The organism is Amycolatopsis sp. lyj-108 (assembly GCF_046549005.1).
Classification (GTDB): domain Bacteria; phylum Actinomycetota; class Actinomycetes; order Mycobacteriales; family Pseudonocardiaceae; genus Amycolatopsis.
On record NZ_JAJPWQ010000004.1, the window covers coordinates 561524 to 617240 of the forward strand.

Genomic DNA, 55717 nt, shown 5'->3' on the forward strand with positions numbered 1-55717 from the left:
CCAGCACCGCGACCACTTCGGCGCCGACGCCCAGCAACGATTCCGCGACCGGCAACAGGAACGGCCCGGCCCCGGCGACGAGGACCCGTTCACCGATCGCGACCCGCTCGCCCTTCGCCAGCGCCTGTGCCGCGCCCGCGGTGTACACGCCGGGCAGTTCCCAGCCGGGGAACGGCAGGGTGCGGTCGTGGGCGCCGGTCGCCAGGATCAGCGCGTCCGGGACGAGGGACAGCCGCCGCCGTCCACCGCCGTCGGCTTGTCCCCGCAGGACGTGCACCCGCTTCTCCGCCCGGTCGAACGCCCAGACCGTGGACCCGGGCAGCCACTGGCACCGCGGATGCGCGAGCACCCGGCGGCGGCGCTCGAACTCCGCCCGGCCGTGCTGGATCCGGTCCGGACGCCGCGCCGCGTAAGCCTCGGGCAGCATCCGGTGGTACTGGCCGCCGGGAGCGTCCGCCTGGTCCAGCACCGTGACGCGGGCACCGGCCCGCAGCGCGTGCTCGGCCGCCGCGAGCCCGGCGGGTCCGGCGCCGACGATCACCACGTTCACGCGGTCTCCTCCCGGGACTGGGTGCGGATTTCGTCGCCGTCGGCGGCCGGGCGGCGGCACGCACGGACGTCGGGCACATCGTTGACGGTGAGAAGGCAGTCGAAGCACGCGCCGATCCCGCAGAAGACCCCGCGTGGCGCACCGGACCGTGTGGTCCGCCACGAGGTCCGGCCCGCGGCGAGCAGAATTCCCGCGACGCTCTGTCCGGCGATCCCGGTGAGGGTCTCACCGTCGACGGTGATCCGGATCGGGCGGTCGGTGCGGCCCACCGGATCGCGATCGCGCGGCAGCAGCCATCCGCTCATGCGGCCACCTCCGCCAGTACCGCCGGACGGTCCACAGTGAACTCTTCGACCGGCATCGCAGGCTCCGTCCCGGTGAGCAGTTCGCGCAGCAGCCGCGCGGTCCCGACGCTCAATCCGATACCGGCGCCCTCGTGCCCGGTGGCGTGCCAGAGGTTCTCCAGCCGCGGATCCTCGCCGAGCACCGGCAGATGGTCGTCCACGTAGGGCCGGAAACCGCCGTACGCGCGCATGATGGCGACGTCGGCGAGTGCCGGGAACAACCGCAGCGCCTTGACCGCGATGGCGCTCAGCACGTCCGGGCGGATCGCGTCGTCGAAGTCCACCCGGCGGCGTGACGAGCCGATCAGCACGGTGCCACCCCAGGTCGACTCGACGACCGCGGAGGTCTGCAACTCACCCGAATCGGCACCGACCGCGCCGACGTAATCGGCGTCGTAGACCTTGTGCCGGACGACACCGGGCATCGGGGTGGTCACCAGCACCTCGCCGCGGCGAGGGCGGATCGCGATCGGGGCGCCGAGTCGCGCCGAGACCTGACCGGCCCACGGGCCCGCGGCGTTCACGACGATGTCGGCCTCGATGACCTCACCGGGCACGCGGACGCCGGTGATCCGTCCGTTGTGGACGGACGCGCCCAGCACCTCGGTGTCGGACCGAAGCCGGGCACCGTGACGCAGTGCCGAGCCCAGTAGCGCGAGCGCCGCGCCGGCGGGCTGGACCTGAGCGTCTTCCGGGTAGCGGAACGCGGCGGTCACCTCACGGGTCAGCGCGGGTTCCGCTTCAGCGAGTTCCTGGGGAGACAACGGTTCCGCGCGGACACCGAGTTGCGACGCGGCGAACGCGGCGAGAGCGCGGGCGCCGTCGTCCGTGGTGGCGACCACGATGCCGCCCTTGGGGTCGTACTCGATCGCCGAAGCGGCACGGGCGTCCTCGTCGGCGATCTCGGCGACCAGCCGGGGCCACAGCGCGATCGAAAGTTTCGCGAGTTCGAGTTCGGCACCGGGGCCCTTGTCCGAGACGAGGATGTTGCCCTCGCCGTGCGACGTGGTGCCGCCGGCGGGACGGCCGCGGTCCACGACCACGACGTCGAAGCCCGCCCGGCTCAGCTCACGGGCACACGCGGCGCCGACGATGCCCGCGCCGAGCACGACCACGCGCGTTCGGTTCATCGACCCTCCACTGTTCGGTAAAGCGAACGATCGGAGAGTAGGTTCCCGCCCGGAGACGTGTCAACACCTCGGGCGCGGTCAGCCCTTCAGCACCGGATGCGGCCTGCCGTCGAGCCGTTCGTCGGCGCGATATTGCAGCAGCAGCACCGAGTGCACCGGCCCCTCCGACGCGGTGTAGCAATGCGGCTCGCGGGCGTCGAAGGCGACGTAATCCCCCGGCCCGACCTCGACGCTGCGGCCCGCCACCTCGACCTGCAGCGAACCCGACTGCACGATGGTGTGCTCGATACCGACATGCCCCTGCGAACGCTGCGGCGCGTCCCCGCGCACCACCTGGTCGTACACCTCGAAGACGCCGTCACCGGTCTCGATCCGCCGCAGTGGCCGGAGATCCACTCCCTCACCGCTGAGCACCTCGACGTCGGCGCCGCGCACCACGGTGAGCGCGCCGCCCGCCCGGTGGTCGAGCAGATCCGAGATCGCCACCTCCAGCACCCTGGACAGGCTGAACACGGTCTCGATGGTCGGATTGCCGCCGCCGGACTCCAGTTGCGACAGCGTCGCCTTGCCGATGCCCGAACGCCGCGAAAGCTCCGACAGCGAGATACCCCTCGCCGCCCTGGCCGCACGCAGGTTGACCGCCAGCATGTCCCGGATCGAGGGCGCCTCGTCCTCCACCGCTTCTCCCCTGTCGTTCGTCAAACCGTACGACCGGTTGGGCGAATCGTTCGCTTTGCCGATCGACTTCGCGGTCATCATGACACGCCTACTGACGGGGGCTGAAGGGGACTTTCCCCGCATGGCATGCGGGGAAAGCTCCCTTCACCGCGTGGGACGCGGGGAAAGCGTCCTTCAGCTCCTGGCTGCCTGGACCCAGGCGGTGACCTCGTCGGCGGTCGAGGGGAAACCGCCGGAGAGCAGGTCGTGCCCCGATCCGGTGACCACGACGTTGTCCTCGATCCGGATGCCGATGCCGCGCAGGTCCGGCGGCACGGTGAGGTCGCCGGCGTGGAAGTACAGACCGGGCTCCACCGCCAGCGCCATCCCTTCGGCGAGGGTGCCCTCCCGATACGCGGATGGATGCGCGGCGGCGCAGTCATGGACGTCCAACCCGAGGAAGTGGCCGGTACCGCAGACGATGTACCGCCGATGCTGCTGCCCGTCCGGCGACAGCGCTTCGTCCACCGACACCGGAAGCAGGCCCCAATCGTGCAGGCCCTCCGCGAGCACCCGCAGTGCCGTCGCCTGGAACGCGCCGTAGTCCTGACCGGGCCGGACCTCGCCAAGGGCGGCGACGTGCGCCTTGTGCACGAGGTCGTAGACGTCACGCTGAGCCTTGGTGAACTCGCCGCCGACCGGGAAGGTGCGGGTGATGTCGGCCGTGTACAAGGAATCCAGCTCGACTCCGGCGTCGAGCAGCAGGAGGCTGTCCTCCGTCACCCGCCCGTCGCAGCGCGTCCAGTGCAGGATCGGCGCGTGCGGCCCGGCGGCCACGATGGACGTGTAGCCGGGTCCGGTGCCCTCGGTGCGGGCGCGGCGGTCGAAGGTGCCCTGCAGCCAGCGCTCCCCGCCGCCGCGGACCGCCTCCGGCAGCGCGGCCAGCACGTCGGCGAATCCGAGAGTGGTGGCGTCGACGGCGTCACGCAACTGGCCGATCTCCCAGTCGTCCTTGATCCGGCGCAACTCCGCGAGGACGGTCCGGAGCCGATCGCTGTGGCCGAAGCCGAACGCGTCGAGCGCGGGATCGACCCCGGCACCGGTCAGGAAGCTCGGGTACCGCCCGCGCAAACCGTGCGGAAGGTCCTCCAGCGGACGGCAGTCGATGCCGAGCGCGTCCCCGTACGCCGACGGCCCGGCTGCGGAGCCGACCCACAGCGGGCTGGTGTCGGCGTCGCCCACGAAGTCGGGCTCGTCCGGCTCGGCAGGGCGCGGGACGTAGAGCGTCGAGTGGTGGCTGTCCCCCGCCGGAGTCATCACGAGGATCGCGCCCTCACGCTGGCAACCGGTGAGCCAGACGAAGTCGCTGTCGGCGCGGAAGCCGTGGAAGGTGTCGTTGGACCGCACCACCGCCCGGCCCGCCGCGAGCGCGATCCGCTGACCTGGCAGTTCCGCCGACAGCCTGCCGCGATGGGCCGCGGCCGCCTCGGCGGTGCCCGACGGCAGATCGACGGCGGTGTCGGCAGGCTCCCAGCGTTCGCCGATCCAGTTCCGGAACCCCTTGGCGGCCAGCAGCGCGCGCAGATCCGGCCGGGTTCGGTCGCCGGTCATCGGCTCCCCCTTCAGGTAGTCGGAGTCTTGGCCGCACCTTCGCACCGCGAACGGCCCGGCCGTAATGACCGGCGGCGATAGACTCCGTCTATGGCCCTGGAGATCCGGCACCTGCGGGCGATCTGCGCCATCGCCGAGGCGGGCAGCCTCTCGCAGGCGGCCGCCGCGCTGGGCATGTCCCAGCCGTCGCTGACCTCCCTGCTCCAGCGGCTCGAACGGCAGATCGGCGCGCCGCTGTTCGTCCGCAGCCACACCGGCGTGACCCCGACCCCGGTCGGCGAACAGACCCTGCGCCGCGCGCTGACCCTGCTCGTGGAGTTCGACCGGTTCGAGAGCGACCTCCTCGGCGCCCTCGGCGACGGCCCGGTCCGGCTCGGATCGTCCCAAATGGACTGTCTGCCCACCTTCGTCGAGCGGCTGGACGACGCGTTGCCGGGACTGGATGTCACGGTCCATGTGGAACCGTCCAGCGCCGTGCTGGCGCAGGCGCTGGCCCGCGCGACCCTCGACATCGCCGTCATCGCCATGTCGGACGACCAGGAAGTGCCGCTGGCGAAACACCTGGGACACCGGGTGCTGTTCTCGTGGGTGCCCGTCTTCGTCGGCCTTCCCGCCCGGCACCGGCTCGCCGACGGCTTCGAAGTCGACCTGGCCGACCTCGCGGACGAAGCGTGGATCGGCCCGCCCGGCCCCGAGGACGGCTCGCTGACGTCCCTGCGCGCGGCGACGCACCGCGCCGGCTTCACGCCGCGGATCCGCTTCGAATGCCCCAACGGCGGCGGACGGCACCTGATCGCCGCCGGGCAGGCGGTGCAGCTCGTGGAACCCACCGCGCCCGAACTGCCGGGCATGGTCGTCCGGCCGCTGAAGGGCGACCCCATGCGGATGCGGCTGGTGCTGGCGTGGCGCAAGGAACGGCTGACGTGGGACCAGGCGGAGAACGTGTACCGCGCGGTGATGACGTCGTACACACGGCACGCGATGGCGTCGGCCCCGTTCCGGACTTGGTGGGAGCGGCGGCGGAGCTCGCAGTCCTGGGACGGGCTGGTGGACTTCTTCCGGGGCGCCGGGTCGTGAGTGGACCGGTGGTGAGATGAGCCCGTTCGCTCGGGGTGGCGGGCGGAGCGAAGGCGTAACTCGCGTGCGTGAAGGCGTAACTCGCGTGCTCAGAGACGTAACTCGCGTCACTCACGAGCCGGCTACGCGGCCGCGGCCTTTCCGCTGGGATGTAACCAGATCACGCCCAGCCGCGATTGACCCCGTACCGGGCGAACGGAGACGGGGGGATGATGGCGCAACGGCTGTGGCTCGGACTGGCGGTCGTCTACACGTGCACCGCCGTGGTCCAGCTCTACCTTCTCGTCGCCACCGGCGCCGTCTGGGCCGGGACACTCACCGCGGTCGGCTTCGTGGCGGCACTCCTGTGCGCGCTCGCCTCGTGGAAAGCCTCGAAACAGGAACGGGACAACACCAGGGAAATCGACTCGCACCGGCCCTAGCGATCGGGATAGGTGGCACCCCAAGGCTCTTCTTCGAGACGGACGCCGTTGGCGACGTACGCGATGGTCCGGTACCAGCCCGCGAGCACGAGCAGCTCCAGGAGTTGCGGGGCCGGGTAGCAGTCGGCGAGCGCGGCCCACGCCTCATCGGAAACCGTTGCCGTGTCGTGAAGTTCGTCGACGGCGCCGATCAGCGCGCGATGCCGCCCGGACCAAGCGGGATGCCGGGCGTCGCCGGAAACGGTGGCTTCGAGCTGATCCGGCGTCAAACCGACCGTCGGTGCGTAAACCGCGGCGTGGACACCCCATTCGTAGCGGCATCCGCATCGGGCGGTGACCCGGGCGATGACGATTTCCCGGTCCAGCGCGGGTAATTCCCCGTGCCCGAGGAGGCCCGCACCCAGGACGCGCATCCGTGAAGCCAGTTCCGGATGGTGCTGCAGCAGCCTGAACAGCGCCAGCGGATCCTGTGTCACACCGGGCGGCATCCATTTTCGAAGGGCCTGTTCGACGTCCGCCTCGTAGGGCGGGGCGAGTGGTGCGATCCGTGCCATGACCACCTCGTGTGCTTCGACTTTCGAACCACTATGCTGCTTCGAAAGTCGAAGCGCAAGGGGATGACATGCCCGATCACCCGACCCCGCGGCCCGGACGGCCGGTCCGCGGCTCCGAAACCGGCCGCCCGCTCATGGCCGCACTCGATCTGCTGGGGCGCCGGTGGACCCTTCGGGTGGTCTGGGAACTGCGCCAGGGCGACGTCGGATTCCGGGAACTCCAGCGGCGCTGCGAACTCATGTCGTCCAGCGTGCTCTCCACTCGGCTCGGTGAGCTCACCGAAGCACGCATCGTCGAGACCGGCGGGGAGGGTTACCACCTGACCCTCTTGGGTGAACGGCTCCTCGACGCGTTGCACCCGCTGGAAAAGTGGGGCCGCGCCTGGGAAAAGGCCTTACGCGAATGATCATGCGCGAAGATGAATCCCGCTGTTCACCGCCCGTGGTATTGCCAGATGGGGCTGGCAGCGTACGGTGAGAAGTACGTGAGGTTGAGTCCACCAGCCCGCGAGAACAACCCGCATCTCCGCGGCCCAGCACTTCCCGGGGCGACGCGGCGGCGAGTTGACTTGCGCAGCTGTTGTGCAGGCTTGCCCGTTGTCCATCTCGTCGTCCCCGGTCACCCGGGAGTCCAGCATCATGACCGAACGCATTCCGTCCACTCGAGGCACCCGCGACGGGCCGGTCCTCCGCGCCGTCATCCGCCATGACGTCCCCTCACCGCGACCGTCGGACGACGAACTGTTGCGGGTCCGGCGGATCCGATGGAGTCAAGACCTGCTCGTCGTCGCCGCGACCGGGGAGGTCGACCTCGCCACGGCCGGGAAACTGGAACGCGCACTGAGCGGCCACCTCCCCGCGACCACGGTGCTCGACCTCACCGAGGTGGGTTTCCTCGGCGTCGCCGGGTTACGGGTCATCGAGTCCGCCGCGGCGCGCGCCCGGTTCGAACACCGCACGACCGGGCTCGTCGCCGACACCCGGCCCGTGTTGCGCTTGCTTCAACTGTTCAGGGTCGACGCCCACATCCCCGTGTACCGGCGCCTCGACCAGGCGATCCGAGAAGTACCGAACCACTGACCGCCGCGACGCTCAGGCTCCGGCGAGCGGCAGAAGCGTCGAGAGGCCGGTCTTCGAAGCCAGCCGCAGGATCGTCGGCGATGGCAGGAAACTCAGGTCGACACCCTGGGCGCCGCACCGGTCGTTGATCCTGACCAGGGTCGCCAAACCGGTGGAGTCACAGAAGTCCACTCCTTCGAGGTCGACGACGAGCCTGCCGGGCGCCGGCTCAAGCGCCGCCTCGAACGTCTCCTTGAGATCTTCGGAGGTCGTCAGGTCGATCTCGCCGGCCACCGCGATGACGACCTCGGCGCCATCAGGCCTGGCGACGGTCACCGAGAACGGGATCTCCCGGTTGCCGCCGTCTCCGCTCGTCACCGTCATCCACCCCTTATGTCGGAACCCCGCTGTTCTCGAACATATCGGATCGCGACGCCCTCTCGCGCCGCACTCGTGTCCCGATCCCGCCGGTGCCTTAATCTGGTCACTGGATCCGGTGGTCGTGGACCGCGGCGGGCGACGAGGAGAAGCTTCGTGATGCCGATCGACGAGCCGGTGCGCGCGACCACCGGCGAGCTGATCCTCGAGGTCGCCGCCGTCCCCGCGCGAGCTGCCGCGTTGAGGGATCTTCTGGCGAAGTGGGCACTCGACCGTGGTCTTCCGCGGGAACTGGCCGAGGATCTCAAGCTCACCGCCTACGAGGCGATGACGAACGTCGTCCGCCACGCGTACCCGGACGGCACCGACGCCAACGTCATGACGATCACCGCCGCCCATGAGGACGGTCAGCTCAAGATCACCGTCGCCGACGCCGGCCGCTGGCGCGACGGGCGCCGCCCGGACGGCGGACGCGGCTTGCCGATCATCCGCGCCTTCGCACCGGAGGCCTCGGTGACGAGCACACCCACCGGGACCATCGTCCGGCTCGCTTGGCCCTGCCCCTCCACGTGACCGGCCTCAGGCGTGGCCGGCGACGATTCCGTTGACCCAGCTGCCCGGACGCGTGGCGGCGTCCTGACGAAGCACCGGCAGCCCGGACGGCCAGTCCACGCTCAATGCCTCCGTCTGCCCCGGCGGGACGGTCACCAGCTTTGAAGGTGTCCATGAGGCCGAGCCTTGGCTACCGGCCAACCCCGGAGTCCGCGACAGCACGGTGACGGTCGCCGTCGCGGTCGATCCTGGCGGCACCTCGTTACCGCGCACGCCGTTGTCCACCCTCGGCAAGTGGTACACCGGTCCGTTCGGGTCGGCCGGACCGGCCGCGGTCAGCGCGGCGATCCCCAGAACGGTCACCGCGGCGGCTTGTTTCACCCGGACGTTCATGACATCTCCTCCCGCTCGACGAGCGAACTCACCGGGAAAGATGCCCACGGAGACCGGGGAGATGCCTTGGGTCGAAAGTCGAACGTGTTCGCCCCGGGGTGACGGGCGGAGCGAAGCCGTGACTCGCGTGCTTGGACACGTAACTCACGTGCTTGGAGACGTAACTCGGGTGTCCGGCGTCCGATCACGCGAGTTAGTGACACTCGCCTTCAGGACCGCCGGGTCGCGTGCGCGGCCCAGCGGCCGTTGATGCGGTGGACCTCGACGTCGCGTTCGTAACAGGCGGAAAGCCCTTCGCCGGTGAGGACCTCGTCGATCGGCCCCGCCCCGGTGACCTTGCCGCGCCGCACCATCAGGGCGTGTGTGGCCGTCGCCGGGATCTCCTCCAGGTGATGGGTCACGGTGACCGTGGCCAGTTCCGGCTGGGCGAGCGTCAGGTTCTCCAGCGCCATCAGGAGGTCTTCGCGGCCGGGCAGGTCGAGACCGGCGAACGGCTCGTCCAGCAGGAGCAGCAGCGGGTCGGCCATGAGCGCCCTCGCGAGCCGGACCCGGGCGCGTTCACCCTGCGAGCACACCCGCACCGGCCGGTCGCGCAGTTCGGTGCAGCCGACCAGTTCGAGCAGTTTCGACGCCCTGTCCCGGATCGCGTCGTCGTAGCGATCCCACAGCGGGAGCACGCTTCCGCTGAACCCGGTGAGCACCACGGTGTGCGCGTCGTGGTTCTCCGCGTCCGGCAGCCGCTGGTTCGCCCCGACGAAGCCGATGTGCGTCCGCACGTCACGCAGGTCGACCGCGCCCATGCGATGGCCGAGCACGACGGCCGTGCCCGCGCTGGGGAACCGCTGGGTGGAGGCCACCGAGAGAATGGTCGACTTCCCGGCCCCGTTGCGGCCGAGGACGACCCAGCGCTGGCCGTAGTCCACCCGCCAGTCGACGTCCGACACCAGCGGCACGCGGCCGACGTGCACCTCGACCCCGGAAAGCTCCACCGCCGGTCCGTCGAGGTTCGGCTGCACGAAGACGGGTTTGGTCACGCGGGTCATGATCGCAGGGCGCGCGGCCCGCGCCCGCCCGGGGTCCGATCATCGGATGATGTCGTAGACCAGCTTCTGGACGCCGTTGGAGTACGCCTCGCTCTCGACGAGCTTCAGGTTCTGCTTGTCCTTGTCGGTGTCGCTGAAGAGCTTCTTGCCCGCGCCGAGCAGCACCGGGAACAGCAGCAGGTGGTAGCGGTCGATCAGCCCGGCGTCGGCGAGGTTCCGGTTCAGTTCCGCGCTGCCGTGGAGGATGATCGGCCCGCCTTCGGTCTCCTTGAGCTTCGCGACGTCGTCGAGCGAGCGGAGGATCGTGGTCTCGCCCCAGTTGCCGACGAGGTCCTCATCCCGCAGCGTGGTCGACACGACGTACTTCGGCATCGCGTTGTAGCCGGCGAATTCCTCCGTCATGGCGGGCCACACCGGCGCGAACGCCTGGTAACTGACCCGGCCCATCATCATCGCGGTGGCCTCTTCCTGCTCACGGCTCTTGAGCTCGTACGCCGCTTCGTCGAACTCGATGCCGTCGAAGGTCCAGCCGGAGTTGCGGTAGCCCGGCTCCCCGCCGGGCCCCTCGACGACGCCGTCGAGCGAGACGAACGCGGTGGCGATCAGGGTGCGCATCTGGTTTCTCCTTGGTCGTTTCGAACTGCTTTCGACACTGCGTCGACCGGGGAACGACGGATTCGACACCGGGCCGAAAAAGTTTTCAGGCTTCGGCGTCGCGGACCAGGAGGGCGATCTGGACCCGGTTCTCGACGCCGAGTTTCGCGAGCATGCTGCTGGTGTGGGCCTTCACCGTCGCGACGGTGATGTCCAGCCGCCGCGCGACGTCGGTGTTGGACAGCCCGTCGGCGATGGCGCTCGCGGTCTCGCGTTCGCGGTCGGTCAGCGTGGCCAGCAGCCCGCGGGCGGTCTCGCGGGACGCCCGGCGCGAGTCGGACGAATGCGGCCCGGTGGCCGCGGCGATCAAACGGGCCGTGGCGGCGGGCGAAAGCGCGGGTTCGCCGGTGGCGACCGTCCGGATCGCGGCGAGTATCCGCGGCGGCGGGGTGTCCTTGAGGACGAAGCCGAGCGCGCCGACGCGCAGTGCGCCCAGCACCATCTCGTCCGAGTCGAAGGTGGTCAGAACCAGGACCCGGGGCGGATCCGGGCGGCGGAGGATCTCCTCGGTCGCGCTCAACCCGTCGCGACCTGGCATCCGGACGTCCATCAGGACGACGTCGGGCCGCTGCTCCCCCACCACGGTGATCGCGGTGTCGCCGTCGGCGGCCTCGCCGACCACGACGAGGTCGGGTTCGCCGTCGACGATGAGCCGCAGCGCCATCCGCACCAGGTGTTCGTCGTCGACGAGCACGACCCGCACCCGCTCGCTGTCCATTCACTCGCTCCCTTCGCGGACCGGCCACGGCAACCGCGCGGTGAGGACGAATCCGCCGCCTGGCTCCGGGTGGTGGTCCAGTTCGCCGCCTGCCAGCCCGACCCGTTCGGACAGGCCGAGCAGGCCGTATCCCGACGCGGGCGGGCCCGCGATCGCCCGCGCCGCACCGGAATCCCGGACCGTCGCCCGCAGGCCGTCACCCGCTTTTCCCTCGACGGTGACGGCCACTTCGGCGCCCGGCGCGTGTTTGCCGGCGTTGGTCAGCCCTTCCTGCACGATCCGGTAGACGGTCCTCGCGATCGAGCCGGGCGGTTCGCCCGACGTCGTGACCGTCAAGGTGACGTCCAGTCCCAGCGCCCGCGCGTCCGCGACGAGCGACGGCAGGTCGGCGAGCGAAGGTTGCGGTGGCTCCAGTTCGTCCGGGCTCGCCCGCAGCACGCCGAGGACGTCGCGCAGTTCCTCCAGCGCCTGATGGGAGCCGTCGGCGATCCCGCGGGCCAGTTCCGCGACCTGGTCGGCGGGCAGATCGGGGCGGTGCCCCAGCACCCCGGCCTGCATGGCGACCAGCGAGACCCGGTGCGCGAGGACGTCATGCATCTCGCGGGCGATCCGGTGCCGCTCCATGATCCGTGCCTCGGCCGCCCGCGCGGCCTGCTCCCGTTCCGCGCTTTCGACCCGTTCCCGCAGGGAGCGCACCTCCTCGCGGCGCGCCCCGATCGCGGCGCCGACGGCAACCACGATGCCCACCAGCAAGGTGGGGAGGCTGATCAGCAGCCACAGCGGTCCCGGTACCTCCCGCTGGGGGTAGAGACCGACCGTCAGCACCGCCGTGACCACGGACAACACCGCCGCCACCGCCGTTTCGGCCGGTCGCCGCCGGGTGGCCAGCGAACAGAGCGCCAGCAGCGCCGCGCCGGCCGCCAGTACCGAGGCCGTCGAGGCGAGGATGACCGCGGTCGTGATCACGACCGGGAAGCGGCGGCGCCACAGCAGGGCGATCAGGCAGGCGAGTGCGATCAGCGGATCACCGGTGGTCAGCCAGTCCACCCTCGGACCCGTCGCACCCACCGGCAGTTGCGACGCCGTGACGAGCCAGAGCAGCACGCCCAGCGCGGCCGCGGCGAGCAGGCGCCATGCCTGCCCCCACGGACGGACGGGCGGCTGGGCGTCGGTGATCACCGGCCCATCATGGTCGACCCGTCCGCGGCGGCGCAGCCGGACACAGGACGATCCCGGCCCCGACCTCGGTCGCGACCGGGCTCGACTTTGGTCGGACGCGAAGCGCGACGCGCTGCCGATGTGCTCCCGGATCCGCCACGGCGATGCTGGGCCCCGACCGCGAAACAGGAGGTAGGAAGCATGACCAAGGGCGGCTATCTGGGGCTGCAAATAGTGGGGATGGTGGCTGTCGCCGTCTTCGCGCAGGCCGCCATCCGCAGTCTTTTCGATCATTCCGCGACCCAGTTATGGGGCGCGTTCGACTGGGTACCCGGTGATTGGGGCGGAAGATTGCTCGTGTTCCTGCTGCTCGTGGCCGCCGGGACGGTGCTTGCGGGCTGGGCGCACGACCGCGGCAGACAAGCGTCCCGCTAGGGGGACGCTTCTCCGCTAGGATCCGCAGCCGGGCGATCTCCGTCTACATCGGACGGAATCGCGGGGCTGGTCGATCGCGGGAGAGTGCATGGCGGACGGAGTCGGCTCGCTTTCGGGGTGGCCTGCCGATCCCACCGAAGTGACCAGCTACGTGGGTCGTGACGCCGAGACCGGCGAGGCGAGGCGCCTGCTGGAGACGTCGTCGCTGGTCACGCTGACCGGGCCGGGCGGCGTCGGCAAGACCAGGCTGGCGTGGCGGGTCGCCGCGGCCCACAAGGAGGCGACCGCCGACGAGGTCGCCTTCGTTTCGCTCGCCGAGCTGCGGGAACCCGCGTTGCTGGTGCCGACCGTGGCGAACGTCCTCGGCTTCGGCGACCGCTCGGCGAAACCTGCCATCGAGGTGGTCGTCGAGGCACTCCAGGCGAGCCGGTTGCTGCTGGTGCTGGACAACTGTGAGCACCTGGTCGACAGCTGCGCCTGGTTCGCCGACACCGTGGTCCGGTCCTGCCCGCAGGTGACCGTGCTGGCCACGAGCAGGCAATCCCTCGGTGTGGCGGGCGAACGGGTCCTGCCGGTGCCGCCGCTGGCGATACCGGGACAGGGCGACTCCTTCGAACGCGCGATGAACGACGAGTCCGTGCGGCTGTTCGTGGACCGCGCGACCGCCGTCGCGCCGTCGTTCCGGCTCACCGAGGAGGACACCGAGCCGCTGATCCGGCTGTGCCGCAGGCTCGACGGGCTGCCGCTCGCCATCGAACTGGCCGCCGTCCGCGCGCGGGCGTTGTCCCTGCGTCAGCTGGCCGACCGGCTGGACCGGCAGTTCTCAGTGCTCACCAAGGACCGACGGGGGCGGCCGGAGCGGCACGAGACCATGCGGGCCCTGATCGACTGGAGCCACGACCTGTGCACCGGGCCCGAACGCCTGCTGTGGGCCCGCGCGTCGGTGTTCTCCGGCAGCTTCGACCTCGACGCGGCCGAGCAGGTCTGTTCCGGCGGCGAACTGCCGCGCGAACGGGTCCTCGAAGTCGTCGACGGGCTGCTCGACAAGTCCATCCTGCTGCGCGAGGAGTACCCCGGCGGCGTGCGGTACCGCATGCTGGAATCGGTGCGCGAGTACGGCGTCGACAGGCTCAGTGAGACGGGCGGGACGGCGGAGTTCCGGAAACGGCACCGGGACTGGTTCGCCGAACTCGCCTGCCGGTACGCCACCGAATGGCTGGAGACCGATCAGCTCGGCTGGATCGGACGGCTCCGGCGCGAGCACGCGAACCTGCGCGTCGCACTCGACTACTGCACCGGCGATCCGGCGGACGCGGTCGTCGGGCTGCGGATGTTGCGTGACGTCAAAGAGTTCTGGATCGTCCGCGGGCTGAACACCGAGGGCCGGATGTGGGTCCGCCGTCTCGACGAGGTCGCGGCACCGGGTGTCCCGGAGCGGGCGCACGGGCTGTGGCTGTCCGGTTTCCTCGCGGTGGTGCAGGGAGATATGACCGCCCATCGGTGCATGCTGGACAGGGCGGCCGCCGAAGCCGAGGCGAGCGGCGACGAACTCGCGGCCGCGTACGTGCTCCACGTGCGTGCCTACGCCGCGCTGATCGGCGACGACATGTCCGAGGCCGCCCGTCTGTTCGGCACGGCCATCGACCTGTTCCGGGCACACGGCGACGAAGGCGCGGACCTGTGGGCGAGCTACAACCACGGGCTGGCCGTCTGGCTGAACGGCGACATGGACCGCGGCCGGGCGGTGCTCGCCGAAGCCGTCGAACGCTGCGAGCGGCGAGGCGAGGTCTTCTGGCGGGGCTGGGCACTGTGGTCCCGCGCCGCCGCCGAATACCTCCAAGGTGACCTCGCCGTGGCGAGCCGGTGCTGCGAGCAGATCCTGCGCCTGCACGCCAGGGTGGACGACCGCGTGGTCGTCGGGTTCACGCTCACCGTCATGGCTGGCTGCGCGGCCCGCACCGGACGTCCCAACCGGGCCGCGATCCTCCAGGGCGCCTCGATGAACGTCTGGCGCACGGTGGGCGCCTGGCCGACACGGTACGAGGCGTTCACCGAACCACTGCGGGCCGACACCGACGCCGTGACCGCGGCACTGGGCTGGGAGGTCGCCGTCAAGGAGTTCACCGACGGCGCCGCGATGCCGATCGGTGACGCCATCGCGTACGCCCTCGAGGAACGTGCCCCCGAATCGCGGAAACAGGCTGCGCAGGTGCTCACCAAACGCGAGACCGAGATCGCGCACGTGATCGCCGAAGGGCTCACGAACCAGGAGATCGCCGACCGGCTCGGTATCGCGCGGCGCACGGTGGACACCCACATCGACCACATCCTCACCAAACTCGGCTACTCCAACCGCGTTCAGGTCGCCACCTGGGTGACCCGGTCGGCCGGCCCCGCATGAGCTTCACGCCGCCCTGATCGGGATGGTCGTCCCTGCCGGTTCGGGCGTGAGCAACTCCACGCGCAAGGCGATCCGCAGGTCGAGCCGGGCCTGAGGGTCGTCGAGCCGGGAGCCGAACAGGACCCGGAGGCGGCGCAGACGGTTGCGGACCGTCTGCGGGTGGACGCCGAGGTTCTCCGCGATCTCGGGTGCCCCGCCGCGGGCGGCGAGCATGGCGTCGAGGGTTTCGGCGAGTTTGGTGCGTTCGTTCGCGGGCAGATCGGCGATCGGCGCCAGGCTGCGCGTGACGAGCGCGGAGGTGAGCACCTCGTCGGCGAACAGCCAGTGCGTGGTCAGATGGTCCGACCAGCGCACGAGGGGGCCGTCCTCGATCACCTCGCGGCGGACGAGTTCCAGCGTACGACGGGCCCAGCGCAGGGAAACCGCGGCTTCGGCGGGCGCCACCGCGGGCCCGACCGCCGCCCGCGTCCCCGCCAGTACACCGCTGATCTCGACGTCGTCGGGCACGAGCAGGTGCGGGTATTCGCCCCCGAGATCGGCCAGCACCTCCGGGCCGAACGAGGAGCGGACCGCGCCGGGCTCGGCGGCGACGGCCACCACCCTGACGGGCGGCACCCAGCCCGCCTCGGCCGCGAGGCCCGCCCACTTCGCGGGCGGGCGGCCGCTCAAGAGTTCCTTCAGCAGTTCTTGGCGCAGCTCGGCCACCGAAGGCGTGTGCGCGGCGCGGTAGGCCGAGGTCGACAACCGGATCAGGACGTCGGCGCACCGGAGCAGGGCCTCCACCCCGCTGTCCATCACGGACGAGCCCGCTCCGGGCTGCCGCGACAACGATGCCAGCACGGGGAGCGCGGCCCTCCCCGACGAGTGATACGCCCGGGAGAGCCGCTCCAGATCCTTGCCCGCCGCGTACTCGGCGACACCGACCTGCCGGAAGGCGTCCGCACCGGCGGCGATGCCCAGCGCCGAGTTCATCCTGTCGTGCTCCAGCACGGAGGCGACGAACTCCGTGGCGCGCGCGTCGAACAGCGACGCGTGTTCGGGCAGCGAGTGCCGGATCCCGTCGACGACCACGCGGGCGATCACGAGGGCGGCGGAACGAGCTGGGGCATGGGACGCGGTCAGGGTCATCATCGACCTCCGGAGCAGCGGGAATCGTCGGGGCGCCGAGTCTGCTACTCCGGAGTAGCGGGGCACATCGGGTGAATTACGTACTCGCGCCCATCCGGCCTACGCGTCACCCGTTCGTGGTGGCTACCGGCGCACTTGCGCGGGGGTCGACTGAAGTACATGAAGGCCCCCTTCCTGTACTTAGGCGCAAGGAAGGGGGCCTTCACGTACTTGGAAGGGGTCCTTCACGCGCCATCGCCGTGCTGGTGGTGCTCCTGGTACCAAACCGGCGGTTACGCGTGACTGAGCGGACGACACGTGTGATCAGACGGACGACACACATGTCGTCCGTCTGATCACGTGTGTCGTCCATCCAGACACGCGAGATCGCCATCCGCGCACCGGCCGAGTCTCACTCGCAAACGGCTCCGTGCGCCGCGCTGCGGACGACCTTGGCGTACTTGCCGAGCACTCCGCGCGTGTACGCCGGAGGTTTGGGCGCCCAGCCCTCCCGGCGGGCCTCGATGTCGTCGATCTCGACCTCGAGCGTCCGGTTCGCGACGTCGAGCGTGATCGGGTCGCCGTCGCGCACGAACGCGATCGGCCCGGCGTCGACGGCTTCCGGCGCGATGTGGCCGACGCAGAGGCCGGTCGTGCCGCCGCTGAACCGGCCGTCGGTGATGAGCAGGACGTCCTTCCCGAGCCCGGCGCCCTTGATCGCACCGGTGATGGCGAGCATCTCGCGCATCCCCGGTCCGCCCTTCGGGCCTTCGTACCGGATGACCACGACGTCGCCGGCGACGATCCGGCCTTCGGTGAGCGCGTCGAGGGCGGCGCGTTCGCCGTCGAACACCCGCGCGGTGCCGGTGAACGTCGATTCGTCGAAGCCCGCCGACTTCACGACAGCGCCTTCGGGTGCCAGCGATCCCTTGAGGATGGTCAGCCCGCCGGTCTTGTGGATCGGGCGGTCGAGCGGGCGGATGATCTCGCCGTCGATCCCGGCGGGCGCGATGCCTTCGAGGTTCTCGGCCATGGTCTTACCGGTCACGGTGAGCACGTCGCCGTGCATGAGCCCGGCGTCGAGCAGCGCCTTCATCACCACGGGGATGCCGCCGACCTTGTCGACGTCGTTCATCACGTACTTCCCGAACGGCTTGAGGTCGCCGAGGTGCGGGACCTTGTCGCCGATGCGGTTGAAGTCGTCGATGCGCAGGTCGACCTCCGCCTCACGCGCGATCGCGAGCAGGTGGAGGACGGCGTTGGTGGAACCACCCAGCGCCATCACGACGGCGATCGCGTTCTCGAACGCCTCCATGGTCATGACCTGCCGCGCGGTGATGCCCTGGCGGAGCATCCCGACGACGGCCTCCCCCGACCGGTGGGCGAACCCGTCACGCCGCCGGTCGACGGCGGGCGGGGCGGCCGATCCTGGCAGCGACATGCCGAGCGCCTCGGCCACCGACGCCATCGTGTTGGCGGTGTACATGCCGCCGCAGGCGCCTTCGCCGGGGCAGATCGCGCGTTCGATCTTGTCCACTTCGGCGCGGGTGATCTTGCCCGCCAGGCAGGCGCCGACCGCCTCGAAGGCGTCGATGATCGTGACGTCGCGGCCGTCGACCTGGCCGGGCATGATCGAGCCGGCGTAGAGGAAGACGGAGGCGAGGTCGAGCCGGGCCGCGGCCATGAGCATGCCCGGCAGCGACTTGTCGCAACCGGCCAGCAGCACGGAACCGTCGAGCCGCTCGGCCATCATCACCGTCTCGACCGAGTCGGCGATCACCTCGCGGGACACCAGCGAGAAGTGCATTCCCTCGTGACCCATGGAGATCCCGTCGGACACCGAGATCGTGCCGAACTCCAGCGGGTAACCGCCCGCCGCGTGCACACCGTTCTTGACGGCCTTGGCAAGCCGGTCGAGCGAGAGGTTGCACGGGGTGATCTCGTTCCACGAGGACGCCACCCCGATCTGCGGTTTGGCGAAGTCGTCGTCACCCATCCCGACCGCGCGGAGCATCCCGCGGGCCGCCGCACGCTCCAGACCGTCGGTCACATCGCGCGAACGAGGTTTCAAATCCGGCTGGTCTTGCGGCATCGGAACACCTTTCTTCGTGGCGGGACACCGGGCACGCTGCCAACCGGACGCGCCCGGCGCAACTCACCGCTCCGCATTCGGCCCACGATGCGGTGCTCCCCGGTGCAGCGCCACCCGCGTGATCGCGTGATGCTCCACGCCGAGTACCAGGAAGGGGGTCCGCAGATGTCGGAGCGGCTCGCTACTGACACGTCGTTCCGATACCTTCGAAGGACCCGCACGGACGGAGTCCTGATGTTCACACTGAAGACCGCTCCCGCACGGACCTTGCGGCGCCGGGCTGAGGAGATCGCCAAACCGGTCACCCGCTGGAGCATCGGCCACGCACTCCCCCGCGTCGCGCTGCGGGCCGCGGCACGCCGGGGCGATCTCCAGGGCAGGCTGTCGGTCGAGGCTAGCGGCGGAGCGGACCTGACCGGACTGTTCGACGAGATCCGCTCGCACGGCGCCATCGCCACCACCCGGGTCGGGCATGTGACCACCCGGCATTGGGCTTGCAAGGAGATCCTGACCGACGACGCGTTCAAAACCGTGCGGTTCGTCCCGGACAACCCGCTGCTCAACCGGCTCGTCGCCTGGTCTTCGTCCGGGTTGATCCATCCGATAGAACCGCCGTCGCTGCTCGCGAGCGAACCGCCCGACCACACGCGCTACCGGAAGCTCGTCACCCGCGTCTTCACCGCCCGCGCCGTCGAGCAGCTACGGCACCGCACCCAGGCGATCACCGACGAACTGCTCGACGGTCTCGACCCGGCCGACCCCGTCGATCTCATCGAGCAGTACTGCGGTCTCTTGCCGGTCACCGTGATCAGCCAGATCCTCGGCGTCCCGCTCGAGGAACGGGACAAGGTGCTGGCGCTGGGTGGTGCCGCGGCCCCGAGTCTCGACCTCGGCCTACCGTGGCGGACCTTCCGGACGGTGGAAGCGACCCTGGCCGAGTTCGACTCGTGGCTCACCCTGCATCTGGAGAAGCTGCGGGCGAATCCCGGCGACAACCTGCTCAGCAAGCTCATCGCCGCCCGCGAGGACGGCGTGGGCCTGACCGAGCGGGAACTCAAGGCCACCGCGGGACTGGTGCTGGCGGCCGGCTTCGAAACGACCGTCAACCTCCTCGGCAACGGAATCGCCCTGCTCACCCGGAATCCGGGCGAACTCGCGAAGCTGCGCGCGAATCCGGACCTGTGGAGCAACGCCGTCGACGAGATCCTGCGCTACGACCCGCCCGTCCTGCTCACCGGCAGGCTCTGCGCGCGCGACACCGAGATCGGCGGGACACGCGTCGCCCGCGGGGCGATCGTCAGCACCGTGCTCGCGGGCGCCAACCGGGACCCGGAGATCTTCGACGACCCGGCCACCTTCGACGTCGAGCGGGCGAACGCGCGCGACCACGTGTCGTTCGGCGCCGGGCGGCATTACTGTCTCGGCGCTTCGCTGGCGAGGATGGAAGGGGAGATCGGGCTGCGGTCGATCTTCGAGCGCTTCCCCGACCTTCGGCTTCTCGGTGGGGCACGGCGGCGGCAGACACGGATCCTGCGCGGATTCGAGACGCTCCCCGCCGCGCTCGCCTGACGGACTCGGCGCCAGTGTCCTTGCCTGCCGGAGTCCGACCCTAACCGTCCTCACCACTCACGAGAGGGAGGGTCGCCTCACCGGCCGGACGGGCTCATGGCGTGTTCGAACAGGTCGGCCAGCTCGCGCGCGTAGGCCGCCACCTCGGTTTCCGGCCGTGTCATCAGCTCGGCGGGGACAGCCTCCATCGCGGCGATCACCGACACGGCCATCACCCGCGGCGAGAACCGCCGCAGCTCCCCCAGCCGCTGCCCCTCCCGGAACATGTCCTCCAGTTCGGCCAGCGTCTTCGCGTTCTGCTCTTCGAACCAGCTCCGGGCGGCCTCGGCATCCCTTGACGCCGAAGCGATCTGACCGATCGCGATGATCTCCTTCGGTCGCTCGGCGCAGTAGAAGACGAAGCCTTCGACAAGAGCACGCAGCGCCCCGGCGTAGCTCTCGGCGCCCTCGGCCCGCGCGCTCAGCGCCCGGTCCATCGAGGTGTGCACGGTCAGCATGACCTGCTTCATTAGCTCTTCGCGTTTGGCGAAGTGATACGTGATCAGTCCTGGGCTGATCCCCGCACGCCGCGCGATCTGCACGAACGACGCCTTCGTGTAACCGATCTCGGCGATGGTCTCGATGGTCGCCGAGACGATCTGCGCGCGCCGCGCCTCCTCGATGAACGAGCGCCGCCCCTGGCCGCCCGGCTCATTTTCTGGTTGCATGAACAGTAGCCTAGTTGAGCAACTAGCGAGGGGATAGTCATGATCAGTCGCAAGACGTTCTTGAAATCCGTCGCGGGAGCGGTGGCACTCACGGGCCTCGGCGGGGGCATGGCCGAGGCGGCGGGCAGTCCTCGACGGCTGCGAGGCGGGGTCGCCTATGACACCGGCGTCCTGCACGCCGCGGGCGAGCCGCTGAGCCGGGTGCGCTGGAGCAAGGGGCAACTGGAGCGCGAGATCCGGGTGATCGCCGAGGAGCTGCGCTGCCCGTCGATCACCGCGTTCGGCACCGACATCGGCAGGCTCACCGAGACGACGTCCACCGCTCTGCGACGGGGAATGGAGGTGTACGTCCAGCCCCGGCTCTACGACCACCCCCAGGACCAGGTTCTCGAGCATCTCGCCGAATCCGCCCGGCGGGCCGAACGCCTTCGCCACGGCGACGACGTCAAGTTCGTCGCCGGCTGCGAGCACTTCCTCTTCACCCCGGGAATCGTGCCGGGCGCGACCTTCCAGGAGCGGATCGCGAACATGGCCACCATCCCGCCGGAGGAATGGCCGAAGATCATGGACCGGCTGGCCGATTTCCTCGCACGGGCGGCCGACGTCGCGCGCCGGAACTTCCGGGGCCGGATCACCTACGCCGCGATCGGCGGGATGGAGCCGGTCGACTGGAACCTCTTCGACATCGTCGGAATCGACTATTACCCGTACTTCGCCACCGATGCCGAGTACACAAAGGACCTGACTCAGTACCGGCGATGGAACAAACCGGTGATGGTGCTGGAGTTCGGCTCGTGCACTTTCACCGGCGCCGCACAGGCCGGCGGGATGGGCTGGGACATCGTCGACTACGAACAGGTCCCGCCCCGGATCAAACCGGGCCATGTGCGGAACGAACGCGAGCAGGCCGACCACCTCGCCCGGCTCTTACGCGTGTTCGACGCGGCAGGCCTCCATGGCGCGCACGTCTACACCTTCATCGCGCCGAACCTGCCGCATCATCCGTCCCGGCCGGAGTACGACTACGACATGGCGTCGTACGCCCTCGTGAAGACACTGCGTGAACGGCACCACGACGAGGGGGCGCCGTACCGGTTCGAGCGCAAGCGGTCGTTCGACGCGCTCGCCCGGCACAACGGCGGGCAAGCGGGCATTTTTACCGGACCGGCGACGGAAACCGGCCAGTAACGTCACGCCGGTGAAGACGGACCGCCGAGGCAAGGAAGCGCCGGAACTGCCCGTCCTCACCGTTATCGGGTGCCTGCTGGGGTTCTTCATGACCGTGCTGGTGCTGATCGGCCCGGGGCTGCTCTGGATCAGCACGCACTTCGAACCCGAGGACGACGACCGCCTGGTGGTCATCGCCATGGGCCTGGTGTTCACGATCGGCGGGCTGGGCACCGTCACGTCGCACCTCTGGCAGAACGCCAAAGCCCGCGAGGTCCACCGCGGGCTCGACCGGAAAGGTGTCCGCGCGAACGCCGAAGTCGTTTCCAGCAAACGGATCTGGGTCGGCGAGGTGAGCACTCCCGCCGACGACGTCGACCTCGTGGTCACCGGTCCCGGCGTGACTCCGTTCAGTGCGCGAGTGCTCACCGAGGACGTCGGCCGCTACGAAACGGGCACGGTGGTACCCGTCGACGTCGACCCGAGGACCCTCCTGTTCCGCCTCGCCGACTGACCTCGCGAGGTCATTGCCCGGCAGCATCGTATCGCTTATCGTATATGAAATTCACCCCCCGATGCTGCGAGGTGACCTCGTGACCGCCACCGCCACCGCCGACCCGACGACCACCACGGTCGCGCGAGATTTCACCGATTTCCGCACGGTGGTGTCGCAATCCTTCGTGCCGCTGCACGTGACGAGCGAGCACCGCGACCATTTCCGCGGCCGCATCCGCTCCTGCGGCGCCGACGACGTCCAGCTCACCGAGGTGACCGCGTCGGCGCACGTGGTCGAGCGGACGCCGGAGCTCATCGCCAGGGCGGACCGGCATTACTACAAGCTGAGCCTGATCCTGTCCGGGACCGGGCTGCTGGTGCAGGACAACCGTGAGGCGATGCTGCGCCCCGGTGACGTGGCGTTGTACGACACGCACCGGCCGTACACCCTGGCGTTCGAAGAGGATTTCCGCACGCTCGTGGTGATGTTCCCGCAGCGGCTCATCGATCTCCCCCGCGATCTGGTCGGCCAGCTGACCGCGGTGCCGATGTCGGGAAAACGGGGCATGGGCAACGTGGTCGTGCCCTTCCTCGCGCAACTCGGCAGCAACCTCGACCAGCTCGGCGGGCCGGCGGGCGTCCGGCTCGCGCATACGGCGGTCGATCTGCTCGCCACGCTGTTCGCCAGCGAACTCGACCTCGCCCGCTCGACCGCCGGGCCGCACCACGAACTGATGCGCCGCGTGCTCGCCTACATCGACACGAACCTCTCCTCCACCGACCTCGGCCCGGCCCAGATCGCCGCCGAGCACTACATCTCCACCCGGCATCTGCACGGCCTCTTCCACGAACAGGGTACGACCGTTTCGAGCTGGATCCGCACCCGTCGCCTCGAACACTGCCGCCGCGAATTGCTCGACCCCGTGCACACTTCGCGACCCGTCGCGGCCATCGCGGCGAAGTGGGGTTTCGTCGACGCGCCGCATTTCAGCCGGGTGTTCAAGACGGAATTCGGCTGCTCGCCGAGCGAACTGCGCCGCGGCTTGACCGTGAGCGATCGGTTGTTGCCACCCAGCGCGTGACAGCTGGCCCTTCCGGTGCGGTCACCTCGACGATGACCGCATGCCCGAAGCATCAGAGGAACAGTGGCGCACCTATGACGAGTTCGCCGCCGGAATAGCCACCTACCGCCTGCCGAACGCGGACCTGTCGGGACGCGAGCTCACCGTCACCCTCGACGACGGAACGACGCTCGCGCTGCGGTTCGAGGACGCCGAAACCGTCTCCTGCAACGGCATCAAGGATCCGTACGACGCGGTCGCCGTCCGGGAAGACGTTTTCTTCGTCAATCTCCCACACACCAGCGTGGAAGGTGAAGCGCTCACCGTCGTCTTTTCCACGACGACGCATCGCGCGCTCGCCGTGCGCTCGGTCATCGGCGCCGAGGACGTCGAAGGCGCTCCCCGTGTCTCCCAGACGTTCTGGTCCGGCACGACCGACACGGGCACGCCGACCGGTGAGGTACCGGGCCCGTCGCGCGACCTGATCGGCAAGCGCAACATCTACCGCTACAGCCCGGAACACCTTTACGAGCACGTGTACGTGTCTTCGCAACGCTATGCCTGGCAATGCCTCGAAGGTGTGCAGCGCGGCCACGGGGACATGGACCTGTCGACGGTGTGGAAGTTCCAGGACGGGCTCTACCTGTTCTGCTTCCGCGAATTCCGCATCGCCGTGGCCAGTGTGTGGCTGCACGACCTCGGCTACGCGCTGAAGACCACCGGCGTCTTCCTCGGCCTGACCGGCGACGGCCGGTCGGAACACTCCCGCGGGGGCGGGCACATCTACCCACTCGGCGCCGTCGCCTATCCCGACGCGCAACCGGTTTAAGGAGCCTCAGTGTCCAATTCAGACATCATCGCCGCGCATTACGCCGCGAGCGACCGGGGCGATCTGGCGGGCATGCTGGCCCCGCTCGGTCCCGACACCACCTGGACGGAGGCGGCCGGTTTCCCTTACGCCGGCACCTACACCGGCCCGGAGGAAGTCCGGGACAACGTCTTCGGCGCGATCGCGAAGGACTGGGACGGCTACACCTTCACCCTCGGCGACCTGCTCGACGCCGGTGACACGGTGATCGGCCTCGGGACCTACCAGGGCAAGCACCGCGAGACCGGTCACTCGTTCACCGCCCGGGTCGCGCACGTGTGGCGGTTCGACGGCGACAAGGTCGTCTCGTTCGAGCAGATCGTCGACTCGGTGCCCGTCGTGAACGCCATGGGGAACCGGTGAAACCCGCACGGCGACTGGTCGCCCTCGCCGCCGCCGTCCTGCTGGCCACGGCCGGCTGCGCCGGGGCCGAAAGCGGTTCGAGCGGCCCGATCGTGGTCGGTTCGGTCAACGCGCTGAGCGGCGCGGCCACCTTCCCCGAGGCATCCCAGGCGGCCAAAGCGGTCTTCGACGCGGCCAACGCGAGCGGCGGTGTGAACGGCAGACAGATCGAGTACAAGGCCCTCGACGACAAGGGTGACCCGGCGGCCGCGGCCGCGGCGGCCCGTGAGGTCGTCGGCCGCGACGAAGCGGTCGCGCTCGTCGGCTCGTCCAGCCTCATCGAGTGCGAGATCAACAACAAGTACTACGAGCAGCAGAAGATCCTGTCCATGCAGGGCATCGGCGTGGACCCGGCGTGCTTCTCCAGCCCCAACATCGCCCCGGTCAACGTCGGCCCGTACCACGACATGACGCTGACCCTGCTCTACGGCTCGGAAACGCTGAAGCTGAACGACATCTGCGCGCTGCTGGAGATCGCGGGCAACACGCTGCCGTCGTACCAGGCGGCCATCGACGAGTGGTCGGCCATCACCGGCAAGAAGCTCAAGTACCTCGACGCCACGGTGCCTTACGGCGGTTCCGACTACACCTCCTACATCGTCAAGGCCCGCAACGCCGGCTGCAAGGCGATCACGGTGAACCCGGTCGAGCCGGATTCCATCGGGCAGCTCAAGGCCGCCGCCGCGCAGGGCTGGAACGACGTCACGTGGCTGCTGCTCACCAGCGTCTACAGCGAGAACTACGCCAAGGCCATCACCAACGCCGGTGCCGGGGTGTACGTGCCCGCCGAGTTCTACCCGTTCACCGACACGGCCAGCCCGCAGAACAAGGTCTGGCACGACCTGATGACCAAGAACAACATCCCGCTGACGTCGTTCAGCCAGGGCGGTTACCTGGCGGCGAAGTACTTCCTCGACGTCGTCAAGGGGATCAGCGGGGACATCACGCGTGAGTCGGTGACCAAGGCGCTGCGCGAGATGAAGCCGATCACCGATCCCATGGTCGGCACGCCGTACGTCTTCGGCCCCGGCCAGACCCACCACGACAACACCGCGGGCTGGCCGATCAAGCTCGCCTCCGGCACCAACAAATGGGAGCTCGTCGCCAACGACTGGCTGCGGATTCCCAAGAAGTAACGGGAAAGGCGAGTGGTGGGTCGTGAGTGGCGTTTCGGGTTCTAACCCGAAACGCCACTCACGACCACCCCGACCGAACGACCCCTCTCCCCTCTCGCCCACACAGGAGGACTCATGCTGCAGGGAGCGCTGGCAGGCCTGGCCGCCGGCGGACTGTACGCGGTGTTGGCGGTCTGCCTGACGCTGATGTCGCGCCTGGTGCGGGTGGTGAACTTCGCCCAGTCCGCCACCGGGATGTTCGGCTGTTACGTGGCGGTGTTCCTGTCCGTCCACGCGGGACTGCCCACGTGGCTCGCCACGGTCACGGGGATCCTGCTCGGCGGGCTGCTCAGCGCGCTGCTCGGCTGGATCGTGTCCACCTGGCTCGCCGAGGCGGACACCGGCACCCGTTCGGCGGTCACCGTTGCGGTGCTGCTCCTGCTGATCTCGTTGTCGTTCATCCTGTTCGGCAACAAACCGCAGCCGTTCCACCCGATTCTCGACGGACCGGCGGTCACCGTGGGCGGCGTGGTGATCAGCCAGGTCACCGTGGTCACCGTCGCGCTGGCGGTGCTGGTGGCGGTGGCCAGCCGGATCGTGCTGAGCCGGACCTCGGCGGGAGTCCAGCTCAGGGCCCTTTCGGAACGTCCGACGACGGCGGAACTGCTGGGCATCCCGGCGAAACGGCTCAGCGTCGCGGTCTGGGCGGTCACCGGGGTGGTCAGCACGCTGGTCATCTCGATCGTGGCGCCGTCACAGTCCAACGACGCGACTTCGCTGGCGATGCTGGTGGTCCCCGCGGCCGCGGCGGCCCTGCTCGGCGGATTCCGCCGCCTCGACTTCGCCGTCGCGGGCGGGCTGGGGCTCGGCCTGATCCAAGGTGCCGCCGCGCAGGTCGACGGCCTTTCGGTGGTGCGGTACTTCCTGCCGTTCGCAGTGATCGTCGCGCTGCTGCTCTGGTCGCAGCGCAAGGAGGTGTGGGATGCGGCTCGCTGAACGAGGGATGCCGTTCGTCGTCGCGTTGGTGGCGATCGCGGCGGGCTACGGCCTGAGCGTCGGGCTCGACGGGTATTTCGTCTACCTCGGCATGAGCGCCGTCGTCGCCGGGATCTCGTTGCTCGGGCTGGGCGTGGTCACCGGGAGCGCGGGCATGATCTCCCTGTGCCAGCTGACCTTCGGCGCGGTCGGCGCCTGGACGGTGTCCGCGCTGAACAAGGCGGAGGCCCCTGGCGGTTTCCTCACCTGGCTGCTGCTCGGCGGTCTCGCCGCCGGGCTGGTCGGGGTACTCGTCGGACTCCCGGCGTTGCGGCTGCGCGGGATCAACCTCGCCGTCGTCACGCTGGGGCTCGCCGCCGCGGCCGATCTCGCGCTGGTGCAACTCCAGTTCCCCGGTGTCGCCGGCGGGATCTCGGTCGAACGGCCCGACGCCTTCTCCGACGACCGCTCCTACTTCCAGCTCGCCATAGTGGTGCTGGTGTTGTGCTGCCTGGCCGTCTACTTCCTGCGCCGCGGGCGCTGGGGCAGCGCCTGGCAGGCGGTGGCGTTCTCCGAACGCGGTACGGCCGCCGCCGGGACGAGTGTGCGGACGTCGAAACTGACCGCGTTCGCGGTGAGCGCCACCCTCGGCGGGATCAGCGGCGGCCTGCTCACCGGACAGGTCGGGCTCGCCTTCCCGGCCAGTTTCACCGCGATCCAGTCGCTGGCGCTGTACGTGCTGGCGATCATGTCGGGCGCGCATCTGATCGACATGGCCGTGTTCGGCGCGGTGCTGTGGGTCGGCGTTCCCGAACTGCTGAAGCGCTGGGGAATCCCGCAGGACTGGGGTTTCGTGGTGTTCGGCGTACTCGGGGTCCAGGCGCTGGCCAGTGGCGGGAACCTCGGCACCACGGTGCGGAACGTCTGGTACCGGCGGTCCAAGAAGGAACCGGCGAAGCTCGACCTCGCCGCCGGGACCGCGGACATCGAGCCCAAGGCACCTGGCCCGCCGGTGCTCACCGTGCGCGGTCTGAGCGTGAACTTCGGGCACGTCGCCGCGCTGTCCTCAGTGGACATATTGGTGCCGGAACACGGGGTGCTCGGCGTGATCGGACCGAACGGCGCGGGCAAGTCGACGCTGGTCGACGCGATCAGCGGCTTCCTCCCGAACGCCGAAGGCCGGGTCGAACTCGGCGGCGACCCGCTGACCGGGTCGCCGTCGAACCGGGCCCGCGCCGGATTGCGCCGGACGTTCCAGCAGGACCGCGTCCCGCCGGGCCTGACGGTCGGGGCGTACCTCAAGTTCCTGGCCAGGCGGCGGCTCACCGCCGATGAGATCGGCGAGGCGCTGGACTTCTTCGGCTGCCCCTCCGCCCGCACTCCACTGTCGCAAGTGGACGTCGGCGCGCGCAGACTGGTCGAGGTCGTCGGGCATCTGCTGGCGCGGCCGCGTGTCCTGCTCCTCGACGAGCCGGCCGCGGGACTTCCGCACGAGGAACACGTCGCTTTCGGGGAACGGCTGAGGCAGGTTCCCGCCCGGTTCGGGGTGTCGGTGCTGCTCATCGAGCACGACCTCGACCTGGTGCGTTCGGTCTGCGACACGATCACCGTCCTCGACTTCGGCCGTGTCCTGGCCTCCGGCCCGCAGGCCGAAGTGCTCGCGGATCCGGCCGTGCTCAAGGCGTACATGGGCGAAACGGAGCTGTTGTGAACGCTTTGCGGATAGCGGGGCTGACGGTCACCCGCGGCGCCGGGCCGGTGATCTCCGGCGTCGACCTGACACTCGAACCGGGCCGGATCACCGCGCTCGTCGGCCCCAACGGCGCCGGGAAGACCAGCCTGCTGGAGGCCGTCTCGGGCGTGGTGCCAGCCTCGGCGGGGACCGTCCACATCGGACCGGACGAGATCACGAAGCAGTCGCGCGTCTCCCGCGCGCGGCGGGGTCTGGCGCATATCGAACAGGGCCGCGCGGTGTTCGGCGGCCTGACCGTGCTGGAGAACCTGATGCTGACCGCGCGCACCCGCGCGCGGGCCGACGAACTGTTCGAACTGTTCCCCGAGCTGGAGAAACGCCGCGACTCACCGGCGGCGCTGCTCAGCGGAGGTGAGCAGCAGATGGTGGTGCTGGCCCGCGCCTTCGCCGCGCGGCCGTCGTTCCTGCTGATCGACGAGATGTCACTGGGACTCGCGCCGGTGGTGTTCACGCGGCTGCTGCCGATGGTGACCCGCTTCGCCGAGGAGGGCGCGGCGATCCTGCTCGTCGAGCAGTTCACGCATCTGGCCCTCGGCGTGGCGAGCGACGCGCTGGTGGTGTCTTCGGGGCGCGTCACCTATGCGGGTTCCGCGCAGGGCCTGCTGGACTCCCCCGGCACCCTGCACTCGGCCTACCTCGGCGAATCCTGACCGTTCGAAAGTCCGTGAAGGCCCCCTTCCTTGCGTCTAGCGCAAGGAAGGGGGCCTTCATGTACTTCACGACCGGCCGCCGAGGTCACATCTGACGGTAGCGAAAGCCTCCTTCACTACCATCAGAGCAGGCAAGGAGGCCCTCACTACCAGCAGAACGCCTACGCAGAAGCGACACCGGCCCCACGCCACGACACGTTCGACTTACCCCTAAGAACCCATGCCCGCCCGTTCGAAGGCCAAAGTCGGCAGATCCACGGCGTGCGCGCCGCCGTCGGCCACGATCACCGCACCGGTGATGTACGAAGACTCCGACGACCCCAGGAACCGCACGATCGACGCGATCTCCTCCGGTTCGGCGGGACGGCGCAGCGGGACCTCGGCGGTGACCCGCCGGTAGCCCTCGGCGTGACCGCCGTCGAAGCCCGCGGCCTCGGCGAACTGGTCCATCTCGCCGTCCGCCATCGGGGTCCGCACCCAGCCGGGGCAGACCGCGTTCGCGCGGACGCCCTTCGGCCCGTAGTCGCGGGCGATCGAGCGCGTCAGGCCGATCAGCGCGTGCTTGGCGACGGTGTAGCCGGCGACGTTCGGGCCGGCGAACAGCCCGGCCAGCGACGACACGATGACCACCTGCCCACCGGTTTCGACCAGTGACGGCAGCGTGGCCCGGCAGAACACGAACGCGCTGGAGAGGTTCGAGCGCAGGGCCAGTTCCCATTCCTCGTCGCCGGTGTCGGTCACCGAAGACAGGCCGTGCCCGCCGGCGTTGGCCACCACGACGTCCAGCCTGCCGAACTCGCCGACGATCTCCGCCGCGGCGTTCTCGGCGGCTTCGCGATCGCTGGCGTCACACGCGATGACCCGCGCGCCGGTTTCGGCGGCCACCTCCTCCAGCGGCTCGCGCCGCCGTCCGAGCACCACCACCTGGGCACCCTCGTCGGCGTACCGGCGGGCCACCGCGGCACCGATACCGGTACCACCACCCGTGATCGCGACAACCTTCTTCACTTGCGGAGTCCTTTCTAAGCGGGAAAACCGGAACGGGCCGAGACGCCGAAGTCGGCGAGCACGGCCTGGCCGTTGACCGCCCGCGAGCGCGCGGACGCGAGATGGAGCACTTGCCAGGCGACCTCTTCAGGAGCCTGCACCGGGAACGCGGGATCGTCGAGGACATCGCCGAGATCGCCGCGCGCCATCGGGGTGTCGACCACCGAGGGACAGACGCAGTTCACCCGGACGCCGGGAAGATCGACCGCGAGTGCCCTGGTCATCGCGACCACGGCCCCCTTCGAAGCGCAGTACGGCACCATGCCGGGCGCGCTGGTGAACGCCGAGTCGCTGGCCAGCAGGACCACCGAGCCACCCGACGCGGTGAGCCACGGCGCGGCGTGTTTGACCAGCAGGAACTGGCCGGTGACGTTGACCGCCATGAGCGCGGCGAAGTCCGCCGCCGAGGTTTCGGTGACCGGTGTCCCCACCGGTCCGGAGATCCCGGCGCACCCGACCACGACGTCGAGCCCGCCGAACCGGTCGGCCACGGCGCCGACAGCGGCGGCCACCGACGGCTCGTCGGTCACGTCGGCCTCGACCGCCAGGAGACCCTCGGCGAGTGTCGGCACGGGTGCCCGGTCGACGGCGCCGACCCGCGCCCCCTCGGCGAGGAAGGCGTCGACGCAGGCAAGGCCGATACCGGACGCCGCGCCGGTCACCAGCACGGCCTTGCCCGCGAGATCCAGTCGCATGGCGCCATCCTCCGGTCCGGACCTTTCACGGAGGTTGGCCGTCAGTGCACCCTTCTTGTCCGCGGCCGCACGGCGGCCTTTCCAGCCGGGGGCGGACCGGCAAGACTGCGAAGCATGACCAGGCCGCATCCGCTCGACCCGCTGACCGCCGACGAACTCACCGCAGGCCGCGCGATCCTGGCCGGCGAGGGTCTGCTCACCGAGACCACGCGGTTCCCGGCCGTGCTGCCCGTGGAGCCGGAGAAGGGCGACGCCGCCCCCGACCGCCGCGTCCAGTACACGCTGCTGGACACCGCGACCGGCCAGGCGCGCGACGTGGTCGTTTCGCTGGCGAAACGCGAAGTGGTCTCCACTGAGGACTGCGGCGAAGGCCAGCCCGCGTACCTTTTCGAGGAGTACGACCTCGCCGCGTCGATCACCAAGGCGTCGCCGGAATGGCAGGCCGCGATGGAGCGGCGCGGTCTCGGCGACCGGATCGGGCACGCCTTCTGCGCTCCCCTGGCGCCCGGATTCTTCGGCAGGCCCGACGAGACCGGCCGGGTCATCCGCTCGCTGACGTTCCTGCGTGACGACGAATCCGACAGCCCCTGGGCACATCCGGTCGAAGGCCTGATCGTGCACATCGACCTGACCGGGCAACGCGTCATCCGGGTGGAGGACGAAGGCGACGTGCCTGTCCCGCCGGAGCACGGCCGCTACGACGGTGTCCCGGCCCGCACCACCCTCAAGCCGATCGAGATCACCCAGCCGGAGGGTCCGAGCTTCACCGTCGACGGCAACGAGGTCACCTGGGAGGGCTGGAAGCTCCGGGTCGGCTTCAACGCCCGTGAGGGTCTGACCCTGCACCAGATCTCGTTCCAGGACCGCTCGGTGCTCCACCGGGCTTCGGTGCCGGAGATGGTGGTGCCCTACGGCGACACCGCGCCCGGCCGGTTCTGGATCAGCTACTTCGACGCGGGCGAGTACCTGCTCGGCAAGAACGGCAACGACCTGCGGCTGGGCTGCGACTGCCTCGGCGTCATCCACTACTTCCCCGCGTTCGTCGCCGACGACCACGGCCACCCGGTCGAGATCCCGCGGGCGATCTGCATGCACGAGGAGGACTACGGGATCCTCTGGAAGCACACGGATCTCGCCGGCCGCGCCGAGGTGCGGCGGTCGCGGCGGCTGGTGATCTCGTCGATCTCCACCATCGGCAACTACGACTACGGCTTCTTCTGGTACCTCTACCTCGACGGCACCGTGGAACTGGAGGCGAAGGCCACCGGCATCGTGTTCGCCGGCGCCGCGCATCCCGGCACGGACCACCCGCACGCCAACGAGATCGCGCCCGGCCTGTTCGCGCCGGTGCACCAGCACCTGTTCTGCGCGCGGCTGGACGTGGCGATCGACGGCGAACGCAACTCGCTCGTCGAGGTCGACGTCGAGCGGGTGCCGATGGGCGATCAGAACCCTTACGGGAACGCCTTCACCTGGAAGGAAACCCCGCTGCGGACCGAACAGGAAGCACAGCGGCACGCGGATCCCGCCAAGGCACGCGTCTGGGAGATCCGCAGCGCGGAGCGGACCAACCGGCTCGGGTCGCCGACGGCGTACCAGCTCGTGCCGAGACCGTCCGCGACCCTGATGGCGCAGCCGGAATCGACCGTCCACCAGCGGGCGATGTTCGCCACCCGTCACCTGTGGGCGACGCCGTACCGCGCGGACGAACGGTTCCCGGCGGGCGACCGGCCGAACGCGCATCCGGGCGGAGCGGGTCTCCCCGCCTGGACCGCCGCCGACCGCGATCTCGTCGACACCGATCTCGTGCTGTGGCACGTGTTCGGCCCGACCCACATCCCGCGTCCGGAGGACTGGCCGGTCATGCCGGTCGACTACTCCGGTTTCTCGTTGCGTCCCTACGGCTTCCTGGACCGAAACCCGGCCCTCGACCTGCCTTCCGGCGCCTCCGACGATCACTGTTCCGCCCACGAGCACTAGGACTGCACCGATGCCCGAACTGACCCTGTCCGACACCTCCACCTGGCTGCCGCTGGACGGTCTCGCCCCCGGTTTCGACGCGAACAAGGCCCCCACGGTCGGCGACCTGCACGGCCGCACGTTCGAACTCGCCTGTGAAGACGGCACCACGTTCACCGCGGCCTTCTCCGGCACCCGGATCGAATGGTCCTACCGCGGCACGGGTACCGACCGCTGCGAGACGTTCCTGGTGGACGACGACCTGTACTACGTCCAGTTCCACCCGCAGGCACGACAGGACGAGGCGTTCACGCTGCTGCTTGACCTGCGCCGCGGCCGTGCCCTCCTGGTGCTGAGCAAGATCGGCGACACCTCGCCCCGTGTCACGCAGGCCTTCGTGGCCGCCACGATCGGCGGCATCGAGCCGACCGGGGAGTCGCTGGCCCCGACCACGTCGCTGGTCGGGCGCCGGGTGCTGTGGGTGTACAGCACCGAGCACGCCTACGAGCACGTGTACCTCAGCCCGCACTGGTACACGTGGCAGTGCCTGGCCGGTCCGGAGCGGGGACTCGCGGACACCGACGAGAACTCGGTCTACGAGCTGCGGCCGGGTATCTACGTCTTCGCGTGGCGGGAGAAGGTGATCCCGTGCGCGTCGGTGACCGTCGCCGACCACCGTGACGCGAAACGGCTGCGCTCGCACGGTGTCCTTTTCGGACTGGACGCCACCGGGAGCACGCCCACCCACTTCACCTTCGGCGCGCACGGCAAGCTGTTGAGCACCACCGTGCACCCCGAGGCATACGACCCCGCCGGGAGCTGAGCCTTGACCGCCGACATCGTCCTCACCAACGCCACCGTGTACACAGTGGACGGTGGCAGACCCTGGGCATCGTCGCTGGCGATCAAGGACGGCAAGGTGCTGTCCCTGGAGGACATCGAACGCGGGCCGAACACCGAGGTCGTCGACCTCGAAGGCGCTTTCGTGATGCCCGGCCTGGTCGACGTGCACAACCACCACGCCCTCGCCGGACGCGCCGCCCTGTTCGAACTGAACTTCGGCCTCGACGCCGGACTGGACGACATCCTCGCGGCCGTCCGCTCGCGGGCCGCCGGGCTCGGGCCGGACGAGTGGGTGATCGGCGGCGCCTGGGCGTCCACTTTGGTCAGCACCCTTTCGCGGTCTTCGGCCCGGCACGCGCTCGACGAGGCCGCAGGCGGACGGCCCGTCATGCTTTCCGACGACAGCAGGCACAACCGCTGGGTCAGCAGCCGGGCGCTGGAACTGGCGGGCGTCACCTCATCGACCCCCGACCCGGCGGGCGGAGAGATCGTCCGCGATCCTTCGACCGGTGAGCCCGTCGGCATTCTGCTCGAGGCGGCGGGGGTCGCGGTCGAGCGGGCGCTCAGCGAGACCCGGACGCTCACCGCGGATCAGCACGTCGCGGCGTCACGGCACGGCATCGGCACCCTGCACTCGTACGGCGTGACCGCGTTCCAGGACGCCGGTGTCTCCTCGGACATCCTGCGCGCGCTGAAGTCGCTCGACGACGCGGGTGAACTGCGCGCGTGGGTCGTTTCGTCGCTGCTGATCAACGACCCGATCTTCGGTTTCGACCCGATCGGGGCACCGCTGCTGGAGGTCGCCGGGCAGTACCGGAGCGAGCATCATTGGCCGGACTTCGTGAAGATCTTCCTCGACGGTGTTCCGCCGACCAGGACCGCCGCGTTCCTGGAGCCGTACCTGCCGGACGCCGCGCACGGAGCCTGCCACCACGGCGCCACCACCATGCCGGGTGACGAACTCGTGGGCTGGCTGCGTACCGCGGCCGAGGCGGGGCTGTCGGCCAAGGTGCACTGCACCGGGGACGCGTCGGTGCGCGCGACACTGGACGCCGTCGAGAAGGTGCGTGCCGAGGGCTTCACCGAAGCGCGGTTCCAGGTCGCGCACGGCCAGTTCGTCCACCCCGACGACCTCCCCCGCTTCGCCGCGCTGGGCGTCGCCGCGGACATCTCGCCGTTCCTGTGGGTGCCCGGCGTCATCCCGGCGGCCATCGCCGAGGTGCTGCCCGGCGAACGCGCCGGGCGGATGCAGCCGAACCGGTCGCTGCTGGACGAGGGCGCGCTGGTCGCGGGCGGTTCGGACTGGCCGGTCAGCGAATCGCCGAACGCGTGGGAGGGCATCCACGGCCTCGTCACCCGCCAGGATCCGACCGGCACGTTCCCCGGAGCGCTGTGGCCGGAGCAGGCGATCACCCTGGCCGAAGCGGTCGAGGTCTTCACTCTCGCGGCCGCCCGCGCGATGGGTCTGGGCGACGTCACCGGCTCCTTGGTGCCCGGGAAGTCGGCGGATTTCGTCGTCCTCGACCGCGATCCGTTCCGAACCGATCCGGCCGCGCTCGTCAAGACAAAGGTGACACAAACGTGGTTCGCCGGGCACCGCGTGTATCACCGGGCCTGATCTCCTACACTGGTAGAAGAACCAGTGCGGGAGGTCTGCCGATGCCGAAGATCATCGACCACGACGAGCGGCGTAGTCACATCGTCGACGTCACCTGGGATTTGATCACCCAGGGCGGGATCGAGGCCGCCACCATGCGCGAGATCGCGGCGGCAGCCGGCTTCGCCAACGGCGCGCTCAAGCTGTACTTCCCGAGCAAGGAAGACATCATCCAGGCCACCTACGAACGCGCGCTCGGCATGATGCGCGAGTACGTGGAGCTGGACGAGTTGCGCGGCCTGACCGCGCTCCGCGAGCTGTGCGTCTCGTCGATGCCCATCGACGAGGACCGCATCGCCGCGGGGCGCGTCCTGCTCACCTTCTGGCAGCTTTCGCTGACCAACCCGAAACTGCAGGACAAGTACCTCGAGCACATCCGTTCGTGGCGGGGCCTGCTGCACCGGTACCTCACCGAGGGGCGGGAGGACGGCGACATCGTCACCGAAGTCCCCGACGAGCAGCTGGTCGACGAGGTCGTGCTGATCAACGCCGGGGCGAACGTGATGAGCCTGGTCGCCGGGGAGTTCTCGACGATCGCCCTACAGCAGCAGCACTTGGAGTCGTTCTTCGACCGCCTCACCCGCCCCTGAAGGCCCCTTTCCCCGCATCTGACGCCGTGAGGGCCTCCTTCCCTACCTTCAGAGTAGGGAAGGAGGCCCTCACGGCCAGGTGTCATACGGCTCCAGACACGCGAGTTACGGCCGCACACACGCGAGTTACGGCCGCCTATCCGATGGCGAAACCTCTACGAGGACGTTGCCGGGCGCAGCCGCAAGTAGGTGACTAATTGCGGCGGTCGAAGACCCGGGTCAGGAAGCTCGCCACGTGCCCGTGCGAACGCGGCGAAGCCGGGAGATCCGTGTAGAGACCGTAGAACCCGTGGATCTGCCCCGAGTATCGCGTCAGCTCGACCTGGGGCCCGGCGTCGGTCAGGCGCCGCGCGAACTCCTCCCCCTCGTCCCGCAGGACGTCGTACTCGGCCGTGAGCACCAGCGCCGGCGGCAGCCCCGTCAAGTCGGAGGCCCGCAGGGGCAGCAGATACGGATCGTTCAATTGCACAGGATCCGACACGTACTGCTCGAAGAAGAACCGCATCGCCCCGGCGGTCATGCCGAACCCCTCGGCGAAGTCCACATAGGACCGGAAGCCGTCGTCCGGGTGACCATAGACCGGGCAGATCAGCACCTGCGCGGCCAGCGGCGGGCCGCCCCGGTCGCGGGACATCATCGAGACCACCGTCGACAGGTTCCCACCGGCACTCTCCCCGCCGATCGCGATCCGCCCGGCATCGACCGCGGGACCCGCACCACCCGACGCGAGCCATTCGACGACGGCGTAGCAGTCGTCCGGAGCCGCCGGGAACGGATGCTCGGGCGCGAGCCGGTAGTCCACCGCGACGACGGCGACCTTGGCCACGTTGCACACCGTCCGCGACGCGACCTCGTTCTCGTCGATCGAGCCGATCGTCCACCCGCCGCCGTGGATCCAGACGAACGCGGGCACCGGAGTGGCCGATTCGGGCAGGTAGATCCGCACGCGTACGCCGGAAGGCAGCATGTGGTCGGCGACCGAGGCGACCTCTTCGACCGACTCGGGACGCCGCCAGGAGGCGGCGAACGCGGCGCGCAACTCGGCGGCCGTCGGGGGCACAGCGGGCGCTTCGGGCTGCGGACTGCGGGCGAGCAGCTCCTTGACGGCGGGATCGAGGGTCACGGTCACACCGCTTCCGCGACGAGCACCCGCGGGCTGCCCGGCAGCGCCAGCCGGTCGGTGACCCGCCAGCCCGCCCCGCTCAGCCACTCCCGGACCTCGGCCTCCGGGTAGACGACCGTCCCGTCGATCACCAGGTACTCCCCCGCATGCAGCGCGTCGATCGGGCGCTGGACCGCGTCGTCGTCGAGGAAGAAGTCGAGCAGCAGCAAAGTCGCCCCCGGCGCCGCGGCGGCACGGGCGTTGCTCAGGATGTCCGCGTTCTGCTTCGCGTCGAACCGGTGGACGACGTGGTTGACCATCACCAGGTCGAACTCGCCTTCGGGACGCGCGGTGGGTGTCTCCGCGCCGACGACGGTCGCACGGTCCGCCAGACCCGCCTCGGCCGCGGCGGTGGTGACCGACTCGGTGAAGCCAGGGTCGAAGACGAACGTGGTGTGCAGTTCGTCGTTGGCCTTCATGGCTTCGACCGCGAACGCGCTCGAGAGGCCGCCCAGGTCCAGCAGCTTCCGATGAGGGCCGAAATCGAACGCGCCGGCGAGCATCTTGGCGTGCAGGGCGTTATACGTCATGACGCCGGACATGAAGGTGCCCCAGCGCGTGTCGTCCATGTCCAGCTTCCCGGGCTCGCCGCTGTCGGCCGTGTGACCGAATTGCAGCCAATGCGGGTAGCTGATCGAGTCCAGGAACGTCAGGAACGGTGCCAGATCGAGGTCTCCGCCGCCGAGGTACTGCGCGGCGTCGGCGGCCAGCTCGTACCGTCCGTCCACACGGGACAGCAGGCCGAGTGATGACATGGCGTCACCGAGGATGCGGGTGATCTTCTCCGGTTTGCCGGTCTTCCCCGCCAGTTCCGCGGCCGTCAGCGGCCCGTCGGCGAGTGCGGTGAACAGGCCGATCCGGCTCGCCGCGAAGAGTTGCTTTGCCGCCATGTACCCCACGGCGATGTCCACGATCCGCTCAGGACCGGCAGTCTTGGTCGACCCGCTCACGGGTGCCCTCCTTAGCTCGTTTCCGCCGAGAGTCTACAGACGTAGACAAAAGAATCCAGTGCAAGTTTTCGCCCACCACCAGGAAAAACCTGCCGGATATCAACTTCCTACATTCGTAGAATATACCCATTGACAGCACCCCCGCCCAGTGTCAACATGCGTAGAACTACCCCCGCCGGAGGCTCGTTCCCCGGCAGTGCGGCCCGCTTCGGGCGGGCTCGGGAAAGGGGATTCATGACCCTGCTCGAATTACGAGAACTGACCGTCGGCGTGATCGCCGACGAAACCGAACGCGAACTGGTCCGCGAACTCTCGTTCGACCTCGAACAAGGCCGGACACTGTGCGTGGTCGGTGAATCCGGCAGCGGTAAAACGGTCACGGCCTTGTCGATCATCCGGTTACTGGAGTTCGTCGCACCGGTGTTCACCCGCGGCGCGATCACCGTCGACGGCGTGGACGTCACGCGGCTTTCCGCCGACGAGATGCGTGCCTACCGCGGCCCGCGGATCGGCATGATCTTCCAGGAGGCGCTGGATTCGCTCAACCCGAGCCAACGGGTCGGCAAGCAGCTGATCGAGGCCTACCGGAAACCCGGTTCCCTGCCACGCCAGGCCGCGCGCAAGGGCACGCCGCTGCACCGTGAGGCCGAGGCGAAAGCACGCGGTTTGCTGCAGGAGGTCGGGCTCACCGACACCGACCGCGTGCTTTCCCTGTACCCGCACCAGATGTCGGGCGGGATGCAGCAACGCGTGATGATCGCGCTGGCACTCATGGCCGACCCGACCCTCCTGATCGCGGACGAGCCGACCACGGCCTTGGACGTGACCACGCAGGCGGAGATCCTCACCCTGTTCGATCGCGTCCGCCGCGACCACGGCACCGCCTGTGTCTTCATCACGCACGACATGGGCGTGGCCGCGCAGGTCGCCGACCGGATCGCGGTGATGTACCGCGGCGAACTCGTCGAACTCGGGTCCACAGAGGACATTCTGCACGCACCGAAGCACCCCTACACCAAGGCGTTGCTCGACTGCGTCCCGCAGCTCGGGGTGAGCAGGCGCGACGGGTTCCCCACCATCTCCGAAGCGCTGCTCGAAGCCGCGATGAACGGCGAATCAGCGGTCGCGACCGAAACCAGGTCGTTGAGCCGCGCGAAGACCGAAGGCACCGGCGAGGGCACCGCGCTCGTCATCGATTCGGTGTCCAAAGTGTACGGACGACGCGGCCGGTTCTCCCTGAGCCGCGATCCCGAGGTGCACGCGGTCAAGAACGTCTCCTTGGAGATCGCACCCGGCGAGTTCTTCGGTCTGGTCGGGGAATCCGGTTCGGGCAAGACCACACTCGGCAGGCTGGTGAGCGCGCTGGAGACGCCCACCGAAGGCACCATCACCTTCGGCGGGCACCGGTGCACGCCGTCCGGGCTCGACGGTGACGAGCGCGCGTTCCGCCGCCGCGCGCAGCTCATCTTCCAGGACCCGCAGAGCTCGCTCGATCCCCGGCACACCGCCGCCCGGATCATCGCCGAACCGTTGCGGGAACTCACCGGCCTCCGCGGCGCCGAGCTGGACCGCCGTGTCACGGAACTGATCGACGAAGTCGGTCTCCCGTCCGACACCGCGAAGAAACTCCCCTCGCAACTCTCCGGCGGACAGCGGCAGCGTGTCTCGATCGCCCGCGCGATCGCCGCCGAACCCGACCTCATCGTCGCCGACGAGCCCACCTCCGCGCTCGACGTCTCGGTGCAGGGCCAGGTGATGAACCTGCTGCTGGAACTGCGGCGCACCCGCGCGCTCAGCTTCCTGTTCATCACACACAACCTCAGCCTGGTGCTCTCGGTCGCCGATCGGGTCGGCGTGATGTACCGGGGCGAACTGATCGAAATCGGCGGCCCGGACGAGATCCGGCTCCGCGCCCGGCACGAGTACACCCGCCGTCTCCTCGCGGCGAACCCCGAAATTGGAGTGCGGAACCCATGAGACGAACCCTGACCAAGGCCGCGCTCGGCCTGGCGACCGTCCTGCTGATCAGCTCGTGCATGGGAGGCCAGGCGGGCGGTGGGGCCGCCGACGGGCCGCCGAAGCCCGGCGGCAACCTGAACGTCGCCGTGCCCACCGACCCGCAGTCCCTCGACATGGTCGCGAACCCCGGCCAGGTGACCGCGCATATCGGCAACATGATGTACGAGAAGCTGTTCGAGGTGGACCGAGGCTTCACCGCCCGGCCCATGCTGGTCGAGGACTACACCACCAGCCCGGACAGGCTCACGTACACCTTCAAGCTGCGCCAGGGCGTCACCTTCCACGACGGCAGCCCGCTGACGTCCGAGGACGTCGTGGCGAGCCTCAAGCGATGGCAGCAGGTGCACCGCACCGGCCAGCTGGTCACGCCGGACATCGAGGCGATCACGCCCGCCGACCCGGCGACGGTGACCATCAAGCTCAAGCAGCCGCGCTATCCGCTGATCAACGAACTCGCCGGCGCGGGCACCGAGATCTACGAAGCGAAGAACCTCGCCGGCGTCGCGCCGACCGGTTTCGCCAAGGACAAGGCGATCGGGACCGGGCCGTACAAGCTCAAAAGCTGGGACATCGGCCGCGAACTGGTGCTGGAGCGGTACTCCGGCTACAAGTCCCGCTCCGAAGAGGACTGGGGTGGGCAGGCAGGCGCCAAGCACGCGTACCTGGACACCGTGACGTACAAGGTGATCTCCGACCAGGACGCGCTGATCAACGGCCTCCAGACCGGCCAGTGGGACCACATCATGCCCACGAACGACCAGTACGAGCCGCTGCGCAACAACCCGGCCGTGGTCGTGCACAACCTGCCCGGCGGCAACGACAACGTGGTGATCCCGAACTTCAACACCGGTTCGAAGTTCGCCGACCCCCGTGCCCGCGAAGCGCTGAACCTGCTGCTGGACAAGCCCGCGATCAACGCGGCCACCGGCGGCAGCAAGGACCTCACCATCGAGACCGGCGCGTTCGCCTCGCCGGACAACAAGCAGTTCTATTCGACCGCGGGCGAAGAGGTCTACAAGAAGCACGATCCGGAGAAGGCCAAGCAACTGCTGGCCGAGGTCGGGATCACGGCCGGCGCCACGATCCGAATCGTCACCACGAACTCGTACCCGGAGTTCGGCAAATGGGCGGTGCTGATCCAGGACAGCCTGTCGAAGATCGGCATCAACACCAAGATCGACACCTTCGACTTCGCCACCATGCTCGGCACGCTGACCAAGGAACCGGGCGGCTGGGACATCACCACGCTGTTCTTCGACTCGGCGCTGACCTCGCCGGCTCAGATGCCCGCGCTCACCCTGGGCACGCTGAACGGTTCGTCCTCTCCCGAGCTCGACGCGCTCATGGCCGAGTTCAACGCCTCGACCACGCCGGAGCAGGCGAAAGCGGTGGTCGACAAGCTTCAGGCCTTCACCTGGAAGCAGCTCTCGGTGATCACCCTGAGCCAGTCGAAGCTGTACGCGGCCTACTCCCCCAAGCTCAAGGGCTACGGCGACTTCTACCGCGTCTTCTGGAACACCTGGCTGGCGTCATGACCGGTCTGCTGCTGCGCAGGCTGCGCGATCTGGTGATCATCCTGGTGATCGTCGGGACGATGATGTTCTTCGTCATCCGGCTGATCCCCGGCGACCCGGCGCAGGCCATCCTCGGTCCGACCGCACGACCGTCCGATGTGGACGCCCTGCGGGAGAGCATGGGACTCAACGGAACGCTTTGGGAGCAGTACTCCAGCTGGGCCGGGAACGTGCTGCAGGGCGACTTCGGCACGTCGATCACCTACCACGCTCCGGTGCTCGGCGTGGTCGCCGACCACATCCTGCCGACGCTGACCCTGGCCGTGCTGTCCACCGTGATCAGCTTCTTCCTCTCGGTCGCGATCACCTCGTGGCAGGCGGTGTCGCCGCGCAATCCGGTGGCGCGGGCGCTGGACCGGTTGTCCGCGCTCGGCATGGCGATGCCGGACTTCTGGATCTCGCTGATGCTCGTGCTGGTGTTCTCGGTGACGCTGCGCTGGTTCCCCTCCAGCGGCTACGAGAACCTGTTCACCGATCCCGCGACCGCGGTGCCCGCGCTGGTGCTGCCGCTGACCGTGCTGGTCATCGGGCAGACCGCGTTGTTCGTGCTCACCCTGCGGGAAAGCCTGCTCGGCGAACTGCCGTTGGCGTATCTGCGCACCGCGCGGGTGAAGGGGCTGTCGGAGCGGCAGGTCATGACCAAGCATGTCCTGCCGAACGCCCTGATGCCGCTGATCACCCAGCTGGGCAGCAACTTCGCCATGCTGGTCGGCGGCATCGTGATCATCGAGTCCATCTTCGTCGTGCCGGGGCTGGGCCATCTGCTGATGGGCGCGGTGTCCACTCGCGACTTCCCGCTGATCCAGGGTGTGACCCTGTTCGTCGCGGTGCTGTTCGTGCTGGTCAACCTGCTGGTGGACCTGTCGTACGCGCTGCTCGACCCGAAGGTGCGTGTCTCGTGAGCGTGGCAGTGGTGGAAAAGACGCCCTCGGTACGTCCGGCGCCTGAGGCCGGTCGCGCGGCCAAGCTCTTCCGGCGCAACCGGATGCTGGTGATCACGACCGGGTTGCTGGCGGTGATCGTCCTGGCCGTGATCGTGCTGCCGTTCTTCCTGCCGAGCGTCAGCGCGACCGACCCGGTCAACCGGCTCCTGCCACCGTCGGCCGCGCATCCCCTCGGCACGGACTCGTTCGGCCGTGACGTACTCGCCCGGCTGGTCTCCGGCGGACGGGCGTCGCTCGGGCTGTCCGCGCTCATCACCCTGTGCGCGGCCTTCACCGGCCTGGCGATCGGCCTGATCAGCGGGTTCTTCCGCGCCGCCGACGCGGTGCTGATGCGGGTGATGGACGCCTGGATGTCGTTCCCGGCGATCATCCTCGCGATGGCGCTGGCGATCTCGCTCGGCGCGAGCATCTGGACCGAGCTCATCGCGCTGACGGTGATCTTCACGCCGTTCACCGCCCGCGTCATCCGCAGCCGGGTGCTCGGCATCGCCGGGCGTGCTTACATCGGTGCCGCCCGGGTTTCGGGGATGAGCAAGGGGAAGATCCTCGTCGTGCACGTGTTCCCGAACGTGCTGCCGCTCGCGCTGGTGCAGGTGGTGATCCTGTCCGCGGCGGCGATGCTGGTGGACGGGGCGATGAGCTTCCTCGGTCTCGGTATCGCTCCACCGACCCCGACCTGGGGGAACATGATCGCCGAAGGCCGGTCGTACCTCGTGCAGGCGCCCTGGCTGGTGATCGTGCCCGGCGTGACGATCATGGTGTGTGTGTTCCTCCTGAACCTGATCGGCTCGTCGCTGCGGATCGCCGTCGACGTCCGCGCGCGGACGCTGAGCGAGATGCAGCGCCTGCGCACCCGCCGCCCCTCCGGCACCTGAGAAAGGATTCCGTTGTCTGCCACTACTTCCTTGGCCGTGCGCCGCTTCGCCCCCGAGACCGTTTCGGGGCCGCCTGTGCTGCTGGTGCACGGATTCGCCTCCGACGGGCACACGGACTGGATCACCACGGGCTGGCCCGCCGCCCTCACCGCCGCGGGCCGCGAAGTGCTCGTGCCCGACCTCCCAGCGCACGGCTCCAGCCCTGCTCCCTCGGGCTCCCTGGGTGCCGCCGCGATCACTTCGGAACTGACCCGACTGGTCTCGGACCTGTCCGAAGTGGACGTTGTCGGATACTCGCTCGGCGCGCGGCTGGCTTGGGAACTGCCCGCGCAAGCTCCGGTCCGGCGGCTCGTACTCGCCGGCGTGAGCCCGTTCGAACCGTTCGGCGCCGTCGACATCGCGGCCGCGCTGGCGTTCGCCGACGGCGGCAAAGCACCGGCGGATCCGCTCACCGGGATGATCGCGCACATGATCACCGCGCCGGGACGCAATCCCGCCGCGCTCGCGCGGTGCATCGAAGACCTGAGGGCGGAGCCTTTCTCGCCGGTTTCCGGTGCGGTGTCCGTGCCGACGCGGTTCGTCGCGGGGGTGGAGGATCCGGTGAGCCAGGGTATCGAGACGTTGGTGGAGTTGGTGCCGGGGGCGGGTCTCGTGCGGGTGCCCGGGGATCACGGTGGGGCTTTGCGGGGTCCGGAGTTCAAGGCCGCGGTGCTGGAGTTCCTCGGCTGAGGTTGTGCGCCGGCGGCTCCGGCCGCGTTGCGAAAGTGACTTTCGCAACGCCTCTCGAAGCACGACCGATGCTATGAAAGGTCCTTTCCTTGCAAAATTTGCAAGGAAAGGACCTTTCATAGCACGTCAAGTAGGGATGGCGGCCTCGCGTCGCGAAGGAGCGACGGCCTTGCCTCCCGCACTCCCGCAGCCGCGATGCAGGACGCTTTCATAGCAAATTTTGCTATGAAAGCGTCCTTCATTGCGGTCCCGAAGGACGTCAGAAGGTCCCATCGGCGGCGACCGAACGGTCCAGCCAGAGGTCCTCCAGAGCCGCCCGCACCTCAGCCCCGCGAGAAGCGGCCAGTGCGACAGCGCCCAGGTTGTCCTCCAGCTGAGCCATCCGGCTCACCCCGAACAAAACGTTCGCCACCGGCGCGTACGCCAGGCAGAACGCGACAGCCAGCTGCGAAGGACTCACCCCGAAGTCCCCGGCCACCGCAACAACTCGCGAAGCGGCCGCACGGATCGCATCCCGGATCCCACCCGGATCCGCGCCGATCTTCCGCGACGGAGTCTTGCCGAGCAGCACGCCACCCTCGAACACGTCCGACGCCTGCAAGGTCAACCGTCCGGCTTCGAAATGCGCGCCGTAGAAAGGACCTTCCGCCATGGACCGCCGCGCGACGCTGTACTTGAGCTGGGCGAAAGCAGGCGCCGGAAATCCTTCGCGCGAAGCGAAGTCCAGTGCCTGGTCGAGGTCCGCGGCCTGCCAGTTGTTCACGCCCCAGACGTCGAAGCGGCCGAGCCGGATCTGTTCGGCCACCTCGGTGACGATCCGCGGGATGTCCGGGCGTTCGAAGTAGTCGCCGACCACGACGGCTTCCGCTCGGTCGACGCCGACGCGGTCGAACGAGGTCGCGAGCTGCTCGGCGAAACCGGTGTTCGGGTAGTCCCAGAGCCAGAGTTTGCCGCACAGCTGGTATTCGTCGCGGTTGATCCCGGCCGCTCGGACCGCCTCGCCGAAGAGGAGATCCGTGCGCGACTGTTCGGCATGCGGCCCCATGTCGTAGTGGGCCACGTCGAACAGCGTGACCCCGGCGTCGATCGCGCGCCGGAGCAGGCGTACCGCGTCGTCGAAGTCCATGCGGTCCCAGGTGTTCCACGATCCCAGGCCCAGCGCCGAAGTGGCGAAGCCCAATCCGTTCTGCTTCTCGTGCACGAGATTTCCTTTCGCTGGCAACGGAAACAAGTTTTAGTCTACGATCGTAGAATGAACAAGAGACTCGTAGTGGTGACCGGCGGTGCCAGTGGCATCGGCCGCGGAGTCGCCGAAGCCTTCCAGTCCGCGGGTGACCGTGTGGTCATCGCCGACGTCGACGCCCGCGCGGCCCACGACCTGGCCGGTGAGCTCGGCGCGGAACACGTCGAACTCGACATTTCCGACCCCGGCTCGGTCGACGCGGCGCTGGCGTTGATCACCGGCCGGTTCGGCCCGGTGGAGGTCCTGGTCAACAACGCGGGTCTCGCCGGGGACGGCGGTCCGTTGGTGGGGCTGGACATCGGCATCTTCGATCTGTGCATGCGGGTGAATTTCCGCGGCACGTTCCTGATGACCCGCGCGGTCGGCGCGCATATGCTGGAAGCGGGCACCCGAGGCGCCATCGTCAACATCACCTCCATCGGCGCCCGGCAGCCGACCCCGGGGCTCGGTCACTACGAGGCCACCAAGGCCGCCGTCGAGGCACTCACTCGCTCCGCCGCGCTCGAACTGGCACCACACGGCATCCGCGTCAACGCCGTCGCGCCCGGCCCGGTGCTCACCCCGATGACCGCCGGTTTCGCCTCGGACACCGCCGCCCGCGCGGCGTGGGAAGCGAGGATTCCGTTGGGAACCATCGCTTCCGTCGCCGACGTGGTGCCGTCAGTCCTGTTCCTCGCCTCCGCCGACGCCGGCCATCTCACCGGGGTGAGCCTCCAGGTCGACGGCGGGCAACTGCTCACCTGAGTACACGACGCGGCCGCCGGACACGGTGAGTTCGACACCGACGTCCGGCAGGTCCGCGAACGCGACCTCGAGCGGATCAGCCGCGAGCACGCAGAAATCGGCGACCCGGCCCACGGTCAGTGATCCCTTCCAGCCCACCGCCCCGTCCTGCCCGGCGGCCGCGACCGTGTAGCAGCGCAGCAACCGTTCCATCAGCCCGGCGTCCACTTCGGACACATTCAGCATCCGGGCGGCCGCGGCGATGTGCACCCGCCAGTCGGGAGTGACCACCGGCGCGTCACTGCTCAAGGTCAGCGGGACACCCGAACTCAGCATGTCCCCCAGCGGCCAAGCGCGGGCGCCGACCTCGGCGCCGAGCGCGTCCGACAGCATGCCCCGCATGGCGACCGCGATCGCGGGCTGCGTGGTCAGGCCGATCCCGGTCGACGCCATCCGCGCCAGCTGATCCGCCGTCACCAGATCGCCGTGCACCAGGTGGTCACCGCGGCGAAGCGACCCGAGCGCGGCCTCGATGCTGCGATCCCCGGTGGCGTGCACGGCGACCGTCATCCCGGCGTCATGAGCGAGACGGATCATCGCGGCGAGGTTGTCCGCGCGTTCCGGATCGTCGTCACCGTCGACGAGCAGCACACCGTGCGAACCGTCGGCGTAGCAGTGATGCGTCCACGCGGACCGCATCGGCGGGATGCCGTCGGCGAAGATCTTCACGCCTGGCACGGTGAGCCACAACGGATCCGCGACCGGTGACGGCGACGCCAGCCCACGCTCGAAGTCCGCCAGCGAACTGGCGCCATCGAGCAGACCGAAGAGCCGCAACGCGGTGACCCTCGCACGAAGCAGCCCTTCCGCGGCCAGCGCCGCGTACTCCTCCAGCACCTCGGCGCCGAAACATCCCGTCTCCCCCGGGCCGAGACCTGGTTCGGTGTAGCTCGTGATGCCCAGTGACGCGCACAGATCACCCGCGCGCAGGATGGCGGCCCGCCGCTCGGCCGCGGTCCGTACCGTTTTCTCTTCTCCCCCGGTGAATCCGGCGCCACCGATGAGCGTGTCCGGCCAGCGGGCACCGAGCCAGGTCGCGTGGAGGTGTGAATCGTTGATACCGGGCAAAGCGGTTCTGCCCGCGAGGTCGATCACCTCGGTCTCCGGGCCGATGTGGTCCAGCGCGACATCACCGAGAGCCACGATCCGGTCGTCGCGGACGGCCATCGCCCGCACGACCGTGCCCGCCTGGTCGAAGGTGCGGATCGGACCGCCGCGGACCACCAGCGATGCGGAACGAATACGTTGCGACGGCATGGTTTCCTCCAGGATCTGGACTTTTTCTCCTACGACTGTAGACTAAAAAGATGGTCAACAGAACCGAAGCGGCGGTGCTCACCGAACACGGCTCCGCGCTCACCTTGCGGGAACTACCGCTGCCTGAGGAGCCGGAACCGGGCGCCGCGCTGGTCCGGATCACCTGCACCACGCTGTGCGGCACCGATGTGCACCTCTGGTCCGGCCAGATGACCTTCCCCGGCATGCTCCCGATGGTGCTGGGTCACGAAATGGTCGGCGAGGTGGTGGCCGTCGGACCGGGCACCACCGACACCCTCGGCCGCGAAATCGCCGAGGGAGACCGCATCGGCTGGTCCGAGTCGACGTGCGGAAAGTGTTACGGCTGCACGATCCTGCGTGAACCGGTCGCCTGCGAGAAGCGCGGATACGGTTTTCTTCAGCGCTCTGACGTCTTCCCGTACGCGACCGGCGGCCTCGTCCGGTACTGCTACGTGACTCCCGGCGCGGCCAAACTCCTGCTGCCGGACGACGTCAAGGACACCTGGGCCTCGATGTCCGGCTGCGCGGGAAAGACCGTGCTGCGGGCCGTGTCGCGTTCGGGCGGGATCCGACCGGGCGCGACGGTCGTGGTCCAAGGTGCGGGTGCGCTGGGCGTGTTCGCCACCGCCGTCGCCCGGATCTCCGGCGCGGGTGACGTGATCACCATCGGCGGGCCCGCCGACCGGTTGAAGACGGCCGAACGTTTCGGGGCCACCGCGACGATCCCGGTCGACGGCAGCACGGAAGACCGCATCGAGCGGGTCAAGGAACTCACCGGCGGCCGGGGCGCCGACCACGTCTTCGACTTCGCCGGCGGGCCGACCATCGGCGAGGAGGCGGTGGCGTTCGCCGCCCAGCGCGGCACGGTCGCGATCGTCGGTTCCACCGGTCCCGCGCCCTCCCCTGTGGCGCTGGGCACCGTGATGGGCAAGGAACTCACGGTCGTCGGCTCGCTCAACGGCGACATCGCCGACTACCACCGCTCGGTGGGCTTCTTCCGCACGTTCGCCGATCGGCTGCCGTGGGACGAGCTGTTCAGCGCGCCCGTCGGCCTGTCCGAAGCTTCGAAGTGCGTCGAGTCGATGTCGCGGCTCGGCGAACTCAAGGCCGTCATCGACCCCCGTCTGCCCTAGGAGATCCCATGACCGTCATCCCCCAGCGCCGGATCGGCCGCGACGGGCCGCTCACCGGCGTGCTCTCGCTCGGCTCCTGGCACACCTACGACCGGATGGACTTCCGCGAGGCCGTGAACCTGGTCCGCACCGCGGTCGATTCCGGGATCACGCTCTTCGACGTCGGCGTCTACGGTTTCCCCGGCGCCACACCGGTCTTCACCGACGTCCTGTTCTCCGCCATGGTCCGCGCGGCCGGGCTCCACCGCGACGACTACTTGCTTTCGAGCAAGCTGTGGCTGGAGGGCTATCCGGAGCACAACCTCCGCGACCAGCTGGACAACGCGCTGTTCCGTGCCGGTGTCGAGCACGCCGATCTGGTGGTGCTGGGCGATCTCCGCCGCAACGACACCGATCTGCACCAACTGGTGCTGGACCTGAACGAGCTCCGCGAGGCCGGGCTCATCCGGCAGTGGGGTGTGAACAACTGGTCCGCCGCCACGATCCAGGCCCTGCACGACTTCGCCGCGGCGGAGAACGTGCCGGGACCCGCCATCGCGCAGCTGAAGTACAGCGTCGCGCGAAGGTCCATTCCGGATGGTGAGCCCTTCAAGAAGGTCTTCGGCGAACTCGGCGTCACGCTCCAGTCCTCGGACATCTTCGAAGGCGGGATCCTGCTGGGCAAGAACAGCGGCGCGCGCCAGGTCGGCCGCGACCCCGGCGACATCCGCGAACGCATCGCCGCCTCCGCTCCGGAACTGGCGAAGATCGCGACCGAACTGAATGCCACCCCGGCGCAGCTGTGCCTCGCGTTCACCCTCACCCATCCCGCCAACACGACCACCCTCTTCGGCGCGACGAGCACCAAACAGCTCAAGGACAACCTGGGTGCGGTGGACCTCGTCGAGCGCGTCGGCGCGGACCGGCTCCGCGAGCTCGTCGAGCCGTATTGGGCCGACCGGGGCGTCGTCGATCCGGAGGGACCGTGACGGCCTTCGATCCCGAACTCACCGCGGCCCTCGAAGGATTGCCGACGGGACCACCGCTGGGCACCGACTCGCTGGCGGGTATCCGGCAGGCGATGGCCGACGGGAACCCGAGTTGTGCCGAGGCGATCGGCGACCGGGACCTCGTCTTGGAAGACCGGCAGGTACCCGGTACCGGCGTGGTCGTCACCGTCGTCAAGCCACGGGACGCCAAGGGCGCGCCGGGTTTTTACAACATCCACGGCGGCGGCATGGTGCTGGACGACCGGTTCGCCGACCTGCCCCGGATGGTCGCGCTGGTGGAGGAGTTCGGCTTCGTCGCGGTGACCGTGGACTACCGGCTGGCCCCCGAGCACCCGCATCCGGCGCCGCTGGAGGACTGCTACGCGGGCTTGACCTGGATGGTCGAGCACGCGGACGAACTCGGTTTCGATCCCGCCCGCCTGATCGTCGGCGGTGGCAGCGCGGGAGGCGGGCTCAGCGCGGGGATCGCCTTGCTCGCCAGGGATCGCGGCGGGCCGGCGCTGGCCGGTCAGCTGCTGCTGTGCCCGATGATCGACAGCCGCAACGACTCCGCGTCCACAGTGGAATTCGCCGAACGAGGGGTGTGGAGCCGGGCCGCCAACGAGTTCGGCTGGCGATCCCTCCTGAATGGACAGACGTCGCCGTACGCGGTTCCGGCGACCGCGGAGGACCTCACCGGGCTGCCGCCCGCCTTCATCGAGGTGGGCGCGGCCGAGATCTTCCGCGACGAGGACGTCGACTACGCGCGGCGCCTCTGGCAGGCGGGTGTGCCCACGGAACTGCACGTCTGGTCGGGCGCGTTCCACGGTTTCGACCGGATCGCCCCGGACAGCGAGGTGACCCGGGCCGCGCTCGCCGCCCGGGCCTCCTGGCTGCGCCGCACTATCGGCCGAGCATGAACCGGGCTGCCTGCTCGCCGACCAGCACGGCCGGCGCGTTGGTGTTGCCCGTGGTCACCCGCGGCAGCACCGACGCGTCGGCGACCCGGAGTCCGCTCAAGCCGTGGACGGCGAGTTCCGGGTCGACGACGGATTCGGCGTCGGTGCCCATCCGGCAGGTTCCGACCTGGTGGTGATAGGTGATCGCGGTCCGCCGAACGTAGTCGCGGACGTCGGCGCCCGGTCCCGGATACAGCTCGCGGGCACCCCAGTCCTCCGCCAGCGCGGCCGCCCGGCCGATCTCCCGGCATTGCTCCACGGACGCGACCAGGCTCTCGAAGTCGGCCGGGTCTTCCAGCGCGGCGAGGTCGATCAACGGCTCGTCGAGCGGGCTCGGCCCCGAAAGCCGGAGACTGCCCCGGCTGCGCGGCGTGACCATGCCCGCCATCAGCGAGAACCCGGTCTCCGGGCCGGTCATCCACGACTCGTACATCGGCACGCTGAAATGGATCGGCTGCGTGTCGGGCACCGCCAAACCGGGACGGCTGCGCCAGAACAGATGAGTCTGGGTCACCGAGCGGCCGGGCGAGGGCGGGTCGACTTGACGGCGGTCTGTCGCGAAGATGACCGGCGAGAGCAGGTGGTCGTGCAGGTTCTTGCCCACCCCCGGCAGATCCGCCACGACGTCGATGCCGTGCGCGGCCAGTTCGCCCGCCGGACCGACACCGCTGCGCAGCAGGATCGCCGGTGACGCCAGCGCGCCGGCCGCGAGCACGACCTCGTCGGCGAAGACCTTGCGCAGTTCGCCGTCGACCTCGGCCAGCACACCGGTCACCTTGTCGCCCTCGAAGAGCAACCGGTGGACGAGCGCTCCCGTGTGGACGGTCATCCGTCCGGCGGCGGGTCGCCCGTAGGCGAGCCAGGTGTTGAGCCGTTTGCCGTCGCGTGTGGTGACGCGCTGTACCGAGACGCCGTCCAGCTCGTCGCCGTTGTAGTCCGGGTTGAACGGCAGGCCGATCTGCACCGCCGCGTCCACAATGGACTGCTGGATCGGGTGCAGCGGCTCGTTCGGCACGACGTCGAGCAGATCCTTCTCGATCCGTTCGAACACCGGGCGCACGTCGTCCCACCGCCAGCCGGGCAGCTCCCAGCCGTCGTAGTCGGCCGGGGCGCCGCGCACCCAGATCATCGCGTTGAGCGAATGCGATCCGCCGAGCACCTTGCCGCGCGGCAGATGCAGCCGCCGGTTCGCCGCGTGCGGCTGCGGCACCGTGTAGTGGTCCCAGTCCTCCGGCCCGTGCCACAGCTCCCCCGCCCGCGAGGGATCGTGGATGGCCGGGTTGGTGTCCGGCCCGCCCGCTTCGAGCAGGGTGACCCACGCCCCGGAGTCGGCCAGTCTCCTGGCGACCACCGAACCGGCCGAACCCGCTCCCACCACGATGACGTCCATGTCCTTCAGCCTCGCAAGGCGCGGCCCCGTCCGGCGGATTCGGTTCGCTGGCCGACAATCGGCGTGCCCTGGCGGGCAAGACCGGGGACCTCGTGGCGCCCGATACTCGATCACACACCGGTCGAGGAGGAGCTAGCCATGGCCACACGCCTGTTCATCGACGGACAGTGGACCACCGCGGGAGGCGGGTCCCTGCCGACGTACGATCCGGCCACCGGCCAGGTGATCGAGGACGTCGGCACCGCATCGTCCGCCGACGTCGACGCGGCCGTCGGCGCCGCACGGAAAGCCTTGAACGACCCCGCCTGGGTGGGACTGCTGCCGGTCCAGCGGGCCGCGCTGCTGTTCAAACTGGCGTCGCTGGTCGACGAGCACCACGAGGAACTGGCCGCGCTCGAGACCCGCGACCAGGGCCAGCCGATCGGCATCTCCCGCCAGGTCAGCGTCACCGGCGCCGCCGAGCATCTGCGGTACTTCGCGGGCTGGGTGACCAAGATCCAGGGCACCACCAACCCGGTGTCCTTCCCGGACACGCTGCACTACACCCGCCGCGAGCCGGTCGGGGTGAACGCGCTGATCACGCCGTGGAACTTCCCGCTGATGATCCTGGTGTGGAAGCTCGCGCCCGCATTGGCCACCGGTAACACCGTGGTGATCAAGCCCAGCGAGGTCACGCCGCTGACCAGCATCCGGCTGGTGGAACTCGTGCACGAGGCCGGGTTCCCGCCGGGCGTGGTCAACCTGGTCACCGGTGACGGCGCGGTGGGCGCGCTCCTGAGCAAGCACAACGACGTCGACCACCTGTCCTACACCGGGTCGACCGCCGTCGGGAAGCTGATCACGGCCGCCAGCGCGGAGTCGAACCTCAAGCGCCTCACCCTCGAACTCGGCGGCAAGGCACCCAGCATCATCGCCGGTGACGCCGACATCGACGCCGCCGTCGCGGGCAACCTCGCGGGTGCGACGCTGAACAGCGGACAGGTCTGTGCCGCGTACACCCGGTTCTTCGTGGACCGCAAACGCGAGCAGGAGTTCGTCGCGAAACTCGCCGCCGGGCTGGAAGGCCTCAAGCTCGGACCGGGCCTCGACGAGTCGACCCAGCTCGGGCCCCTCGTGTCCGCGAAGCACCGCGAGCACGTGGACTTCCTCGTCTCGACCGGGCGTGAGCAGGGCGCCGACCTGGTCACCGGCGGCCGGCGCATCGACCGCGAAGGCTACTTCTACTCGCCGACGCTGTTCGCCGGAGTGGCCGACGACATGACGATCATGCGCGAAGAGATCTTCGGGCCGGTCCTCGCCGTCACCGCCTACGACGATCAGGACGAACTGCTCGCGCGAGCGAACGACACCGAGTACGGGCTCGCGGCCACCGTGTGGACCCGCGACCTCGGCGTCGCGCAGCGGTTCGCCAACGGCATCCGGGCGGGTGCGGTGTTCGTCAACATGCCGCCGATCCCGGACATGGCCGCGCCGTGGGGCGGCTACAAGGCGTCGGGCTGGGGCCGCGAGATGGGGCCGTGGGCGATCGACGCCTACACCGAGATCAAGTCAGTCTGGCTGCACTACTCGTGACCGCCGGCGACGCGGTGAACTCGACCGCGATGAGCAAGTCGCAGATCGCCTACCACTGGATCAAGGCAAGGATCGACGACGGCACCTTCTCCCCTGGCTACCGCCTCGTGTTCGGGCAGATCGCGCAGGAACTCGGGGTCAGCACCGTACCCGTGCGCGAGGCCGTCCGGCGGCTGGAAGCCGAGGGGCTGGTGACCTACGAGCACAACGTCGGCGCGCAGGTCGCGATGGCCGACGAACGTGACTACCAGCACACCATGCAGACCCTCGCGCTGGTCGAGGGGTACGCCGCCGCGCTGGCGGCGCCGACGCTGCCCGGCAAGGCACTCGACGAGGCCAAGGGACTCAACGCGGAACTGACCGCCTGCCTGGACAACTTCGAGCCGTCGCGGTTCACCGCGCTGAACCGCGACTTCCACCGCGTCCTGTTCGGCACCTGCCCCAACCCCCAGGTGCTCGATCTGGTCAACCGCGGCTGGAACCGGCTGGCCGGGCTGCGCACGTCGACGTTCAGCTTCGTCCCCGGCCGCGCACACGACTCCGTGCAGGAGCACCAGAACATCCTCGACCTGTTCGATCGGAACGCGCCGGCCGGGGAGATCGAACTGGCCGTGCGGGAGCACCGGTTGACCACTTTGGAGACGTTCCTGGCCTGGCGGCATCCCTAGCCGGTCGTAGGTGGTGAGAGCGACTCACCAGAGACCTGGCACCTTCTCGGCTGTCCATAAGGGACACTTGCCGAGAGTGCGGCGTCCGATTTGCGTGGTTCGCGCGGGGGTCGTGAGTGGTAAGGACGGTTATTGAGGAGAAGGTCAAAGGTGTCGGGTCGCGGGGATTCGCTCGCAGCCGCGGGGCGACTGTGTCGCGAAAGTGGCTTTCGCAACCTGCCACCTTTGCCTTACCCCTCAAGTAGAACCCCACTTGCCACTCACGACCCCCTCGCGCAACCGCACATACAGGCATAAAGCGGCCACGTCCGCTTCACTGCTCGCGGCTTCCTTAGGCTGGGACGGTCTCCGGCGGCGGGAACGCGTAGAAGCGCACGGAGAGTTCCTTCTCGCCCTCCACCGGACGACGTCGGCGCCGGCAGTACCGCGCGATCAGTTCGCGGTACTCCGCGTCCAGTTCACGGAACTCTTCCTCGGTCAACCGCGCCGAGGTCCGTTGCGCCGTCGACCACGGGCCGAACTCCTCGCGGTGCTCCGCGGCCCAGGACAGCAAAGCGATCTCGTTCGCGTACTTCGCGTCGAGGAACGCGGTGACCCGCTCCCGCTCCTCGCCATCGTAGTCCTCCGGCCTCGGCTCACGCAGGTCCTGCGGGATCGCGATCCAGCTCCCTTTCCGGTCACAGCGGACGAAACCGTTGTCCCGCAAAGTGTTCAGGCATTTGGTGACTTCGGCACGCTCCAGTCCCGTCCGGCGCGCGACCGCCTCCGTATCGCCGGGAAGCTCGCGCGTGACCCGGTGGTATCGCGGGTCCTCCCGCATCGCGATGTCCCGCAACGTGACCGATCGCCGCGGCAGCGCGGTGCTCAACAGCCGCCGCGCGGCGAGGGCCAGCAGCACGGCGACCGGGATCTCGACGAGGACGGCCAGCGCGACGCTGGTCCACCGTTCGGGCGACGTCCAGCCGAGCATGACGTCGAACCACGCGTCGCAGCACAACATCGCGGCCGTGGCGGACAGCAGCGGCACGGCCGCCCGGTGGCGATGTAGCCCGAGCCACGCTCCGGCCGCGAAGCAGAGCAGGAGTGCGACGTCGAATCCGACCCAGGCCGCGCGCCACTGGCCGGTGTCGTACCGGTCGGGCAGCGTGTGTGCGAGGTAGACGGTCCAGGGCACGAGCAGGACCGCCGCACCGGCGAGCACCGTCAGCAGTATGCGTCGGATCATGATCACGACGGTAGAAGGGGGCGGCGGCAAGGGCATCCGGGCTTTTCCCTGGTCCGGCCTCAGGGTGGCCGCACTAGCCTGAACGGCCGCTACCGGGACGGCCGGGAGAAAGGTAAATTCCGGAAGCCCGATCCGGGCCTTTACTGGGGGGTACATGAGTCCCGCACTGGATACTTCGCGTCCACTGTCGACTTTCAGATCCCGAGTGACGGCCCTGGCCGCAGGGATCCTCACGTTTTCGTCGGTCGTGACGGGCTTCGCCGCCGAGGCGGCATCCGCGACGGCCCTCGCTTCACCGGCGTCGAGTTTCACCGCCGTCCAGCCGACCCGGTTCCTGGACACCGTCCGCGGCGTCGG

At 69.3% G+C, this 55717-nt stretch carries 56 protein-coding genes (2 of these 56 cut by a window edge); 33 read left to right on the forward strand and 23 right to left on the reverse strand.

Translation table 11 applies throughout. The features are described from left to right. From ACLJO0_RS18660 to ACLJO0_RS18680, 5 genes are all read right to left on the reverse strand, one after another. Positions 1-550 carry the 5' portion of an NAD(P)/FAD-dependent oxidoreductase gene (locus ACLJO0_RS18660; RefSeq protein ID WP_410579742.1) on the reverse strand. Its footprint begins 812 nt before the window's first position, so the window shows 550 of its 1362 coding nt (coding positions 1-550); its start codon is at positions 548-550; its stop codon lies off the left edge, out of view. After that, positions 547-855, reverse strand: coding sequence for a (2Fe-2S)-binding protein (locus ACLJO0_RS18665; RefSeq protein WP_125794326.1), 309 nt, complete (start codon positions 853-855; stop codon positions 547-549). The genes ACLJO0_RS18660 and ACLJO0_RS18665 overlap by 4 nt, the downstream gene beginning before the upstream one ends. Beyond that, complete coding sequence (locus ACLJO0_RS18670; protein WP_410579743.1) at positions 852-2024, reverse strand: NAD(P)/FAD-dependent oxidoreductase; 1173 nt, start codon at positions 2022-2024, stop codon at positions 852-854. Before ACLJO0_RS18670 ends, ACLJO0_RS18665 begins: the two co-directional genes overlap by 4 nt. 78 nt (positions 2025-2102) lie before the next feature. Further along, positions 2103-2702: a helix-turn-helix domain-containing protein gene (locus ACLJO0_RS18675; RefSeq protein ID WP_410579889.1), complete on the reverse strand. Its 600-nt coding sequence runs from the start codon at positions 2700-2702 to the stop codon at positions 2103-2105. A 174-nt stretch (positions 2703-2876) separates the two neighbouring features. Then, entirely contained in the window at positions 2877-4292 is a 1416-nt protein-coding gene (locus ACLJO0_RS18680) for an aminopeptidase P family protein (RefSeq protein ID WP_410579744.1), read from the reverse strand. A gap of 90 nt (positions 4293-4382) precedes the next feature. On the opposite strand from ACLJO0_RS18680, the gene ACLJO0_RS18685 reads away from it, so the two are divergent. Then, positions 4383-5369 (forward strand): LysR substrate-binding domain-containing protein, encoded by a 987-nt coding sequence (locus ACLJO0_RS18685; RefSeq protein WP_410579745.1) that lies wholly within the window; start codon positions 4383-4385, stop codon positions 5367-5369. A 209-nt stretch (positions 5370-5578) separates the two neighbouring features. Then, complete coding sequence (locus ACLJO0_RS18690; RefSeq protein WP_410579746.1) at positions 5579-5791, forward strand: hypothetical protein; 213 nt, start codon at positions 5579-5581, stop codon at positions 5789-5791. Here ACLJO0_RS18690 and ACLJO0_RS18695 read toward each other — a convergent pair. Beyond that, the gene (locus ACLJO0_RS18695; RefSeq protein WP_410579747.1) at positions 5788-6345 is read right to left on the reverse strand and encodes a carboxymuconolactone decarboxylase family protein; all 558 of its coding nucleotides are present in this window, start codon (positions 6343-6345) and stop codon (positions 5788-5790) included. The two genes, ACLJO0_RS18690 and ACLJO0_RS18695, sit on opposite strands and share 4 nt — an antisense overlap. Positions 6346-6413: 68 nt before the next feature. On the opposite strand from ACLJO0_RS18695, the gene ACLJO0_RS18700 reads away from it, so the two are divergent. Together ACLJO0_RS18700 and ACLJO0_RS18705 are read left to right on the forward strand one after the other, a co-directional pair. After that, the gene (locus tag ACLJO0_RS18700) at positions 6414-6752 is read left to right on the forward strand and encodes a winged helix-turn-helix transcriptional regulator (protein ID WP_410579748.1); all 339 of its coding nucleotides are present in this window, start codon (positions 6414-6416) and stop codon (positions 6750-6752) included. A 232-nt stretch (positions 6753-6984) separates the two neighbouring features. After that, positions 6985-7425, forward strand: coding sequence for an STAS domain-containing protein (locus ACLJO0_RS18705; protein ID WP_410579749.1), 441 nt, complete (start codon positions 6985-6987; stop codon positions 7423-7425). A gap of 12 nt (positions 7426-7437) precedes the next feature. On the opposite strand, the gene ACLJO0_RS18710 is transcribed toward ACLJO0_RS18705, so the two are convergent. Then, positions 7438-7788, reverse strand: coding sequence for an STAS domain-containing protein (locus tag ACLJO0_RS18710; RefSeq protein WP_410579750.1), 351 nt, complete (start codon positions 7786-7788; stop codon positions 7438-7440). Between the two features lie 153 nt (positions 7789-7941). On the opposite strand from ACLJO0_RS18710, the gene ACLJO0_RS18715 reads away from it, so the two are divergent. Continuing rightward, positions 7942-8355: an ATP-binding protein gene (locus tag ACLJO0_RS18715; protein ID WP_410579751.1), complete on the forward strand. Its 414-nt coding sequence runs from the start codon at positions 7942-7944 to the stop codon at positions 8353-8355. A 6-nt stretch (positions 8356-8361) separates the two neighbouring features. Here ACLJO0_RS18715 and ACLJO0_RS18720 read toward each other — a convergent pair whose 3' ends face one another. From ACLJO0_RS18720 to ACLJO0_RS18740, 5 genes are all read right to left on the reverse strand, one after another. Next, positions 8362-8727, reverse strand: a complete 366-nt coding sequence (locus tag ACLJO0_RS18720; protein ID WP_410579752.1) for a hypothetical protein — start codon at positions 8725-8727, stop codon at positions 8362-8364. Positions 8728-8936: 209 nt separating this feature from the next. Continuing rightward, on the reverse strand, positions 8937-9770 hold the full coding sequence (locus ACLJO0_RS18725; protein WP_410579753.1) for an ABC transporter ATP-binding protein: 834 nt from the start codon (positions 9768-9770) through the stop codon (positions 8937-8939). A gap of 39 nt (positions 9771-9809) precedes the next feature. Beyond that, the gene (locus tag ACLJO0_RS18730) at positions 9810-10385 is read right to left on the reverse strand and encodes a dihydrofolate reductase family protein (RefSeq protein ID WP_410579754.1); all 576 of its coding nucleotides are present in this window, start codon (positions 10383-10385) and stop codon (positions 9810-9812) included. An 85-nt stretch (positions 10386-10470) separates the two neighbouring features. Continuing rightward, positions 10471-11142: a response regulator gene (locus tag ACLJO0_RS18735; RefSeq protein WP_410579755.1), complete on the reverse strand. Its 672-nt coding sequence runs from the start codon at positions 11140-11142 to the stop codon at positions 10471-10473. Then, complete coding sequence (locus tag ACLJO0_RS18740) at positions 11143-12321, reverse strand: sensor histidine kinase (protein ID WP_410579756.1); 1179 nt, start codon at positions 12319-12321, stop codon at positions 11143-11145. Positions 12322-12501: 180 nt separating this feature from the next. Between ACLJO0_RS18740 and ACLJO0_RS18745 the strand changes: the two genes are divergently transcribed. Beyond that, positions 12502-12735: a hypothetical protein gene (locus ACLJO0_RS18745; protein WP_410579757.1), complete on the forward strand. Its 234-nt coding sequence runs from the start codon at positions 12502-12504 to the stop codon at positions 12733-12735. An 88-nt stretch (positions 12736-12823) separates the two neighbouring features. Next, the gene (locus tag ACLJO0_RS18750) at positions 12824-15136 is read left to right on the forward strand and encodes an ATP-binding protein (RefSeq protein WP_410579758.1); all 2313 of its coding nucleotides are present in this window, start codon (positions 12824-12826) and stop codon (positions 15134-15136) included. Positions 15137-15139: 3 nt separating this feature from the next. Here the strand turns inward: ACLJO0_RS18750 and ACLJO0_RS18755 are convergent, their stop codons facing one another. Together ACLJO0_RS18755 and ilvD are read right to left on the reverse strand one after the other, a co-directional pair. Further along, positions 15140-16264, reverse strand: coding sequence for a helix-turn-helix domain-containing protein (locus ACLJO0_RS18755; RefSeq protein WP_410579759.1), 1125 nt, complete (start codon positions 16262-16264; stop codon positions 15140-15142). Positions 16265-16655: 391 nt separating this feature from the next. Continuing rightward, positions 16656-18335, reverse strand: a complete 1680-nt coding sequence (gene ilvD / locus ACLJO0_RS18760) for a dihydroxy-acid dehydratase (RefSeq protein ID WP_410579760.1) — start codon at positions 18333-18335, stop codon at positions 16656-16658. A 234-nt stretch (positions 18336-18569) separates the two neighbouring features. Here ilvD and ACLJO0_RS18765 point away from each other — a divergent pair, with 234 nt between their 5' ends. Further along, a complete protein-coding gene (locus ACLJO0_RS18765; RefSeq protein ID WP_410579761.1) occupies positions 18570-19904 on the forward strand; it encodes a cytochrome P450 in 1335 nt (444 codons plus the stop codon). Between the two features lie 77 nt (positions 19905-19981). Here the strand turns inward: ACLJO0_RS18765 and ACLJO0_RS18770 are convergent, their stop codons facing one another. After that, positions 19982-20611 (reverse strand): TetR/AcrR family transcriptional regulator, encoded by a 630-nt coding sequence (locus ACLJO0_RS18770; protein WP_410579762.1) that lies wholly within the window; start codon positions 20609-20611, stop codon positions 19982-19984. Between the two features lie 39 nt (positions 20612-20650). Here ACLJO0_RS18770 and ACLJO0_RS18775 point away from each other — a divergent pair, with 39 nt between their 5' ends. The 9 genes from ACLJO0_RS18775 to ACLJO0_RS18815 all read left to right on the forward strand — a co-directional run bounded on the left by ACLJO0_RS18775 (position 20651) and on the right by ACLJO0_RS18815 (position 29097). Continuing rightward, the gene (locus ACLJO0_RS18775) at positions 20651-21799 is read left to right on the forward strand and encodes an abortive phage infection protein (protein ID WP_410579763.1); all 1149 of its coding nucleotides are present in this window, start codon (positions 20651-20653) and stop codon (positions 21797-21799) included. Positions 21800-21809: 10 nt separating this feature from the next. Continuing rightward, the gene (locus ACLJO0_RS18780; RefSeq protein ID WP_125794347.1) at positions 21810-22292 is read left to right on the forward strand and encodes a hypothetical protein; all 483 of its coding nucleotides are present in this window, start codon (positions 21810-21812) and stop codon (positions 22290-22292) included. 61 nt (positions 22293-22353) lie between these two features. Further along, the gene (locus tag ACLJO0_RS18785; RefSeq protein ID WP_410579764.1) at positions 22354-23355 is read left to right on the forward strand and encodes a helix-turn-helix domain-containing protein; all 1002 of its coding nucleotides are present in this window, start codon (positions 22354-22356) and stop codon (positions 23353-23355) included. Between the two features lie 40 nt (positions 23356-23395). Beyond that, positions 23396-24163 (forward strand): MoaF C-terminal domain-containing protein, encoded by a 768-nt coding sequence (locus ACLJO0_RS18790; RefSeq protein WP_410579765.1) that lies wholly within the window; start codon positions 23396-23398, stop codon positions 24161-24163. A 9-nt stretch (positions 24164-24172) separates the two neighbouring features. Beyond that, complete coding sequence (locus ACLJO0_RS18795; protein ID WP_410579766.1) at positions 24173-24565, forward strand: nuclear transport factor 2 family protein; 393 nt, start codon at positions 24173-24175, stop codon at positions 24563-24565. Then, positions 24562-25740, forward strand: a complete 1179-nt coding sequence (locus ACLJO0_RS18800) for an ABC transporter substrate-binding protein (RefSeq protein ID WP_410579767.1) — start codon at positions 24562-24564, stop codon at positions 25738-25740. The genes ACLJO0_RS18795 and ACLJO0_RS18800 overlap by 4 nt, the downstream gene beginning before the upstream one ends. Before the next feature lie 114 nt (positions 25741-25854). Further along, entirely contained in the window at positions 25855-26715 is an 861-nt protein-coding gene (locus ACLJO0_RS18805) for an ABC transporter permease subunit (RefSeq protein WP_125794351.1), read from the forward strand. Further along, positions 26702-28405: an ABC transporter permease subunit gene (locus tag ACLJO0_RS18810; RefSeq protein WP_410579768.1), complete on the forward strand. Its 1704-nt coding sequence runs from the start codon at positions 26702-26704 to the stop codon at positions 28403-28405. The genes ACLJO0_RS18805 and ACLJO0_RS18810 overlap by 14 nt, the downstream gene beginning before the upstream one ends. After that, complete coding sequence (locus ACLJO0_RS18815) at positions 28402-29097, forward strand: ABC transporter ATP-binding protein (protein WP_125784374.1); 696 nt, start codon at positions 28402-28404, stop codon at positions 29095-29097. Before ACLJO0_RS18810 ends, ACLJO0_RS18815 begins: the two co-directional genes overlap by 4 nt. Before the next feature lie 210 nt (positions 29098-29307). Here the strand turns inward: ACLJO0_RS18815 and ACLJO0_RS18820 are convergent, their stop codons facing one another. Together ACLJO0_RS18820 and ACLJO0_RS18825 are read right to left on the reverse strand one after the other, a co-directional pair. Further along, entirely contained in the window at positions 29308-30105 is a 798-nt protein-coding gene (locus ACLJO0_RS18820) for an SDR family NAD(P)-dependent oxidoreductase (RefSeq protein ID WP_410579769.1), read from the reverse strand. A gap of 14 nt (positions 30106-30119) precedes the next feature. After that, entirely contained in the window at positions 30120-30839 is a 720-nt protein-coding gene (locus ACLJO0_RS18825) for an SDR family NAD(P)-dependent oxidoreductase (RefSeq protein ID WP_410579770.1), read from the reverse strand. A 114-nt stretch (positions 30840-30953) separates the two neighbouring features. On the opposite strand from ACLJO0_RS18825, the gene ACLJO0_RS18830 reads away from it, so the two are divergent. Genes ACLJO0_RS18830 through ACLJO0_RS18845 form a run of 4 tightly spaced genes read left to right on the forward strand, consistent with a single transcriptional unit; the run spans position 30954 to position 35888 of the window. Beyond that, complete coding sequence (locus tag ACLJO0_RS18830) at positions 30954-32819, forward strand: primary-amine oxidase (protein ID WP_410579771.1); 1866 nt, start codon at positions 30954-30956, stop codon at positions 32817-32819. 10 nt (positions 32820-32829) lie between these two features. After that, on the forward strand, positions 32830-33621 hold the full coding sequence (locus ACLJO0_RS18835) for a molybdenum cofactor biosynthesis F family protein (protein WP_396567625.1): 792 nt from the start codon (positions 32830-32832) through the stop codon (positions 33619-33621). A 3-nt stretch (positions 33622-33624) separates the two neighbouring features. After that, positions 33625-35259 (forward strand): amidohydrolase, encoded by a 1635-nt coding sequence (locus tag ACLJO0_RS18840; protein ID WP_410579772.1) that lies wholly within the window; start codon positions 33625-33627, stop codon positions 35257-35259. A gap of 41 nt (positions 35260-35300) precedes the next feature. After that, entirely contained in the window at positions 35301-35888 is a 588-nt protein-coding gene (locus ACLJO0_RS18845; protein ID WP_410579773.1) for a TetR/AcrR family transcriptional regulator, read from the forward strand. 193 nt (positions 35889-36081) lie between these two features. On the opposite strand, the gene ACLJO0_RS18850 is transcribed toward ACLJO0_RS18845, so the two are convergent. After that, the gene (locus ACLJO0_RS18850; protein WP_410579774.1) at positions 36082-37017 is read right to left on the reverse strand and encodes an alpha/beta hydrolase; all 936 of its coding nucleotides are present in this window, start codon (positions 37015-37017) and stop codon (positions 36082-36084) included. Next, the gene (locus ACLJO0_RS18855; RefSeq protein WP_410579775.1) at positions 37014-38000 is read right to left on the reverse strand and encodes a methyltransferase dimerization domain-containing protein; all 987 of its coding nucleotides are present in this window, start codon (positions 37998-38000) and stop codon (positions 37014-37016) included. The genes ACLJO0_RS18850 and ACLJO0_RS18855 overlap by 4 nt, the downstream gene beginning before the upstream one ends. Before the next feature lie 234 nt (positions 38001-38234). Between ACLJO0_RS18855 and ACLJO0_RS18860 the strand changes: the two genes are divergently transcribed. The 5 genes from ACLJO0_RS18860 to ACLJO0_RS18880 all read left to right on the forward strand — a co-directional run bounded on the left by ACLJO0_RS18860 (position 38235) and on the right by ACLJO0_RS18880 (position 44141). Further along, complete coding sequence (locus ACLJO0_RS18860) at positions 38235-39977, forward strand: dipeptide ABC transporter ATP-binding protein (RefSeq protein WP_410579776.1); 1743 nt, start codon at positions 38235-38237, stop codon at positions 39975-39977. After that, the gene (locus ACLJO0_RS18865; protein ID WP_410579777.1) at positions 39974-41554 is read left to right on the forward strand and encodes an ABC transporter substrate-binding protein; all 1581 of its coding nucleotides are present in this window, start codon (positions 39974-39976) and stop codon (positions 41552-41554) included. The genes ACLJO0_RS18860 and ACLJO0_RS18865 overlap by 4 nt, the downstream gene beginning before the upstream one ends. After that, positions 41551-42495, forward strand: a complete 945-nt coding sequence (locus tag ACLJO0_RS18870) for an ABC transporter permease (RefSeq protein WP_410579778.1) — start codon at positions 41551-41553, stop codon at positions 42493-42495. The genes ACLJO0_RS18865 and ACLJO0_RS18870 overlap by 4 nt, the downstream gene beginning before the upstream one ends. After that, the gene (locus ACLJO0_RS18875; protein WP_410579779.1) at positions 42492-43412 is read left to right on the forward strand and encodes an ABC transporter permease; all 921 of its coding nucleotides are present in this window, start codon (positions 42492-42494) and stop codon (positions 43410-43412) included. Before ACLJO0_RS18870 ends, ACLJO0_RS18875 begins: the two co-directional genes overlap by 4 nt. 75 nt (positions 43413-43487) lie before the next feature. Then, the gene (locus tag ACLJO0_RS18880) at positions 43488-44141 is read left to right on the forward strand and encodes an alpha/beta fold hydrolase (protein ID WP_410579890.1); all 654 of its coding nucleotides are present in this window, start codon (positions 43488-43490) and stop codon (positions 44139-44141) included. A gap of 259 nt (positions 44142-44400) precedes the next feature. Here ACLJO0_RS18880 and ACLJO0_RS18885 read toward each other — a convergent pair whose 3' ends face one another. Continuing rightward, a complete protein-coding gene (locus ACLJO0_RS18885; RefSeq protein ID WP_410579780.1) occupies positions 44401-45342 on the reverse strand; it encodes an aldo/keto reductase in 942 nt (313 codons plus the stop codon). A 69-nt stretch (positions 45343-45411) separates the two neighbouring features. Between ACLJO0_RS18885 and ACLJO0_RS18890 the strand changes: the two genes are divergently transcribed. Beyond that, positions 45412-46128 carry an SDR family NAD(P)-dependent oxidoreductase gene (locus ACLJO0_RS18890; RefSeq protein ID WP_410579891.1) on the forward strand — a complete coding sequence of 239 codons (717 nt, stop codon included), beginning with the start codon at positions 45412-45414 and terminating at the stop codon, positions 46126-46128. On the opposite strand, the gene ACLJO0_RS18895 is transcribed toward ACLJO0_RS18890, so the two are convergent. After that, positions 46045-47424, reverse strand: a complete 1380-nt coding sequence (locus ACLJO0_RS18895) for an amidohydrolase (protein WP_410579781.1) — start codon at positions 47422-47424, stop codon at positions 46045-46047. The two genes, ACLJO0_RS18890 and ACLJO0_RS18895, sit on opposite strands and share 84 nt — an antisense overlap. A 50-nt stretch (positions 47425-47474) precedes the next feature. On the opposite strand from ACLJO0_RS18895, the gene ACLJO0_RS18900 reads away from it, so the two are divergent. The 3 genes from ACLJO0_RS18900 to ACLJO0_RS18910 are packed head-to-tail and all read left to right on the forward strand — an operon-like array spanning position 47475 to position 50466. Further along, positions 47475-48578: a zinc-binding dehydrogenase gene (locus ACLJO0_RS18900; protein ID WP_410579782.1), complete on the forward strand. Its 1104-nt coding sequence runs from the start codon at positions 47475-47477 to the stop codon at positions 48576-48578. Between the two features lie 8 nt (positions 48579-48586). Continuing rightward, on the forward strand, positions 48587-49546 hold the full coding sequence (locus ACLJO0_RS18905; protein ID WP_410579783.1) for an aldo/keto reductase: 960 nt from the start codon (positions 48587-48589) through the stop codon (positions 49544-49546). Further along, positions 49543-50466: an alpha/beta hydrolase gene (locus tag ACLJO0_RS18910; protein WP_410579784.1), complete on the forward strand. Its 924-nt coding sequence runs from the start codon at positions 49543-49545 to the stop codon at positions 50464-50466. Before ACLJO0_RS18905 ends, ACLJO0_RS18910 begins: the two co-directional genes overlap by 4 nt. On the opposite strand, the gene ACLJO0_RS18915 is transcribed toward ACLJO0_RS18910, so the two are convergent. Next, positions 50450-51895, reverse strand: a complete 1446-nt coding sequence (locus tag ACLJO0_RS18915) for a GMC family oxidoreductase (protein ID WP_410579785.1) — start codon at positions 51893-51895, stop codon at positions 50450-50452. The genes ACLJO0_RS18910 and ACLJO0_RS18915 overlap by 17 nt on opposite strands. A 138-nt stretch (positions 51896-52033) precedes the next feature. Here ACLJO0_RS18915 and ACLJO0_RS18920 point away from each other — a divergent pair, with 138 nt between their 5' ends. Beyond that, a complete protein-coding gene (locus ACLJO0_RS18920) occupies positions 52034-53467 on the forward strand; it encodes an aldehyde dehydrogenase family protein (protein ID WP_410579786.1) in 1434 nt (477 codons plus the stop codon). After that, positions 53464-54135, forward strand: a complete 672-nt coding sequence (locus ACLJO0_RS18925) for a GntR family transcriptional regulator (protein WP_410579787.1) — start codon at positions 53464-53466, stop codon at positions 54133-54135. The genes ACLJO0_RS18920 and ACLJO0_RS18925 overlap by 4 nt, the downstream gene beginning before the upstream one ends. A 331-nt stretch (positions 54136-54466) precedes the next feature. On the opposite strand, the gene ACLJO0_RS18930 is transcribed toward ACLJO0_RS18925, so the two are convergent. Continuing rightward, the gene (locus ACLJO0_RS18930) at positions 54467-55360 is read right to left on the reverse strand and encodes a hypothetical protein (protein ID WP_410579788.1); all 894 of its coding nucleotides are present in this window, start codon (positions 55358-55360) and stop codon (positions 54467-54469) included. 205 nt (positions 55361-55565) lie between these two features. On the opposite strand from ACLJO0_RS18930, the gene ACLJO0_RS18935 reads away from it, so the two are divergent. Continuing rightward, positions 55566-55717: the 5' portion of a hypothetical protein gene (locus ACLJO0_RS18935; RefSeq protein ID WP_410579789.1), read on the forward strand. Its footprint extends 88 nt past the window's final position; the window shows 152 of its 240 coding nt (coding positions 1-152); it begins with the start codon at positions 55566-55568; its stop codon lies off the right edge, out of view.

Excerpts from the sequence above, each read along its gene's own strand:
- ACLJO0_RS18665 (WP_125794326.1), bottom strand. The coding sequence starts at position 855 with ATGAGCGGATGGCTGCTGCCGCGCGATCGCGATCCGGTGGGCCGCACC.
- ACLJO0_RS18670 (WP_410579743.1), bottom strand. The coding sequence starts at position 2,024 with ATGAACCGAACGCGCGTGGTCGTGCTCGGCGCGGGCATCGTCGGCGCC.
- ACLJO0_RS18680 (WP_410579744.1), bottom strand. The coding sequence starts at position 4,292 with ATGACCGGCGACCGAACCCGGCCGGATCTGCGCGCGCTGCTGGCCGCC.
- ACLJO0_RS18685 (WP_410579745.1), top strand. The coding sequence starts at position 4,383 with ATGGCCCTGGAGATCCGGCACCTGCGGGCGATCTGCGCCATCGCCGAG.
- ACLJO0_RS18690 (WP_410579746.1), top strand. The coding sequence starts at position 5,579 with ATGATGGCGCAACGGCTGTGGCTCGGACTGGCGGTCGTCTACACGTGC.
- ACLJO0_RS18695 (WP_410579747.1), bottom strand. The coding sequence starts at position 6,345 with ATGGCACGGATCGCACCACTCGCCCCGCCCTACGAGGCGGACGTCGAA.
- ACLJO0_RS18700 (WP_410579748.1), top strand. The coding sequence starts at position 6,414 with ATGCCCGATCACCCGACCCCGCGGCCCGGACGGCCGGTCCGCGGCTCC.
- ACLJO0_RS18705 (WP_410579749.1), top strand. The coding sequence starts at position 6,985 with ATGACCGAACGCATTCCGTCCACTCGAGGCACCCGCGACGGGCCGGTC.
- ACLJO0_RS18710 (WP_410579750.1), bottom strand. The coding sequence starts at position 7,788 with ATGACGGTGACGAGCGGAGACGGCGGCAACCGGGAGATCCCGTTCTCG.
- ACLJO0_RS18715 (WP_410579751.1), top strand. The coding sequence starts at position 7,942 with ATGCCGATCGACGAGCCGGTGCGCGCGACCACCGGCGAGCTGATCCTC.
- ACLJO0_RS18720 (WP_410579752.1), bottom strand. The coding sequence starts at position 8,727 with ATGAACGTCCGGGTGAAACAAGCCGCCGCGGTGACCGTTCTGGGGATC.
- ACLJO0_RS18725 (WP_410579753.1), bottom strand. The coding sequence starts at position 9,770 with ATGACCCGCGTGACCAAACCCGTCTTCGTGCAGCCGAACCTCGACGGA.
- ACLJO0_RS18730 (WP_410579754.1), bottom strand. The coding sequence starts at position 10,385 with ATGCGCACCCTGATCGCCACCGCGTTCGTCTCGCTCGACGGCGTCGTC.
- ACLJO0_RS18735 (WP_410579755.1), bottom strand. The coding sequence starts at position 11,142 with ATGGACAGCGAGCGGGTGCGGGTCGTGCTCGTCGACGACGAACACCTG.
- ACLJO0_RS18745 (WP_410579757.1), top strand. The coding sequence starts at position 12,502 with ATGACCAAGGGCGGCTATCTGGGGCTGCAAATAGTGGGGATGGTGGCT.
- ACLJO0_RS18750 (WP_410579758.1), top strand. The coding sequence starts at position 12,824 with ATGGCGGACGGAGTCGGCTCGCTTTCGGGGTGGCCTGCCGATCCCACC.
- ACLJO0_RS18755 (WP_410579759.1), bottom strand. The coding sequence starts at position 16,264 with ATGACCCTGACCGCGTCCCATGCCCCAGCTCGTTCCGCCGCCCTCGTG.
- ilvD (WP_410579760.1), bottom strand. The coding sequence starts at position 18,335 with ATGCCGCAAGACCAGCCGGATTTGAAACCTCGTTCGCGCGATGTGACC.
- ACLJO0_RS18765 (WP_410579761.1), top strand. The coding sequence starts at position 18,570 with ATGTTCACACTGAAGACCGCTCCCGCACGGACCTTGCGGCGCCGGGCT.
- ACLJO0_RS18770 (WP_410579762.1), bottom strand. The coding sequence starts at position 20,611 with ATGCAACCAGAAAATGAGCCGGGCGGCCAGGGGCGGCGCTCGTTCATC.
- ACLJO0_RS18775 (WP_410579763.1), top strand. The coding sequence starts at position 20,651 with ATGATCAGTCGCAAGACGTTCTTGAAATCCGTCGCGGGAGCGGTGGCA.
- ACLJO0_RS18785 (WP_410579764.1), top strand. The coding sequence starts at position 22,354 with ATGCTGCGAGGTGACCTCGTGACCGCCACCGCCACCGCCGACCCGACG.
- ACLJO0_RS18790 (WP_410579765.1), top strand. The coding sequence starts at position 23,396 with ATGCCCGAAGCATCAGAGGAACAGTGGCGCACCTATGACGAGTTCGCC.
- ACLJO0_RS18805 (WP_125794351.1), top strand. The coding sequence starts at position 25,855 with ATGCTGCAGGGAGCGCTGGCAGGCCTGGCCGCCGGCGGACTGTACGCG.
- ACLJO0_RS18810 (WP_410579768.1), top strand. The coding sequence starts at position 26,702 with ATGCGGCTCGCTGAACGAGGGATGCCGTTCGTCGTCGCGTTGGTGGCG.
- ACLJO0_RS18825 (WP_410579770.1), bottom strand. The coding sequence starts at position 30,839 with ATGCGACTGGATCTCGCGGGCAAGGCCGTGCTGGTGACCGGCGCGGCG.
- ACLJO0_RS18830 (WP_410579771.1), top strand. The coding sequence starts at position 30,954 with ATGACCAGGCCGCATCCGCTCGACCCGCTGACCGCCGACGAACTCACC.
- ACLJO0_RS18835 (WP_396567625.1), top strand. The coding sequence starts at position 32,830 with ATGCCCGAACTGACCCTGTCCGACACCTCCACCTGGCTGCCGCTGGAC.
- ACLJO0_RS18845 (WP_410579773.1), top strand. The coding sequence starts at position 35,301 with ATGCCGAAGATCATCGACCACGACGAGCGGCGTAGTCACATCGTCGAC.
- ACLJO0_RS18860 (WP_410579776.1), top strand. The coding sequence starts at position 38,235 with ATGACCCTGCTCGAATTACGAGAACTGACCGTCGGCGTGATCGCCGAC.
- ACLJO0_RS18865 (WP_410579777.1), top strand. The coding sequence starts at position 39,974 with ATGAGACGAACCCTGACCAAGGCCGCGCTCGGCCTGGCGACCGTCCTG.
- ACLJO0_RS18870 (WP_410579778.1), top strand. The coding sequence starts at position 41,551 with ATGACCGGTCTGCTGCTGCGCAGGCTGCGCGATCTGGTGATCATCCTG.
- ACLJO0_RS18895 (WP_410579781.1), bottom strand. The coding sequence starts at position 47,424 with ATGCCGTCGCAACGTATTCGTTCCGCATCGCTGGTGGTCCGCGGCGGT.
- ACLJO0_RS18900 (WP_410579782.1), top strand. The coding sequence starts at position 47,475 with ATGGTCAACAGAACCGAAGCGGCGGTGCTCACCGAACACGGCTCCGCG.
- ACLJO0_RS18905 (WP_410579783.1), top strand. The coding sequence starts at position 48,587 with ATGACCGTCATCCCCCAGCGCCGGATCGGCCGCGACGGGCCGCTCACC.
- ACLJO0_RS18915 (WP_410579785.1), bottom strand. The coding sequence starts at position 51,895 with ATGGACGTCATCGTGGTGGGAGCGGGTTCGGCCGGTTCGGTGGTCGCC.
- ACLJO0_RS18920 (WP_410579786.1), top strand. The coding sequence starts at position 52,034 with ATGGCCACACGCCTGTTCATCGACGGACAGTGGACCACCGCGGGAGGC.
- ACLJO0_RS18930 (WP_410579788.1), bottom strand. The coding sequence starts at position 55,360 with ATGATCCGACGCATACTGCTGACGGTGCTCGCCGGTGCGGCGGTCCTG.